Source organism: Flavonifractor sp. An82 (genome assembly GCF_002159265.1).
Taxonomy (GTDB): domain Bacteria; phylum Bacillota; class Clostridia; order Oscillospirales; family Oscillospiraceae; genus Flavonifractor.
In genome coordinates, this window is sequence record NZ_NFHG01000018.1 from 1 (window position 1) to 57,671 (window position 57,671).

General features: G+C 62.7%; 48 protein-coding genes, 3 pseudogenes and 1 riboswitch (1 of these 52 running past the window's edge). Of the genes and pseudogenes, 18 read left to right on the top strand and 33 right to left on the bottom strand.

Annotated elements, in window-relative coordinates; translation table 11 throughout:
* The 10 genes from B5G34_RS18530 to B5G34_RS14720 all read right to left on the bottom strand — a co-directional run.
* A partial coding sequence (locus tag B5G34_RS18530) for an S-layer homology domain-containing protein (RefSeq protein ID WP_162609493.1) occupies nt 1-764 on the bottom strand: 764 nt, incomplete at its 3' end.
* A gap of 198 nt (nt 765-962) precedes the next feature.
* Nucleotides 963-3,509: an ATP-dependent Clp protease ATP-binding subunit gene (locus tag B5G34_RS14680; RefSeq protein WP_087339156.1), complete on the bottom strand. Its 2,547-nt coding sequence runs from the start codon at nt 3,507-3,509 to the stop codon at nt 963-965.
* Nucleotides 3,510-3,600: 91 nt separating this feature from the next.
* Nucleotides 3,601-4,140, bottom strand: coding sequence for a CDP-alcohol phosphatidyltransferase family protein (locus B5G34_RS14685; protein WP_087339159.1), 540 nt, complete (start codon nt 4,138-4,140; stop codon nt 3,601-3,603).
* A gap of 38 nt (nt 4,141-4,178) precedes the next feature.
* Entirely contained in the window at nt 4,179-4,886 is a 708-nt protein-coding gene (locus B5G34_RS14690; protein WP_087339163.1) for a CvpA family protein, read from the bottom strand.
* A gap of 18 nt (nt 4,887-4,904) precedes the next feature.
* Nucleotides 4,905-6,137: a DUF5711 family protein gene (locus tag B5G34_RS18810; RefSeq protein WP_162609494.1), complete on the bottom strand. Its 1,233-nt coding sequence runs from the start codon at nt 6,135-6,137 to the stop codon at nt 4,905-4,907.
* Nucleotides 6,137-6,886, bottom strand: a complete 750-nt coding sequence (gene truA / locus B5G34_RS14700; protein ID WP_087339166.1) for a tRNA pseudouridine(38-40) synthase TruA — start codon at nt 6,884-6,886, stop codon at nt 6,137-6,139. The genes B5G34_RS18810 and truA overlap by 1 nt, the downstream gene beginning before the upstream one ends.
* Nucleotides 6,887-7,093: 207 nt before the next feature.
* Nucleotides 7,094-7,906, bottom strand: coding sequence for an energy-coupling factor transporter transmembrane component T (locus B5G34_RS14705; RefSeq protein WP_087339169.1), 813 nt, complete (start codon nt 7,904-7,906; stop codon nt 7,094-7,096).
* Nucleotides 7,907-8,776: an energy-coupling factor transporter ATPase gene (locus B5G34_RS14710; RefSeq protein ID WP_087339172.1), complete on the bottom strand. Its 870-nt coding sequence runs from the start codon at nt 8,774-8,776 to the stop codon at nt 7,907-7,909. It lies immediately after the preceding gene.
* A gap of 39 nt (nt 8,777-8,815) precedes the next feature.
* Nucleotides 8,816-9,670, bottom strand: coding sequence for an energy-coupling factor transporter ATPase (locus B5G34_RS14715; protein WP_087339175.1), 855 nt, complete (start codon nt 9,668-9,670; stop codon nt 8,816-8,818).
* 12 nt (nt 9,671-9,682) lie between these two features.
* Nucleotides 9,683-10,546, bottom strand: a complete 864-nt coding sequence (locus B5G34_RS14720; protein ID WP_087339178.1) for a class I SAM-dependent methyltransferase — start codon at nt 10,544-10,546, stop codon at nt 9,683-9,685.
* Nucleotides 10,547-10,685: 139 nt separating this feature from the next.
* Between B5G34_RS14720 and B5G34_RS14725 the strand changes: the two genes are divergently transcribed.
* The 5 genes from B5G34_RS14725 (at nt 10,686) to B5G34_RS14745 (ending at nt 17,432) form a co-directional block, all read left to right on the top strand.
* The gene (locus B5G34_RS14725; RefSeq protein WP_087339182.1) at nt 10,686-11,387 is read left to right on the top strand and encodes a hypothetical protein; all 702 of its coding nucleotides are present in this window, start codon (nt 10,686-10,688) and stop codon (nt 11,385-11,387) included.
* Between the two features lie 157 nt (nt 11,388-11,544).
* A complete protein-coding gene (locus B5G34_RS14730; protein ID WP_204245960.1) occupies nt 11,545-13,923 on the top strand; it encodes a phosphoketolase family protein in 2,379 nt (792 codons plus the stop codon).
* Nucleotides 13,924-13,991: 68 nt separating this feature from the next.
* On the top strand, nt 13,992-14,375 hold the full coding sequence (locus B5G34_RS14735) for a metal-dependent transcriptional regulator (protein ID WP_087339188.1): 384 nt from the start codon (nt 13,992-13,994) through the stop codon (nt 14,373-14,375).
* A 73-nt stretch (nt 14,376-14,448) separates the two neighbouring features.
* Nucleotides 14,449-16,569 (top strand): ATP-dependent helicase, encoded by a 2,121-nt coding sequence (locus B5G34_RS14740; protein WP_087339191.1) that lies wholly within the window; start codon nt 14,449-14,451, stop codon nt 16,567-16,569.
* 155 nt (nt 16,570-16,724) lie between these two features.
* Nucleotides 16,725-17,432, top strand: a complete 708-nt coding sequence (locus tag B5G34_RS14745) for a DUF554 domain-containing protein (RefSeq protein WP_087339193.1) — start codon at nt 16,725-16,727, stop codon at nt 17,430-17,432.
* 7 nt (nt 17,433-17,439) lie between these two features.
* On the opposite strand, the gene B5G34_RS14750 is transcribed toward B5G34_RS14745, so the two are convergent.
* The 4 genes and pseudogenes from B5G34_RS14750 to B5G34_RS14765 form a co-directional block, all read right to left on the bottom strand.
* The gene (locus B5G34_RS14750; protein ID WP_087339195.1) at nt 17,440-18,267 is read right to left on the bottom strand and encodes an RNA methyltransferase; all 828 of its coding nucleotides are present in this window, start codon (nt 18,265-18,267) and stop codon (nt 17,440-17,442) included.
* A gap of 179 nt (nt 18,268-18,446) precedes the next feature.
* Nucleotides 18,447-18,929: pseudogene (locus tag B5G34_RS14755) on the bottom strand (O-acetyl-ADP-ribose deacetylase); the annotation flags it as partial.
* Between the two features lie 25 nt (nt 18,930-18,954).
* On the bottom strand, nt 18,955-19,620 hold the full coding sequence (locus B5G34_RS14760) for a DUF6198 family protein (RefSeq protein WP_087339201.1): 666 nt from the start codon (nt 19,618-19,620) through the stop codon (nt 18,955-18,957).
* A gap of 14 nt (nt 19,621-19,634) precedes the next feature.
* Complete coding sequence (locus tag B5G34_RS14765) at nt 19,635-20,135, bottom strand: Crp/Fnr family transcriptional regulator (protein ID WP_087339204.1); 501 nt, start codon at nt 20,133-20,135, stop codon at nt 19,635-19,637.
* Nucleotides 20,136-20,306: 171 nt separating this feature from the next.
* On the opposite strand from B5G34_RS14765, the gene hpdB reads away from it, so the two are divergent.
* Genes hpdB through hpdA form a run of 3 tightly spaced genes read left to right on the top strand, consistent with a single transcriptional unit; the run spans nt 20,307 to nt 24,233 of the window.
* Nucleotides 20,307-23,009, top strand: a complete 2,703-nt coding sequence (gene hpdB, locus B5G34_RS14770) for a 4-hydroxyphenylacetate decarboxylase large subunit (protein WP_275532304.1) — start codon at nt 20,307-20,309, stop codon at nt 23,007-23,009.
* Nucleotides 23,010-23,024: 15 nt separating this feature from the next.
* Nucleotides 23,025-23,291 carry a 4-hydroxyphenylacetate decarboxylase small subunit gene (gene hpdC, locus B5G34_RS14775; protein WP_087339208.1) on the top strand — a complete coding sequence of 89 codons (267 nt, stop codon included), beginning with the start codon at nt 23,025-23,027 and terminating at the stop codon, nt 23,289-23,291.
* Nucleotides 23,292-23,294: 3 nt separating this feature from the next.
* A complete protein-coding gene (gene hpdA / locus B5G34_RS14780; protein WP_087339211.1) occupies nt 23,295-24,233 on the top strand; it encodes a 4-hydroxyphenylacetate decarboxylase activase in 939 nt (312 codons plus the stop codon).
* 75 nt (nt 24,234-24,308) lie between these two features.
* On the opposite strand, the gene tsaD is transcribed toward hpdA, so the two are convergent.
* The 5 genes from tsaD to B5G34_RS14805 form a co-directional block, all read right to left on the bottom strand.
* Nucleotides 24,309-25,319, bottom strand: a complete 1,011-nt coding sequence (tsaD, locus tag B5G34_RS14785; RefSeq protein WP_087339215.1) for a tRNA (adenosine(37)-N6)-threonylcarbamoyltransferase complex transferase subunit TsaD — start codon at nt 25,317-25,319, stop codon at nt 24,309-24,311.
* Complete coding sequence (rimI, locus tag B5G34_RS14790; protein WP_087339218.1) at nt 25,316-25,780, bottom strand: ribosomal protein S18-alanine N-acetyltransferase; 465 nt, start codon at nt 25,778-25,780, stop codon at nt 25,316-25,318. The genes tsaD and rimI overlap by 4 nt, the downstream gene beginning before the upstream one ends.
* Before the next feature lie 14 nt (nt 25,781-25,794).
* Complete coding sequence (locus B5G34_RS14795) at nt 25,795-26,382, bottom strand: GNAT family N-acetyltransferase (RefSeq protein ID WP_087339220.1); 588 nt, start codon at nt 26,380-26,382, stop codon at nt 25,795-25,797.
* A gap of 12 nt (nt 26,383-26,394) precedes the next feature.
* Nucleotides 26,395-29,055 (bottom strand): DNA polymerase I, encoded by a 2,661-nt coding sequence (polA, locus tag B5G34_RS14800; protein ID WP_087339223.1) that lies wholly within the window; start codon nt 29,053-29,055, stop codon nt 26,395-26,397.
* Nucleotides 29,056-29,370: 315 nt separating this feature from the next.
* The gene (locus B5G34_RS14805; protein ID WP_087339226.1) at nt 29,371-30,231 is read right to left on the bottom strand and encodes a carboxypeptidase-like regulatory domain-containing protein; all 861 of its coding nucleotides are present in this window, start codon (nt 30,229-30,231) and stop codon (nt 29,371-29,373) included.
* Nucleotides 30,232-30,453: 222 nt separating this feature from the next.
* Here B5G34_RS14805 and B5G34_RS14810 point away from each other — a divergent pair, with 222 nt between their 5' ends.
* Both B5G34_RS14810 and B5G34_RS14815 read left to right on the top strand, forming a co-directional pair.
* Nucleotides 30,454-31,245: a hypothetical protein gene (locus B5G34_RS14810; RefSeq protein ID WP_087339229.1), complete on the top strand. Its 792-nt coding sequence runs from the start codon at nt 30,454-30,456 to the stop codon at nt 31,243-31,245.
* Between the two features lie 134 nt (nt 31,246-31,379).
* Nucleotides 31,380-33,134: an aryl-sulfate sulfotransferase gene (locus B5G34_RS14815; RefSeq protein ID WP_242957072.1), complete on the top strand. Its 1,755-nt coding sequence runs from the start codon at nt 31,380-31,382 to the stop codon at nt 33,132-33,134.
* A gap of 47 nt (nt 33,135-33,181) precedes the next feature.
* Here B5G34_RS14815 and B5G34_RS14820 read toward each other — a convergent pair whose 3' ends face one another.
* The 3 genes from B5G34_RS14820 to B5G34_RS14830 all read right to left on the bottom strand — a co-directional run bounded on the left by B5G34_RS14820 (nt 33,182) and on the right by B5G34_RS14830 (nt 36,247).
* Complete coding sequence (locus B5G34_RS14820) at nt 33,182-33,829, bottom strand: hypothetical protein (protein ID WP_087339236.1); 648 nt, start codon at nt 33,827-33,829, stop codon at nt 33,182-33,184.
* Nucleotides 33,830-33,974: 145 nt separating this feature from the next.
* A riboswitch (cobalamin riboswitch) is annotated at nt 33,975-34,166 on the bottom strand.
* 46 nt (nt 34,167-34,212) lie between these two features.
* Nucleotides 34,213-35,343 carry an aldo/keto reductase gene (locus B5G34_RS14825; protein WP_087339239.1) on the bottom strand — a complete coding sequence of 377 codons (1,131 nt, stop codon included), beginning with the start codon at nt 35,341-35,343 and terminating at the stop codon, nt 34,213-34,215.
* A 151-nt stretch (nt 35,344-35,494) separates the two neighbouring features.
* Nucleotides 35,495-36,247 carry a copper homeostasis protein CutC gene (locus tag B5G34_RS14830; protein ID WP_087339242.1) on the bottom strand — a complete coding sequence of 251 codons (753 nt, stop codon included), beginning with the start codon at nt 36,245-36,247 and terminating at the stop codon, nt 35,495-35,497.
* A 178-nt stretch (nt 36,248-36,425) separates the two neighbouring features.
* Between B5G34_RS14830 and B5G34_RS14835 the strand changes: the two genes are divergently transcribed.
* From B5G34_RS14835 to B5G34_RS14855, 5 genes and pseudogenes are all read left to right on the top strand, one after another.
* Nucleotides 36,426-37,595, top strand: coding sequence for an ROK family protein (locus B5G34_RS14835; protein ID WP_140397266.1), 1,170 nt, complete (start codon nt 36,426-36,428; stop codon nt 37,593-37,595).
* A 210-nt stretch (nt 37,596-37,805) separates the two neighbouring features.
* Nucleotides 37,806-38,093, top strand: a pseudogene (locus B5G34_RS19500) (ABC transporter substrate-binding protein); the annotation flags it as partial.
* A gap of 16 nt (nt 38,094-38,109) precedes the next feature.
* Nucleotides 38,110-38,796 (top strand): annotated as a pseudogene (locus B5G34_RS14845) (ABC transporter ATP-binding protein); the annotation flags it as partial.
* A gap of 66 nt (nt 38,797-38,862) precedes the next feature.
* Nucleotides 38,863-40,224: a hypothetical protein gene (locus tag B5G34_RS14850; protein WP_087339250.1), complete on the top strand. Its 1,362-nt coding sequence runs from the start codon at nt 38,863-38,865 to the stop codon at nt 40,222-40,224.
* A gap of 1 nt (nt 40,225) precedes the next feature.
* A complete protein-coding gene (locus B5G34_RS14855; RefSeq protein ID WP_087339253.1) occupies nt 40,226-42,670 on the top strand; it encodes a transglutaminase domain-containing protein in 2,445 nt (814 codons plus the stop codon).
* Nucleotides 42,671-42,724: 54 nt separating this feature from the next.
* On the opposite strand, the gene pyk is transcribed toward B5G34_RS14855, so the two are convergent.
* The 4 genes from pyk to B5G34_RS14870 form a co-directional block, all read right to left on the bottom strand.
* The gene (gene pyk, locus B5G34_RS14860) at nt 42,725-44,158 is read right to left on the bottom strand and encodes a pyruvate kinase (protein WP_087339255.1); all 1,434 of its coding nucleotides are present in this window, start codon (nt 44,156-44,158) and stop codon (nt 42,725-42,727) included.
* Nucleotides 44,159-44,310: 152 nt separating this feature from the next.
* The gene (locus B5G34_RS18955; protein ID WP_204245959.1) at nt 44,311-44,487 is read right to left on the bottom strand and encodes a hypothetical protein; all 177 of its coding nucleotides are present in this window, start codon (nt 44,485-44,487) and stop codon (nt 44,311-44,313) included.
* Nucleotides 44,488-44,497: 10 nt separating this feature from the next.
* Nucleotides 44,498-44,983, bottom strand: a complete 486-nt coding sequence (locus B5G34_RS14865) for a hypothetical protein (protein WP_087339258.1) — start codon at nt 44,981-44,983, stop codon at nt 44,498-44,500.
* Nucleotides 44,984-45,159: 176 nt separating this feature from the next.
* Complete coding sequence (locus tag B5G34_RS14870) at nt 45,160-45,768, bottom strand: TetR/AcrR family transcriptional regulator (protein WP_087339261.1); 609 nt, start codon at nt 45,766-45,768, stop codon at nt 45,160-45,162.
* A 252-nt stretch (nt 45,769-46,020) separates the two neighbouring features.
* Between B5G34_RS14870 and B5G34_RS14875 the strand changes: the two genes are divergently transcribed.
* The 3 genes from B5G34_RS14875 to B5G34_RS14885 all read left to right on the top strand — a co-directional run bounded on the left by B5G34_RS14875 (nt 46,021) and on the right by B5G34_RS14885 (nt 49,377).
* Entirely contained in the window at nt 46,021-46,749 is a 729-nt protein-coding gene (locus B5G34_RS14875) for a LytTR family DNA-binding domain-containing protein (RefSeq protein ID WP_087339264.1), read from the top strand.
* Nucleotides 46,750-46,758: 9 nt separating this feature from the next.
* The gene (locus B5G34_RS14880) at nt 46,759-48,036 is read left to right on the top strand and encodes an ATP-binding protein (RefSeq protein ID WP_162609495.1); all 1,278 of its coding nucleotides are present in this window, start codon (nt 46,759-46,761) and stop codon (nt 48,034-48,036) included.
* Between the two features lie 78 nt (nt 48,037-48,114).
* Nucleotides 48,115-49,377: a GHKL domain-containing protein gene (locus B5G34_RS14885; RefSeq protein ID WP_087339271.1), complete on the top strand. Its 1,263-nt coding sequence runs from the start codon at nt 48,115-48,117 to the stop codon at nt 49,375-49,377.
* A 63-nt stretch (nt 49,378-49,440) separates the two neighbouring features.
* Here B5G34_RS14885 and B5G34_RS14890 read toward each other — a convergent pair whose 3' ends face one another.
* The 7 genes in view from B5G34_RS14890 to B5G34_RS14920 are tightly spaced (at most 28 nt apart) and all read right to left on the bottom strand, a layout consistent with a single transcriptional unit that may run on beyond the window.
* Nucleotides 49,441-50,751: an NCS2 family permease gene (locus tag B5G34_RS14890; protein ID WP_087339275.1), complete on the bottom strand. Its 1,311-nt coding sequence runs from the start codon at nt 50,749-50,751 to the stop codon at nt 49,441-49,443.
* Nucleotides 50,752-50,764: 13 nt separating this feature from the next.
* A complete protein-coding gene (locus tag B5G34_RS14895; protein ID WP_087339278.1) occupies nt 50,765-52,072 on the bottom strand; it encodes an NCS2 family permease in 1,308 nt (435 codons plus the stop codon).
* Nucleotides 52,069-52,947, bottom strand: a complete 879-nt coding sequence (locus B5G34_RS14900; RefSeq protein ID WP_087339283.1) for a hypothetical protein — start codon at nt 52,945-52,947, stop codon at nt 52,069-52,071. The genes B5G34_RS14895 and B5G34_RS14900 overlap by 4 nt, the downstream gene beginning before the upstream one ends.
* A 16-nt stretch (nt 52,948-52,963) precedes the next feature.
* Nucleotides 52,964-53,965: an ABC transporter permease gene (locus B5G34_RS14905; protein WP_242957073.1), complete on the bottom strand. Its 1,002-nt coding sequence runs from the start codon at nt 53,963-53,965 to the stop codon at nt 52,964-52,966.
* Nucleotides 53,962-55,515 carry a sugar ABC transporter ATP-binding protein gene (locus tag B5G34_RS14910; protein ID WP_087339291.1) on the bottom strand — a complete coding sequence of 518 codons (1,554 nt, stop codon included), beginning with the start codon at nt 55,513-55,515 and terminating at the stop codon, nt 53,962-53,964. The genes B5G34_RS14905 and B5G34_RS14910 overlap by 4 nt, the downstream gene beginning before the upstream one ends.
* A 14-nt stretch (nt 55,516-55,529) precedes the next feature.
* On the bottom strand, nt 55,530-56,930 hold the full coding sequence (locus tag B5G34_RS14915) for an NCS2 family permease (protein WP_087339295.1): 1,401 nt from the start codon (nt 56,928-56,930) through the stop codon (nt 55,530-55,532).
* Between the two features lie 28 nt (nt 56,931-56,958).
* Nucleotides 56,959-57,671: the 3' portion of a substrate-binding domain-containing protein gene (locus tag B5G34_RS14920; protein WP_087339298.1), read on the bottom strand. It continues 430 nt past the right edge of the window; only the last 713 of its 1,143 coding nucleotides appear in the window; the start codon falls outside the window, past its right edge — the gene reads right to left on this strand; the stop codon is at nt 56,959-56,961.

The following is a 57,671-nucleotide window of genomic DNA, read 5'->3' on the forward strand; positions in this document are numbered from 1 at the left end:
GGCTTGGGCGTAGGGGTAGGCGTAGGGTCGGGGGTAGGCTCCGGCGTGGGTTCCACCGTGGCCGTAGGCGTGGGCGTGGGCGTCGGGGTAGGAGTTGGAGTGGGAGTCGGGGTGGGGGTAGGCGTGGGCTCCGGCTCGGGCTGGCTGTTCTGGTCGTAGCGGGTGAGCATCACCGCCGCCTCCGCCCGGGTGGCCAGACCGGAGGGGTCAAAGCAGTTGCCCGGCTTGCCGCTGATGATCTCATCCTCCTTGGCCCAGTCGGCAGCCTGGGTGGCCCAATCTGAAATCTGGTCGGCATCGGCATAGCCCGCCGAAGTACCGGCGGCGGGGCTGCCCGCGTAGCGCCACAGAATGGTGGCTACCTGCTCCCGGGTCACCGGGTCGTTGGTGCCGAAGGTCTGGCTGTTGTAGCCCGTCACATAGCCCTTCTGCTGGGCCCACAGCACGGCGCTGGAGTACCAGGTGTTGTTTTCCGTATCGGTAAAGTTATCCTGGCCGCTGACCGCCGGGCTGCCCGCCATGCGGTAGAGGACGGTGGCCAGCATGGCCCGGCTCATGGACAGTTCAGGGGCGAAGCTGCTGCTGGAGACGCCGCTCATGAGGCCGTTGTCGGACACATAGCTGACAGCGCCGGCGTACCACGCTCCGGGGACCACGTCGCTGAAGCCCGACCCGGCGGCACGGGCGGCGCCGATGGGCAGTGGAAGAACGGCTGCCAGCAGGACGCCGGAGAGCAGCCTGGTTGCTGTTTTTCTGTGTTTCACCATGGGATTTCCTTTCTGTGCGCAGGTTTTCCGGCGCTCCTTTCGGCGCCATTATGTATAGCATAACAGAAAACGTCCCATTCGACAAGTTTCTATCTCATTTTTTCAAAAACTATATAGTTTCTTTCCTTTTCGTACAAAAAATCACAAAACCGCCCCAGGCGTCATGCCCGGGGCGGTTTTCGCTTATGTCAACTTTTACTCTGCCGTGACCACAGCCTTCTCCCCGTCGGAGGTGGCGTGGATGGCGGAAACGGGATGCTGGTAGCTGTCGATGAGCTTGGTGGCGATGTCGTCCTCCAGGTCCTTCTGGATCTGGCGGCGCAGGTTGCGGGCGCCGTAGGTCTGGGAGTAGGACTTGCGCACCAGGTGGTCCAGCAGGGCGTCGTCCCAGGTGAAGGTGATGCCCTTCTCCTTCAGGGTATCCCGCAGCTCACCCAGCATGATGGCGGCGATGGCCTTGAAGTTGTCCTCGGACAGCTTGTTGAAGTAGACGATCTCGTCCACCCGGTTGATGAACTCGGGCCGCAGGAAGGACTCCAGGGCCTTCATAGTCCGCTCTCTCCCCTGCTCGTCTGCGGTGCGGCCGAAGCCTACGCTGCCGGCGGAGGTGCGGGCGTCGCTGCCCGCGTTGGAGGTCATGACAATGACGGTGTTCTCAAAGTTCACGTTGCGGCCCTGGGCGTCGGTGATGTGGCCGTCGTCCAGGATCTGCAGCAGGATATTGAGCACGTCGGGGTGGGCCTTCTCGATCTCGTCGAAGAGGATGACGCAGTAGGGCTTGCGGCGCACCTTCTCGGTGAGCTGGCCGGCCTCGTCATAGCCCACATAGCCCGGGGGCGAACCGATGATGCGGCTGACGGCGAACTTCTCCATGAACTCGCTCATGTCCAGCCGAATGAGGGACTCGGGAGAGTGGAACATATCCATAGCCAGCCGCTTGACCAGCTCGGTCTTGCCCACGCCGGTGGAGCCCACGAAGATGAAGGACACGGGCTTGCGCTTGGAGGCGATGCCCACCCGGCCCCGGCGGACCGCGGCGGCCACGGCGTGGACCGCCTCGTCCTGACCGATGAGATGCTCCTTCAGGCGATCCTCCAGCTTGGCCAGGCGCTCATACTCGGCCTCCTGGATCTGGCTGGCGGGGATTTTGGTCCACAGCTCAATGACCTGGGCCAGGTGCTCCACCGTCAGGGGCGGGGCGCTCTGGGCGTCCAGCTTGTTCAGCTCGTCCTGGAGCTGCATCTCCCGGCTCTTGATGACGGCCAGCCGCTCATAGTCCTTGCTGCTGCCCTGGTCGGCCATCAGCTGTTCCCGCTCGGCAGCCAGGTTGTCCAGCTCCCGACGGAAATTGGCCTGCCGCCGCTCGTTGGCCCCCAGGGCCTCGGTGGTGGCGGGATTGCCCATGAGGGAGTCGTGCTCGGCGGTGAGCTTGTTCAGCTCCCGGCGGATCTCACTCTGGCGGCTCTCGTTGTTCTTCAGGGCGGTCTGGCGCTTGTAGTCCCGGTCATTGGCCTCCACCATCAGGTTCTCCCGCTCCTGGCCCAGCTGCTCCAGTTCCTTCTTCACCTCCACCTCACGGGCCAGGGCCTTGTTGTGGAGGTTTACATCGGAGCAGGCCTCGTCAATGAGGTCGATGGCCTTGTCGGGCAGGTAGCGGTCGGTGATGTACCGCTCGCTCATGGTGACGGCCAGACGGCACATCTCGGGGGAGATGGACACAAAGTGGTACTTCTCATAGTAGGGGGCGATGCCCTGGAGGATCTTCACGCTGTCCTCGATGGAGGGCTCCTCCACAATCACCGGCTGGAACCGCCGCTCCAGGGCGGAGTCCTTCTCGATGTACTTGCGGTACTCGGTGAGGGTGGTGGCGCCGATGACCTGGATCTCCCCCCGGCTGAGGGCGGGCTTGAGGATGTTGGCAGCGTTCATGGACCCCTCGGCGTCGCCGGCGCCCACGATGTTGTGGACCTCGTCGATGACCAGGATGATGTTGCCCAGCTTCTTGATCTCCTCAATGAGGCCCTTCATGCGGCTCTCAAACTGGCCCCGGAACTGGGTGCCCGCCACCAGGGCGGTCAGGTCCAGCAGGTAGACCTCCTTGTCCAGCAGCTTGTAGGGCACATCCCGCTGGTAGATCTTCTGGGCCAGGCCCTCGGCAATGGCGGTCTTGCCCACGCCGGGCTCGCCGATGAGGCAGGGGTTGTTCTTCTGCCGGCGGTTGAGGATCTGGATGGTACGCTGGATCTCCTCGTCCCGGCCGATGATCTTGTCCAGCTTGCCGTCGGCGGCCTTCTGGGTCAGGGAGATGCAGTAGTTCTCCAAAAACTTCCGCTTGGGGGGCTTATCCCCCTTCTTGTCCTTGTCGGAGCGCTCAGACCGGCCGCTCTCCCGCTCGGGAGGCTGGTTCTGGGGGTTCTGAGCGCCGCCGCCGAACAGCTTGTTCAGGAAGGGGAAGGTAGCAGTCTTGCCCTCGTCCTCCTCGTCCTGCTCGCCGTCCTCGCTGGGAACCAGCCCCTCCATGCCCTCGGCTCCGCCGAAGGCGGACATCATTTCGTTGGTCAGACCCTCCAGGTCCTCGTCGGTGATGCCCATCTTCTGCATCATATCTTCCACGGGCTTGATGCCCATTTCCTTGGCGCACTTGAGGCACAGCCCCTCGCTCTTGGTGGTGCCGCCCTCGATCTTCTGAATAAAAATGACGGCCACATTCTTGTGGCATCTGGAACACAGTGTAGGTTGCATATCTGTTTCAGCTCCTTTGGCGGGGACGGCCCCGGATGGGCCTCCTCCCCGGAGAGATGATTCTAATCCGAAATTATGAACTGGATATGAATCAGGCCGGCTTTCTTTCCCGCAATGTCCTGCAAAACTGGTAGATGTATCCGCACAGGGCGGCCAGAGTCAGGGCCAGGGCAAAGCCGATGAGGCCCAACCGGCAGGGTCTGGGCAGACCGGGGAAGAGCACCAGGCCGACGCACACCAGGAAAAACACCCCGGTGGACAGCTTGCCCAGCCAGTTGGAGGGGATCACGTCCCCCAGCTTGTGATACATGATGTAGCCGCCGATGGCCATGGTCAGCTCCTTGCAGAAAAACACGATGACCGCCCACAGGGGGATCACCTCATCCACCGTGATACAGATGATGACGGTAAAGGTCATCAGCTTGTCCGCCATGGGGTCCAGAATACGGCCCAGCCGGGTAATCTGATTGAAATGCCGGGCGATCCAGCCGTCGGCAATATCGGTGAGGAAGGCAACCAGATAGACCAGGGCTGCCCAGGGGTGGGCGTTGGGCCACGGCTGGAAAAAGGCCACCGCGAACACCGGCACCAGGATCAGCCGGAAGATGGATAGGATGTTGGGGACTGTCATATCGATTCACCTGATTTTCTCTCTTTGGTAGTGGTTGCTTACAGCCCGAAGATCAGGCTCATGGGGTTGGTAGTCATGAAGAATTTCAGCAGCACCGTCTGCTCCACCGTCTCCGCCGGAATGAGGCCCCCCATGAACTGGATGGCCCAGGCGGCAATGAAGAGGATGATGCAGCCCTGGAGCAGGCCGAACACGGCTCCCAGGCTCTTGTTCAAAAAGTGGAGCACCGGCAGTCGGGCCACCAGGTTGAGGGCCCGGCTCACCACCTTCCACAGGATCAGAATGACCACAAATCCCACCAGGAAAAGGATGAGGTAGGCCGCCGACTGGGCGATGGCGGCCGCCACCCTGGCCGCCGCGCTGGCGGCCACCTGGGTCATGCCGTTCTCCACCGCCTGGTTGACCTGCTCCACCAGGGACTCATAAAAGCCCATATCCCGCAGGGCGTTGAGCACGTCCTGAAGGGGCAGGCTGTCGGGGGTGAGCTGTTCCTCCGCCCCGGCGGTCCCCTCCGCCACGCTCTGGGCGATCTGCTCGTTGAGCTGCTCCTCAATGGCGGAGGCAAACCTGGGCTCCAGGGCGTCGGCCACCATGGGGGACAGCGTGCGTGCCAGCACGCTGGCACCGGTGAAGGCCACCAGCACGCCCAGCAGGCCGCACAGGGACAGGACCAGACCGCGCTTGGCGCCCAGTACCACAAAGGCGATGAGCACCGCCGCCACGATCACTTCAAAGATGATTGCCATAGATAGGGTTCCTCCAGATTATTGGGGCACATAGATCCGCGCCGTGCTGTTGTCGATGAGCATGGCGCTGCCGTCGGACCGCTGGAGCACCTTGCGGGCGCTCTGGGTACCGTCCAGGGTGTTGTAGAGGGTCAGATCCTGGTCATAGATGTCCAGCCGGTCGGCGGTGAGTACCCCCACATAGCGCCCGGCGGCGGAGATGGAGAGCACCTGCTCCTCCATGGCCAGCACCGCCTGCTCCTCCCCCTGGTCGTTTACCACCACCAGCTGGGCGGAGCTGCCCGCCCGGTACTTGCCCAGCAGCAGGGCCACGGTGCCGTCCCCGTCCATGGAATAGCCCTTCAGATAGCGGCCGGCGTAGGAATAGCTCCCCGTCAGCTCACCGCCGCCGTCCAGGTGATAGACGCTGTTCTCACCCAGGGCCCAGATGCCGTAGGTGTCCCAGGTCATCTCCAGGATGACCTCGCTCCCCACAATGGTACTGGTCTCGGGCGCGGCCTCCGCGGAGGTGCTCCCCCCCACGGGGTAGAACTCCGCCGTGCTGGAGAAGGTGCCGTCGGTGAGGCCCATGGTGAGCAGCGCCACCGTCCGGTTGTCGGGAGACAGGGCGGCATCCATGACGAAGCGGCTGGACAGGCTCACCTGCATCTTGGCCTGGAACTGGCTGTCGTATACGGTGACCACGCCCTTATAGCCGCTGATCTGGGTGACCACCACCATCCAGCCGCTCTCATTCACATCGGCGGACAGGATCTGCTCGTCACTTCCCAGCTCCAGGGAGAAGGCCTCCTCCCTGTCCCGGCAGACCAGCAGGGTCCTCCCTCCCGCGTCGTAGGCCAGGGCGGTGTTCCCGGCGGACACCGCCACCGGGTGCTCCATGACCACTGTGCGGTCCACATATACCTGACCGCTGGCGGAGTAGAGCCGCACCCCCGTGGAGGAGCACACCAGCAGGTCTCCGTCCAGGGTGGCGAAGGTGCTGGTACCGTCCCCGTCGAAGGGGAAGGACTCGGCCTGCCCGCTGTCGGTGCGGCTCAGGCTGCGGTAGGAAAACCACCGCTTGACGAAATCGAAATTCAGTTTGTCGTAGTTGACGATCAGGACCACCGCACCCAGCATCAGGGCCACAGTAAGCAGAAAGGCCAGCAGCCGAAGCAGGCGGTTGGGCCGCTTCTCCGTCCTGCCGGCCTGACGGCCCTCCTTGTCCTGCTCCAGTCTATGCTGCTGATCGGAAAATATGTGGCGGGGCATTACAACACATCCTCATTGTACCAAAGCTTGGTCATGTACAGGCCGCCGGCGGGCACTGTGGGCCCGGCGGCGGTTCGATTGCGGCCCTCCAGAATGGCGGGCACATCGTCGGGGGAAAATTTCCCCTCGGCAGCATAGACGCAGGTGCCCACCATGGCCCGTACCATGTTGTACAAAAAGCCGTCAGCGCACACCCTGCACTGGATCATCAGCCCGTCCCGGCTGATGTCGAAGTAGTGGACCGTCCGCACGGTGGTGCGGGTCTCGGTACCCACGCTGCGGACGGCGGCAAAATCATGAGTGCCCACAAAGTGGGAGGCCGCCCGCTGCATCACCGTTTCGTCCAGGTGCTTGGGGTAGAACCAGGCCCGGTCCACATGGAAGGCGTTGCGGATGTGGGAGTTATAGATGCGGTAGGTGTACTCCTTTTTCAGGCAGGAGCCGATGGCGTTGAACTGGTCGGGCACCTCAGTGGCCTTCACCACCACAATGTCGTCGGGCAGCCGGGTATTCACCGCCAGGGGCAGCCGGTCGCAGGGGATGCGGGAGGTGGTACGGAAGTTGGCCACATAGGTCTCGGCGTGGACCCCCGCGTCCGTGCGGCCCGCCCCGGTACATTTCACCGGATGGCCCACCACGGTGGCCAGGGCCTTCTCCAGGGTCTCAGCCACGGTGACGGCGTTCTTTTGGACCTGCCAGCCGTGGTAGGCCGTTCCCACATACATCAATCTTAACGCAATATTTCGCATAACGGCCTCCCACGCCTCAAGTCTTCGCTTCTATTTCGGTTCCCCTCCGCCGGCATAGCCGGCGGAGCCTACGCTACAAACGTGCCACCGGCACGTTTGCTATACGCTGCGGTGCCAGCCGTGGTAGGCCGTTCCCACATACATTAACCTTAAAGCAATATTTCTCATAAATCTTTAAGCACACCTTAAATTTTGGTAAAAGTTCGCTCACCAGCCGAAGTGACCCAGCACCCCGATGCCCACACACAGGGCCAGGGAGAGCAGCAGGGCGGCCACGTCCATGCCGCTCATCTTCAGCTGGCGCAGACGGGTGCGGCCGCTTCCGCCGTGGTAGCAGCGGCACTCCATGGCCACCGCCAGCTCGTCGGCCCGGCGGAAGGCGGAGATGAACAGGGGTACCAGCAAAGGCACCAGGGCACGGGCCTTCTGGATCAGGTTGCCGGTCTCAAAGTCGGCCCCTCTGGCCTTCTGGGCGGACATGATCTTGTCGGTCTCCTCAATGAGGGTGGGGATGAACCGCAGGGCGATGGACATCATCATGGCCAGCTCATGGATGGGCACCTTGATGGCCTTCAGGGGGCTGAGCAGCTTCTCCAGTCCGTCGGTGAGCATGATGGGGGACGTGGTGTAGGTCAGCAGGAAGGTGCAGGTGATGAGCATCATGATGCGCAGGATCATGAACACCGCCGCCCGGATACCCTCAGCATAAATGGTGAGGATACCGAAGGCCACCAGGGGCTCCCCCTGTCCGGGGGTGAAGAACAGGTTAAGCACCGCCGTGATGGCGATGATGATAAAGATGGGGCGCATACCCCGCAGAATGCTCTTGAGCCCCACCTTGGAAACGGCGATGAGGGCGGCCAGCACCACGATGAGGATGGCATAGCTCACCACATTGGCCGCCAGGAAGAGGGAGACGATATAGGCGATGGTGCCCAGCAGCTTGGTGCGGGGGTCCAGCCGGTGGATAATGGTCTTGCCGGGGAAATACTGCCCCAGGGTGATATCTTTCAGGGCCATTTACATCACCCCTTTCTTTCGGTTCAGAGCCGCCAGCACGGCGTCTCTGGCCTGCTCAATGGTATACACCGAGGGGTCGATGTCCACGCCCATGGCTTTCAGGCGATGGAAGACCCGGGTCATGGCGGGCACGCCCAGGCCCATTTTTTCCAGCTCGTCCCCGTGGGTGAAGACCTCCCGGGGGGTGCCGGAGAAGGGGATCCTGCCGTCGTTGACCACCACGATGCGGTCCACCGTCCGGGCCATCTCCTCCATGGAGTGGGAGACGATGATGATGGTGGCGTTTTTGGCCACATGGTAGTCGTGGATGTTGCCCAGGATGGACTCCACGCCCACCGGGTCCAGGCCGGCGGTGGGCTCGTCCAGGATGAGCACCGAGGGCTCCATGGCAATGACGCCGGCGATGGCCACCCGGCGCTTCTGGCCGCCGGACAGCTCAAAAGGGGATTTTTCCAAAGTCTCCTCCTTCAGGCCCACAAACTGGGCGGCCTGACGCACCCGGCGGTCGATCTCGTCCGGGTCCAGCCCCATGTTGCCGGGGCCGAAGGCGATGTCCTTGTACACCGTCTCCTCAAAGAGCTGGTACTCAGGATACTGGAACACCAGCCCCACCTGGAAGCGGGTCCGGCGGGTGCGCTCCTTGCTCTCCCAGATGTCCTTGCCCTCAAAGAGCACCCTGCCCGAGGTGGGCTTCAACAGGCCGTTGAGGTGCTGGATCAGGGTGGATTTCCCCGAGCCGGTGTGGCCGATGATGCCCAGGTACTCCCCGCGGTAGGCGGTAAAGTCCACGTCCACCAGAGCCCCGTGCTCAAAGGGGGTACCGGCGGAGTAAATATGGCTCAGGCGCTCGGTCTGAATGATCGGTTCCAATTTGCTCAGTCCTTTATCACAATGGTGCATGCCCGAAGGTCACGCCCGTGTCTGCAAAAGCTCGTACAGCTCCCGGGCACACTCCTCATCACTGAGGGCGTCCAGGGATACGTCCAGTCCCGCCCGGCGCAGCTCCCACAAAAGCTCGGTGGTCTCGGGGACGGTGAGGCCCACCGCCTTGAGCTCCTCCACCTGCTGAAACACCTGCCGGGGGGCGCCGTCGGCAATGACCTTGCCCTTGGCCATGACCACCAGCCGGTCAGCCTGGGCGGCCTCGTCCATGTGGTGGGTGATGAGCACCACCGTCACGCCGGAGGTGCGGTTGAGCTCCTTGATGGTCTTGAGGACCTCGGCACGGCCGATGGGGTCCAGCATGGCGGTGGGCTCGTCCAGCACGATACACCGGGGCTGCATGGCGATGACGCCGGCAATGGCTACCCGCTGCTTCTGGCCGCCGGAGAGCAGATGGGGGGCGTGCTCCCGGTACTGGTACATCCCCACCGCCTTCAAAGCGTCGTCCACCCGACGGCGGATCTCGGCGGGCTCCACCCCCAGGTTCTCGGGGGCGAAGGCCACGTCCTCCTCCACCACGTTGGCCACGATCTGGTTGTCCGGATTCTGGAACACCATGCCCACGGTGCGCCGGATGTCCAGCAGCTTGGCCTCGTCGGCGGTGTCCATGCCGTCTACGTACACCTTGCCGCCGGAGGGCAGCAGGATGGCGTTCATATGCTTGGCCAGGGTGGATTTCCCCGAGCCGTTGTGGCCCAGCACCGCCACGAAGGTGCCCTCCTCAATCTGGAGGTCCACCCCGTCCAGCACCACGGGAGAGGGTCCCTCCTCGTCGTCGTAGCGAAAGTGCAGGTCCTTTGTCTCAAGAATGGCTTGTCCCATAGTTACTCCTTCTCAGTCACAGACCCAGCGGCCGGTGGCCCCGCAGGGCAGCGCCAGGCCGGTGGAGCTCACCCGCAGGCCCAGCTCCTGGCTGTCGGTATGTCCGCCGTGGTGCCGGGACACCAGGGTCTCCAGCAGATAGGTGAGCACCGAGGCGGACAGGCCGGTGGTGTAGGAATTGATGAGGAAGAACAGGGGTTTCTCCGACAGCACCCCGGTCACCAGCTCCACAAAGGGGAACAGGTTTTCCTCCAGCTTCCAGATCTCGCCGGAGGGGCCCCGCCCGTAGGAGGGGGGGTCCATAATGACCGCGTCGTACTTCCGCCCGCGGCGGATCTCCCGCTCCACGAATTTGCCGCAGTCATCCACGATCCAGCGGATGGGGGCGTCGGTGAGGCCGGAGGAGGCGGCGTTCTCCCGGGCCCAGCTCACCATGCCCTTGGCGGCGTCCACGTGGCACACACTGGCCCCCGCCGCGGCGCAGGCCACGGTGGCCCCGCCGGTGTAGGCAAACAGGTTGAGCACCCGGATGGGCCGGCCGGCGGCGCGGATGCGCTCCATGGCAAAGTCCCAGTTGGCCGCCTGCTCAGGGAACAGGCCGGTGTGCTTGAAGTTCATGGGCTTGATGTTGAAGGTAAGCTCCTTGTAGCCCAGGGTCCAGCGGGGGGGCAGGTCCTTCTTCACCCACTGACCGCCGCCGGTGGAAGAGCGCTGATACCGGGCGTCATACTTCCGCCAGCCCGGGTGCTTCCCCTCCGGGCGCCAGATGGCCTGGGGATCGGGCCGCACCAGGGTGTGCTTGCCCCAGCGCTCCAGCCGCTCTCCCCCGCCGCAGTCCAGCAGTTCATAGTCTTTCCATCCGTCCGAGATCCACATAGTCATCCTCCCGGTTATTCTTGTCATAATCATCCTATTATATCATTCCACCCAGGTCGAGTCAACGAAAAGAGCGGATTGTCATATGGGGAAAACTGTGATAGAATATCCATGAATTTGTGGAAACGAGGTGTCCGTCATGAGCGCCACAGAGCTTCAGTTTCGTACCGCCACCTTCGGCGGCTTTCAGAAGCAGGATGTGCTGAGTTATATTGAGTCCTCCAACCAGGCCCACGTGGAGAAGCTGGAACAGCTTCAGCGGGAGCGGGATGAGCTGGCCCGGGAGAAGGAGGAGCTGGCGGCTCAGGCCGAGCAGGCCCGGCAGCAGGTCCAGGCCCTGACCCGGGAGAAGGAGGAGCTGACCGCCCGGCTGGCCCAGGTCCGCAAGGAGGCGGAGGCCCTGCGCACCGGCGCCGACGACCAAAAGTCCAAGCTGGAGCAGGCTGCCGCCCAGCTGGCCCAGGCCAACGCCCGGCTGGCCCAGGCTGAGCCCGCCGCCGCGGCCTATGCCCAGATCAAGGACCGCACCGCCGGCATCGAGCTGGAGGCCCACTGCCGGGCCCAGGAGGTGCAGCAGGCCGCCGAGGAGAAGGTCCAGCGGGCCCACACCGAGGTGTCCCAGTGGCTCCACAAGGTGCAGGCGGGCTACGACCTGCTGCGCTCTGACATGGAGGGGGCGGTCTCCCGCGCCACCCAGGAGCTGGACAAGCTGCATCAGATGGTGGAGCAGCTGTCCTCCCACTTCGACAGCCAGGACGAACATCTGCATAAGCTCACCCAGGACTGCATGTCTGAGTTCGCGCCCCCCGCGCCCGAGCCGCTGCCCCTGAACGAGAAATAAAAGCCTGCCGCGGCGGGTATGGGAAAGGGAACCGACGGGGTTCCCTTTCTCCTTCTTCTCCCCCGCCGGCGGCAGGAAGTTTTCTGAAAAGGAGTGCATCCCCTTGGCAAAATCCTCCGGAGCACGCACCAAGGTCACTGTGAAAACCTCGGCCCGCATGTCCAAGAAGGGGCCCCTCAGCCCCGACGCCCTGCGGAAGCTGGACGCCTGGTGGCGGGCCTCCAACTATCTGGCCGCCGGCCAGCTCTATCTGAAGGACAATCCCCTCCTCCGCACCCCTCTGAAGCCGGAGCACCTGAAGCATGCCCCGGTGGGTCACTGGGGCACGGTGCCCGGTCAGAACTTCATCTACACCCACCTCAACCGGGTGATCACCAAGTACGATCTGAACATGATCTACGTCTGCGGCCCAGGCCACGGGGGCTCCGCCGTACTGGCCCAGAACTATCTGGACGGTACCTACAGCGAGGTCTACCCCAACGTGAGCCAGGATGAAGAGGGCATGCGCAAGCTGTTCCGCCAGTTCTCCTTCCCCGGCGGCGTGGGCAGCCACTGCGCCCCCGACACCCCCGGCTCCATCAACGAGGGGGGCGAGCTGGGCTACTCCCTGGCCCACGCCTTCGGGGCCGTTATGGACAACCCCTCCCTCATCGCCGCCTGCGTGGTGGGAGACGGGGAGGCGGAGACCGCCCCCCTGGCCGCCGCCTGGCACGGCAACAAGTTCCTGGACCCGGTGGGAGACGGGGCGGTACTCCCCATCCTCCACCTGAACGGCTACAAGAACGCCACCCCCGCCCTCTTTGCCCGCATCTCCGCCGAGGAGGTGGAGGACTACTTCAAGGGCTGCGGCTGGACTCCCCGGTTTGTGGAGGGAGACGACCCGGCCCAGATGCACCAGAAGATGGCGGCCGCCCTGGACTGGGCGGTGCGGGAGATCCAGCGCATCCAGGAGAGCGCCCGTTCCTTCGGGGAGACCGAGCGGCCCCGGTGGCCCATGGTGGTCTTCCGCTCTCCCAAGGGGTGGACCTGCCCCAAGGAGGCGGACGGCACCGCCCTGGAGGGCACCAGTCGGGTCCACCAGCTGCCCCTGGCGGTGGACGAGGCCCATCCCGAGCAGCTTCCCCTGCTGGAGGAGTGGCTGCGCAGCTACCACCCCGAGGAGCTCTTTGATGAGACCGGGGCCCCGTCTGCGGTACTGCGGGCCATGGCCCCCCAGGGCCAGCGGCGGATGGGCCCCAACCCCCACGCCAACGGCGGTCTGCTGCTGCGGGATCTGCGCACCCCCGACTTTTCCAAGTATGCCGTGGACGTCCCCGCCCCCGGCGCGGTGGAGGCGGAGGATATGGCCGAGCTGGGCAAGTACGTCAGGGACGTGCTCAAGCTCAACCAGAAGGCCAAAAACTTCCGCATCTTCTCCCCTGACGAGACTATGAGCAACAAGCTGTGGGCCGCGCTGGAGGCCAGCGACCGCCGGTGGAACGCCGACCTGCTGCCCGGGGAGAAGGGCCTCTCCCCCAGCGGCCGCATCCTGGACGGCATGCTCAGCGAGCACATGTGCCAGGGCTGGCTGGAGGGCTACCTGCTCACCGGCCGCCACGGCTTCCTCAACAGCTACGAGGCCTTCATCCGCATCGTGGACTCCATGGTGAGCCAGTACGCCAAGTGGCTCAAGGTGGCGGGGTCCCTGCCCTGGCGGCAGGACATCGCCTCCCTCAACTACGTCCTCTCCTCCAACGTGTGGCAGCAGGACCAGAACGGCTTCACCCACCAGGACCCGGGCTTCCTGGACCACGTGGCCAACAAGAAGGCCGACGTGGTGCGGCTCTACCTGCCCCCCGACGCCAACTGCCTGCTGTCCTGCTTCGACCACTGCATCAAAAGCCGCAACTACATCAACGTGCTGGTGACCTCCAAGTATCCCCGGCCCCAGTGGCTCACTATGGACGAGGCCATCAAGCACTGCACCCACGGCATCGGCATCTGGCAGTGGGCCTCCAACGACCAGGGGGCCGAGCCTGACGCGGTGCTGGCCTGCTGCGGCGAGACGCCCACCCTGGAGACCCTGGCCGCCGTCACCATCCTGCGGCGCTACCTGCCCGAGCTGAAGGTGCGGGTGGTCAACGTGGTGGACCTGATGAAGCTGCAGCCCCACACCGAGCACCCCCACGGCCTCACCGACGAGGACTACGACGTGCTCTTCACCGTGGACAAGCCCATCATCTTCGCCTTCCACGGCTACGCCACCCTGGTCCACGAGCTGACCTACCGGCGGCACAACAAGAACCTCCACGTCCGGGGTTATAAAGAAGAGGGCGGTCTCACCACCCCCTTCGACATGCGGGTGCAGAACAACATCGACCGCTTCGACCTGGTCATCGACACCGTCAAGCGCCTGCCCCAGCTGGGCAACCGGGGGGCCTTCCTCATCCAGCTGATGAAGGACAAGCTGGTGGAGCACCGGCAGTACATCACCGCCCACGGCCAGGACCTGCCCGAGATCCGGGACTGGAAGTGGAACGGCGGCGCGGGCATCTGACCCGCCTTGCCAAAATCAGGCTTGTGTGCTAATCTTATAGAAAAGCCACAGACGGGAAGGATCAAAGGATGAACATTTACGAATCTGCGGAAAACTATCTGGAGGCCATCCTCAGCCTCCGGGAGCGCCACGGCATGGTCCGCTCCATCGACATCGCCAACGAGCTCCACTTCTCCAAGCCCAGCGTCAGCGTGGCCATGAAAAAGCTGCGTGAGAGCGGCTATGTGGAGATGGACAAGGACGGGCTCATTTCCCTGCTCCCCGCCGGGGAGGAGATCGCCCGCCGCATCTATGAGCGCCACCAGCTGCTCACCCGGTTCTTCACCTATCTGGGGGTGAGCCCCGAGGTGGCCGCCGCCGACGCCTGCAAGATCGAGCACGACCTCAGCGAGGAGACCTTTCAGAAGATCAAGGAGCACGCCATGGGCAAGGGGGAGCTTTCCCAGCCCTGAACCCCACTGTCATCACCCGAAAATGGCCGCCGATGGCGGCCATTTTTTATGGAACCCCTTAGGAGAACGTACTATGACCTTCCATCAATTCAAACAGACCTACGGTCTCTGTCTGGACCGACAGCAGGAGGCCGCCGTCCAGGCTGTGGAGGGGCCGGTGCTGCTGCTGGCGGTACCGGGCAGCGGCAAGACCACCGTGCTGGTCACCCGCATCGGCTACCTGGTGCTGGCCCTGGGGGTCCCCCCCGAGTCCATCCTCACCATGACCTACACCGTCTCCGCCGCCCGGGACATGAAGGCCCGCTTCGCCGCCCTCTTTGGCCCGGAACTGGCGGAAAAACTTGCCTTCCGCACCATCAACGGGGTGTGCTCCTCCATCATCCGCCGGTGTGAACAGCTGGTGGGCCAGAAGGCCTTCGACCTGCTGGAGGACACCGGGCGGCAGGCCGCTCTCATCGGGGAGATCTGCCGCAATCTCACCGGGGAGTTCGCCCCGGAGGCCACCATCAAGGCCATCCAGACCGCTATCACCTATGTGAAAAACCGTCTCCCCTGCCAGACCGACCTGAATGAGGTGGAGGTGGAGGGGGTGGACTTCCCCGCCGTCTACAAGGCCTACAACCAGGCCCTGCGGCAGCGGCGGCTCATGGACTACGACGACCAGCTGGGCTACGCATATCAGATCCTGCGGCGCTACCCCCAGATCCTCCGGGAGTGGCGGCGGCGGTGCGCCTACCTGTGCGTGGACGAGGCTCAGGATACCTCCCAGATCCAGCACGCAATCATCCGCCTGCTGGCGGGAGAGCAGGTCCAGCTCTTCATGGTGGGGGACGAGGACCAGAGCATCTACGGCTTCCGGGCCGCCTGTCCCCAGGCCCTTCACTCCTTTGAGAACACTTACCCCGGCGCCCGGGTGCTGCTGCTGGAGCAGAACTACCGCTCCACCCGCCAGATCGTGGCGGCGGCGGACAGGTTCATCCGACTCAACACCCAGCGCCGCCCCAAGACCATGCATGCCGCCGTGGGCGACGGCCCCGCCCTCCGACAGATCGAGGTGTACGACCGGCAGCGCCAGTATCAATATCTGGCCAAGGTGGCGGAACACTGCGACAAGGAGACGGCGGTGCTCTACCGGGACAACGACAGCGCCCTCCCCCTCATGGACCTGCTGGAGCGCTCCGGTACCCCCTACCGCTGCCGCCAGGTGGACAGCGGCTTTTTCACCCACCGGGTGGTGCGGGATGTGACCAACATCGTCCGCCTGGCTCAGGACCCCTGGAACGGGGAGCTGTTCCTGGACCTCTACTACAAGCTGGGAGCTGGCATCAGCCGGGCCGCCGCCCAGGAGGCGGTCAATCGCTGCTCCCCCGCTGGGGAAACCCTGCTGGAATATCTGGCGGGCTGCTCTTCCCTCTCCCCCTGGAGCCGCAAGCAGTGTAAAGCCCTCCAGACCCACCTGAACAACCTGCTGGAGGAGCAGGCGGACAAGGCGGTGTACCGCATCGTCCACTTCATGGGCTACGGGGCCTATCTGGAGGAGCGGGGGGCGGACAACCGCAAGCTGCCCATTTTGGAGGCCCTGGGGGCCAACGAGTCCACCCCCGCCGGGCTGCTCCGGCGGTTGGAGGAGCTGGAGGAGGTGGTGCGCCGGGGCTCGGCCCACCCGGACTGCCCCTTTGTCCTGTCCACCATCCACTCCAGCAAGGGTCTGGAGTACGACCGGGTGATTTTGATGGACGTGGCCGACGGCCTGCTGCCCAAGCTGTCCCCCACCCCCAAGGAGGACGAGAGCGAGGAGGAAATCAACCAGCGTGAGGAGGAGCGGCGGCTCTTCTACGTTGGCATGACCCGTGCCAGGCACGAGCTGTGGGTCATGACCTTCCGGCGGCCTGAACTGGCCTCCACCTTCTCCTCCTTCCTCTTCCCGCAGAAGGAAGCCACGGAGAAGAAAAAGGCTCCCGCCCGGAAAAGCCCTGACCCGGCGGCCCTGTCCGCCAAACTCACCGCTGCCGCCAAGGACTACATCCCCGGCACCCGGGTGCGCCACGCCCGCTACGGTCCCGGCCTGCTCCTCACCCGAGAGGGGGACCGGATCACCGTCCGCTTTGACGACGGCACAGTGAAGCCCTTCTCCCTCCCCACCGCCCTGGGCATGGGTCAATTTGTGCTGGAGGGCCACCGGCTCGACAAATGAACAAAACGGGACATCTGTTTCGGCAGATGTCCCGTTTTCATTCTTTCTCGCAGAATAGATTGACAGCCCTGGGGCGGTATGTTAAAATGCCGGGTCTTTTGCTCCAGGGCGGACCACCCGGAGGAGCGCACATCAAAATCAGGAGGAAGATAGCCATGCTGATCCCCAAAGGTATACTCATCGACTGCTGCTGTGTCCTGTTTGGCACCAATCTGGGCAGTCTGCTGAAAGACCGGGTCCCCCAGACCATCAAGGAGCCCATGAATGTGATCTTCGGTCTGGCGGCCATCGCCATCGGCATCACATCCATCATCAAGCTTCAGACGCTGCCCGCCGTCATTCTGGCCCTTATCCTGGGCGGACTCATCGGCGAACTGCTGGGCCTGGACGGTAAAGTCCGCCGCCTCTTTCAGTCCGCCATCGAGAGGCTGCACTTTCGCATACCCGGGGATCGGGACGCGTACATGCAGTTTTACCTGCTGGTGGCGGTGACTCTCTGTGCCAGCGGCACCAACATCTTTGGGGCCATTAACGAGGGCATCTCCGGCGACTTCACCATTCTGCTCTCCAAGGGTGTGATGGACATTTTCGCCGCTACCATCTTTGCCGCCACCCTGGGCCGGGCCATGAACCTCATTGTCCTGCCCCAGTTTCTCATCCTCTGCGCCTGCTTCTACGGCGCGCAGTTCATCCTGCCCCTTACCACTCCGGCCATGCTCAATGATTTTGTCGCCATGGGCGGACTGCTCACCTTCGTGCTTGGCCTGAGCATCGCCAGAATCAAGCACATCAGCGCAGTCAACCTGCTGCCCTGCTTGTTTTTAATCTGGCCCTGCTCCTGGCTGTTTGGTCTGATCGCCTGAGGCCTGCTCACCGGGCCCGCAGCTCCCAGAAGGCCACGGCGCTGGCCGCCGCCACGTTGAGGGAGTCCACCCCGTGGGACATGGGGATGCACACGGTGTAGTCACAGGCGGCGATGGTGTGGTCGGACAGGCCGTCCCCCTCGGTACCCAGCACGATGGCCAGCTTGTCCTCCTGCCGCAGCCGGGGGTCCTCGATGCTGATGGCGGTGTCGCTGAGGGCCATGGCCACCGTCTTAAAGCCCAGGGCGTTGAGGCGGCTCAGCCCCGGCTGGGGCCACTGGGAGGGGTCGTCGCCGATGCGGGTCCAGGGGATCTGGAATACGGTGCCCATGCTCACCCGGGCCGCCCGGCGGTACAGGGGGTCGCAGCAGGTGGGGGTGACCAACACCGCGTCCATATGAAGGGCGGCGGCGGAGCGGAAGATGGCCCCCACGTTGGTGGAGTCCACAATGCCCTCCAGCACCGCCACCCGGCGGGCGTTGGCGCACAGCTCCTCCACCGTGGGCAGCACCGGACGCCGCATGGCGCACAGCACCCCCCGGGTCACCTCATAGCCGGTGAGGCCGGCCAGCACCTCCCGGTCGGCGGTGTAGAGGGGAATCTGGCCGCAGCGGGCCACCACCTCCCCGGCGGGGCCGTCGATCTTTTTCCGCTCCATCAGCAGGGACAGGGGCTCATACCCGGCGTCCAGGGCCCGCAGGATCACCTTGGGGCTCTCGGCAATGAAGATGCCCTTCTCCGGCTCCAGCCGGTTGCGCAGCTGGGCCTCGGTGAGCCGGGCATAGCAGTCCAGCTGGGGATCGGAATAGTCGGTGATCTCAATGATGTTGGCCATGTCTTTTCTTCTCCTGCCTTCTCGTCGTCCTTCGTTCAGAAGGTCGTTCTCTCTTGTTGTTCCCTTAGGTTGTTAGGGGGCGCTTTTTGCACCGGGTCCAGGGTCCTTTTCAACTCTGGTGGTGGGTCCTTTTTGCACCGGGTCCCGGTCGCTTTTCAGCCCCGGTCCAGGCGCTCCAGCACCTGCTGCCCCAGGCGGAAGGTAGGCCCGTCGTAGGCCACCAGGCAGACCGTCATATCCGCCCCGGCAAACTTCCGGATGCTGGTGATGGCCACCTCCAGGGCCTCCTCCTTGGGATAGCCGTACACTCCGGCGGAGATGAGTGGAAAGGCCACCGTTTGGCAGCCATGCTCCCCGGCCAGAGCCAGGCTGTTGCGGTAGCAGCTGGTAAGCAGTTCCCGTTCACCGTGGCTGCCGCCGTGCCACACAGGGCCCACAGTGTGGATCACATACTTGCTGGGCAGATGGTAGCCGCCGGTGATTTTGGCCTCCCCGGTGGGACAGCCCCCCAGGGTGCGGCACTCGGCCAACAGCTCCGGGCCCGCCGCCCGGTGGATGCAGCCGTCCACCCCGCCGCCTCCCAGCAAGGTACTGTTGGCGGCGTTGACGATGGCGTCTACCTTTAAAGTCGTAATATCCCCCTGGATCAGTTCCAGCTTCATGGCGTTTCCTCCTTGGATATCAATATCAGCGGCGGCACAGAACCGCCTGTTCAAATTTGGCCAGGGGCTTGCTGAACCACTTGGCCAGCAAACCCACGCAGATGGCGGCGGCCACAGTGCCTTCCCGCACTCCCTCCAGCCGGCCCAGAAAGACCAGCCCGGTGACGATGGAGATACACACCAGGGTCACATCAAAAATCACCTTCATGTTGCCGAACTTCACCGGCGCCACCTGGCAGATAGCCAGCACCACGCCCTCGCCGGCGGTGGTGACCAGCCGGGCGGTAACCTCGATGCTCACCCCCAGGCCCACCAGCACGATACCGATGGCGCACAGCACCCACTGCTGGAGGTAGTTACTGTAATGTACTCCCTGGAGCACCACACCCGCCCCGTCGATAAACAAGCCGAATACGATGGCAGCCGGGAACTGGAGCAGCTGCACCCACTGGTACCGTCTGCGCAGAATGGCGATCTGGAGCAGCACAAAGATGCCGTTCATAATGATAGTGGTGGTGCCCACCGACAGGCCGGAGATATAGCCGGTCACATAGGGCACGCTGGAGATGGGCGAGGTACCCAGGGCCCCCTTGATGGAAAAGGCCACCCCGAAGGCCATGACCCCAAATCCCACCAGAAGCATCAGCAGACGGAGCGGAATGTGCTCCAGCCGCTGTTTTTCTTTCTCCATTTCATTCTGCCTCCTCACTGGATCGCCCCGGCGCCCATCAGAAAATAGAAGGCGGCGTTCTCCTCCAGGGAGAAGAGGTTGAGGCTTAGAGTCTTGCGGTACATGTGGTAGGTACGCTTGCTGGTGCTCCGGTAAAAGACCAGAGCAAAGGCCGGATCCCCCATCAATTCCTGGAAGAGATCGTCGGAAAACTCCAGGTACATACAGTCGGAGCGGGCCACAATGGTGGAGTCGAAGTTGAAGCCCCGCAGCTTGCTGATGTGCCCGGAGAACTCCCCCCGGCCCACCTGGTCCAGCAGCATCCGCCGTCCCTTATAGGAGAAGCTGAAGATCTTCACGTCTCCCCGCAGCAGGTAGATAATGTGGCAGCCGCTGTCCCCCGCGTCGGCAATGCAGTCCCCCGCCTGGGCCTTGCACAGGGGAATGCGCCCCGCCTCATAGTGGGCGGCAATGAGCGGATAGATCTCCAGCTCCCGGATGCCTGTCTCCACCTCGCCCCGCACTGTCTGTATCATGGTTCACGCCGCCCTCCCCGGGACCAAACCGTCCGTCGCAATATGTTTAGTTTAGCACAGCCGCGTTCCTTCCGCAACCGTGGGGAAAATCTGCGCTGCAGTGCAAAATGCACTTCTGTCCTCATGAGTTCAGGTATAATATTTCTTATATCATATAAGAAAGGACGGTTGGTGACTTTGGAAACCAATGAAGCCAAGCTCCAGGAGATCCTGAACGCCCGTGGGATCGGCGCCGAGCAAATGAAAGAGGTCTGCGAGAAGGAAATCCCCGCCGCGGCGGAGAGCTTTCAGCGGATTATGGATATCTACTACATCCTGAAGGTCACGGCGGACATGGAGAGCGCCTACTGGTACAACCGTGTCTGGTGGGAGAACGACGGCGACCTGATCGAGGTCCGCCGGGCCAAGGCCGTGGCTGCCTCCCTGGCCCACAGCACCCCCACCATCCTGCCCGATGAAAAGCTGGTCATGAACAAGACCAAGAACATCCGCGGCGCCTTCCCCTTCCCCTGGGTGTGCGCCAGCTTCTTCAACTCCATGGCTGAGTCCCTGATGAACGAGGTGGACGCCCCCGCCGAGAACGAGGCCGACTCCGTGTCCATCGTGGGCAACGGCGGCGGCAACGTCACCGAGAGCTACGGCGAGGTCATCTCCATCGCCAAGAAGTTCGGCATGCGCAAGGAGGACATCCCCGTTCTGGTAAAGGTGTCCAAGTACTGGGACGGCATCTCCGTGGAGGATATCTCCGACAAGTACGCCAAGAACCTGCCCGGCTATGAGCAGTTCAAGAGCATCATGGACAGCGTGCTGGTCATGTTCGACTCCTTCGCCATTCCCCAGGGCCGCGAGGTCATGAACTACTACCTGCCCCTGCAGTACGGCTTTGACCGCATCATCCAGCTGTGCGACGAGAAGATGGCCGAGACTCTGGGCGAGGCCGGCGGCGACGGCGTGCTGGGCATGAGCCGGGGCTACTACTACGCCGCCATGAAGGAGATTGTCAAGGGCCTGAGCCAGTGGTGCGAGAACTACGCCCGCAAGGCCGAGGACCTGGCCTCCCGTGAGCCCGACGAGAAGTACAAGAAGAACTACCTGGAGATCGCCCAGGTCATGCACAACATCGCCCACAAGCAGCCCTCCACCTTCCGTGAGGCCCTGCAGCTGACCCTGTGTCTCCACCTGGGCGTGGTCAACGAGGACCCCCAGTCCGGCCAGTCCATCGGTCGTCTGGGCCAGGTGCTCCAGCCCTTCTATGAGAAGGATATCCAGGACGGCGTCACCACCGACGAGGAGGTCATCGAGCTGCTGGAGCTCTACCGCATCAAGATCACCTGCATCGAGTGCTTCGCCTCCGCCGGTGTGTCGGGCGGCGTGCTGTCCGGCAACACCTTCAACAACCTGTCCCTGGGCGGCCAGAACTACGACGGTCTGTCCGCCGTCACCCCTCTGGAGTACCTGATCGTGGAGGCCGGCATGCGGGCCCAGACGCCCCAGCCCACCCTCTCCGTGCTGTACGACGAGAAGATGCCCGAGGACTTCCTGATGAAGGCCGCCGCCTGCACCAAGCTGGGCATGGGCTATCCCGCCTGGATGAACAACCAGGTGGGCATGAACTTCATGCTCCGCCAGTACGGCCCCGAGGGCATGGACCTGTACGACGCCCGTGCCTGGTGTCTGGGCGGCTGCCTGGAGTCTGCTCCCGGCTGCTTCCTGCCCCTGGAGTACAACGGCAAGGTGACCATGATCCCCGGCGGCGCCTCTCCCACCTGCGGCACCGGCATCCACTTTACCGCCCTGCCCAAGGTGCTGGAGCTGGTGCTCACCAACGGCATGGATGAGCGTACCGGCAAGCGGGTCTTCCCCGCCCACAACGAGACCATCGACAGCTTCGAGAAGCTGGTGGACCTGTGGAAGAAGTACCTGGACATCAGCAACCGGGTGGTCAACAAGGTCAACAACATCCAGATGGACGTGTGGCGCAAGTACAACATGCCTGCCGTCAACTCCCTGCTCAAGCCCGACTGCTTCAAGAAGGGCCAGCACATCGGCAACTGCGGCTCCCGCTACAACGCCTGCATCAACTTCGAGTCCTGCGGCACCATCACCTTCATCAACTCCCTGGCCTCCATCAAGAAGAATGTCTTTGACGACAAGAAATACACTCTGGAGGAAATGACCGACGCCATGCTCCACAACTTCGGCTTCCGTACCGCCTACGACACCGGCGTGTACTCCCCCGACTACCGTGAGAGCACCGACGAGGCCCAGAAGTACGCCGCCATCTTCGCCGACTGCATCAACGCCCCCAAGTACGGCAACGCCGACCCCTACGCCGACAGCCTGCTGCGGGACTACCACATGTACCTGCTCCACTACCTGCCCACCATCGAGTCCTTCTTCGGCAAGCCGGAGTACCTGTGCCAGATCTCCGTGTCCACCCACGGTCCTCAGGGCTTCATCACCCTGGCCACCGCCGACGGCCGTCTGGCGGGCACCACCTACTCCGACGGCTCCGTGTCCGCCGCCGCCGGCACCGACAAGAACGGCGTGTACGCCCTCTTTGAGTCGGCCACGGTGTATGACCACTCTCAGAACCAGAACGCCCAGATGAACCTGAAGCTGCATCCCTCCGCCGTCCAGGGCGTCCAGGGTACCCGCAAGCTGCTGGAGCTGGTGCGCACCTACATGCGCAAGGGCGGCTTCCACGTCCAGTTCAACGTGGTCAGCTCTGACACCCTGCGGGACGCTCAGAAGTCCCCCGACAAGTACCGCGACCTGATGGTGCGTGTGGCCGGCTTTACCCAGTACTGGTGCGAGATCGGCAAGCCCATCCAGGACGAGGTCATCTACCGGACCGAATACGATGAAGCGTAATTGGGAGGCACCAAAATGAAACATGTAGACTGTGTGAACTATATCAATCTGGACTGTGAGAAGGGCATGTGCGCTCTCTCCAAGCAGATCGTCCCCATCGACGGCGCGGGCAGCGAGGGCTGCCCCAACTGGAAGGCCGCCCCCAAGTGCGGCAACTGCGCCTGCTTCTCCGGCGCGGACGACCACGGCATCGGCACCTGCAAGGGCTTCGAGAAGGAAAACTGGGCTTACGCCAACTGCGGCGCCTTCTGCTGCGAGCACTATCAGGTGGCCCAGGGGTGATCCATGGGCGTCAAGGGAACCATTTTTGATATCCAGTCCTTCTCCGTCCACGACGGACCGGGCTGCCGCACCACCGTCTTTCTCACCGGCTGTCCCCTCCGCTGCGCCTGGTGCGCCAACCCGGAGAGCTGGACGTCGGGCAAGCACCTGATGTACGCCGCCAACGTGTGCAAGTGGGACAAGGGCTGCCGGGTGTGCGAAAACGTCTGCCCCTCCCACGCCATCCACTTCCCTGAGGGGCAGGCCCCCGTGGTGGATCTGACTGCCTGCGCCAGCTGCACCACCTTCGACTGCGTGGACATCTGCCCCAACCGGGCCCTGAAGCAGTGCGTGAAGGAGTACACCAGCGAGGAGCTGCTCAAAATCCTCCGCCGGGACTTCAGCAGCTGGGGCCAGAACGGCGGCGTCACCTTCAGCGGCGGCGACCCCATCCTCCAGCACGACTTTCTGGTGGAGGTGCTCAAGGGCTGCCGGGATCTCCAGATCCACACCGCCATTGAGACCAGCGCCTATTTCGACACCGCCCGCTTCCTGGACGTGATGCAGTACATCCAGTTCGCCTTCATCGACGTCAAGCATATGGACCCCGAGGCCCACAAGGCGGGCACCGGCGTGGGTAACCAGCCCATCCTGGACAACATCCGGGCCCTGGTCCGGTCCGGCTGGCCCGGACGGCTGGTGCTCCGCCAGCCCACCATCGGCGGGTACAACGACAGCGAGGAAAACGCCCGCAAGGTCATTGCCTTCATGCAGGAAAACGGTCTCTTCGAGATCAACCTGCTGAAGTTCCACCGGATGGGCCAGACCAAGTGGGAGCAGCTGGGCAAGGAATATGCCTACGCCAGCAAGGGGGACGTCACCGACGAGACCCTCCAGGCCCTCCAGACTCTCTATCTGGAAGCGGGTATCGCCTGCTATGTAGGCAACCATACCTCCTTTTGAGTTTTCCTGTCTTCCCAACCCGACAGACCTCCAAAGCAAAACGGCCGCCCAAACGGGCGGCCGTTTTGCGTTTCATTATCCTTTTTTGATATCCCGGGTGGCGTAGGCATTCAGGTCCATACTCCCCCGCTTGCCCGCCAGGTACTCGTAGTAGCCCTGGCACCCGATCATGGCCCCGTTGTCTCCGCACAGGGACAGAGGGGGCAGGTACAGCTTGTCCCCCGTCTTTTTGCAGGCGGCCTCCAGGTCGGCCCGGATGCGGGAGTTGGCCGCCACACCCCCGGCCACGGCAATCTTGCCGTAGCCGCAGCGCTTGGCCGCCTCCATGGTGCGGGGCACCAGCATCTCGCTGACGGCGGCGGCAAAGGAGGCCGCCAGCGCGGGCTGATCCAGCGCCTCCCCCTTCTGCTGGGCGTTGTGGATCAGATTGATGGCGGCCGTCTTCAGGCCGGAAAAGGACATGTCCATGGGGGCGTCATGGACGTGGACCGACGGGAAGGGATATTTCTTGTCGTCGCCCCCCTGGGCCAGCCTGTCCATGGGTGCCCCGCCAGGGTAGCCGATGCCCAGCACCCGGGCCACCTTGTCAAAGCACTCCCCCGCCGCGTCGTCCCGGGTGGCGCCCAGAATCTCCATATCGGTGTAACCCCGTACGTCCACGATCATGGTGTTGCCCCCCGACACGCACAGGCACACAAAGGGGGGCTCCAGGTCGGGATGGGCGATGTAGTTAGCGGCGATGTGGCCCCGGACGTGGTGGACGGGAATAATGGGCACGTCCAGTCCGTAGGCCACCGATTTGGCAAAGTTGACCCCCACCAGCAGTGCCCCGATGAGGCCGGGGGCGTAGGTCACCGCCACGGCGTCAATGTCGGCGCGGGTGACCCCCGCCTGTTGAAGGGCCTGATCGGCCAGGCCGGCGATGGCTTCGATGTGCTTGCGGGAGGCGATCTCAGGCACCACGCCGCCGTAGAGGGCGTGCATGTCGGCCTGGGAGGCGATGGCGTCGGACAGGACGGTGCGGCCGTCCCGTACCACCGCTACCGCCGTCTCGTCGCAGGAGGATTCAATGGCTAAAATATTCATTCCGTTCCCTTCGTTTCCTCAGTAAAAGTAATGGTCATGAGCAGGGCGTCCTCGTGCTCCTCCCGGTAGTAGTTCTTCCGGCGGCCCACGGTCTCAAAGCCCAGCTTCTCATACAGGCCGATGGCGGGGGTATTGCTCTCCCGCACCTCCAGGGTGAGGAAGGCCAGATTGGCCCGTCCGAACCGGATGTAGGCGCTCAGGATGGCCTCGGCCACCCCCTGACGGCGGTAGGCCGGGGCCACCGCGATCTTCTCCAGGGTGCCCTCGTCCAGCACGGCCCGCACCTCACCGTAGCCCAGCACGGTGCCGTCCTCTCCCTCGGCCACCACCAGGGAGATCATGTCGTTGTACAGCTCCTGCTCCAGCAGGGCCTCCGACCAGGGGTGGGAGAAGCACTCCCGCTCGATGGCCGCCACCTGACTCAGGTGGGATTTGTCCATGGGGACCAGTTTATAGTTCATGGTCGTTTCTCTCCTTATTTCATCCACTCCGGCGGACCGGGAGGCGGCTCATCCGGCCCCAGGGGCACCTTCACATCGGTGCGCGCCGGTCCGTAAATGGCCCTGTGGGCGGCCATCACCGGGGCCAGGTCCTCCGGCAGATCTGGCAGGAAGGTGGTGAACCGCATGCCGCAGGTGGCCATGTCGTAGGCGGGCACAAAGCCGCACCGCTTATAGAAGGCCTGCCGCCGCTGCCGGAGGGTATTCTCCGCCGGATCGTCCCCCTCCACGGGGCACTCAGCTTCGATAAGCAGCAGGGATCTGCCCGCCAGCCGCTCCGCCAGCATCCGTACGATCTTCTGCCCCAGGCCTCCGTTCCGTTGGGCGGCGGCCACTCCCAGGTAATCCAGCAGGATGTAGCTTTGATCCGTGGGTTCCATCCACAGCGTGGCGTAGCCCAGCAGCGTTTCTTCTTCAAAAAGCCCCCACACCTGGTATCGTCCCTGATGGATCAACGCCAGAATATCAGCCAGGGGCTTACGCTCGTTGGGGGGAAAGGCCTCGGTCAGTTCCCTTTCATACCAGGGAAGAAGCCCTTCCTCCGGCAGCTGCCGCAGTTCCATGTTCTGCACCTCTCAGCCCTTGGCCTCCGCCCAGCTCTTTCCGGCGTGGGCCTCGGCAATGAGGGGCAGGGCCAGCTCCACCACCTGCTCCATCTCTCTCTCCAGCAGGGTCTTGACCCGGTCGGTCTCCCCTTCCGGGCACTCCACAATCAGCTCGTCGTGGACCTGGAGGATGAGTTTTGCCTCCAGGCCCTCGGCACGCAGCCTGTCCGCCACCCGGATCATGGCCAGCTTGATGATGTCGGCGGCGGTGCCCTGGATGGGCATGTTCAGGGCCACCCGCTCCCCGAAGGAGCGCATGTTGAAGTTGGAGGATTTCAGCTCGGGCAGCCACCGGCGGCGGCCCATGAGGGTGGACACATAGCCGTCGGCCTTGGCCCGCTCCACCACCTGGGTCATATAGGCGTGGACGCCGGAATACTTCTCAAAGTATTTCTCCATATACTCCTTGGCCTCCGCCCGGGTGACCCCGATGTCCTGGGACAGGGAGAAGTCGGAGATGCCGTAGACGATACCGAAGTTCACCGCCTTGGCCCGGCGGCGCATCTCGTGGGTCACCTCTTCCGGGGCCACCCCAAACACCTGGGAGGCGGTGACGGTGTGGATGTCCTCCCCGCTCCGGAAGGCGGCGATCATGTGCTCATCTCCGGCGATGTGGGCCAGCAGCCGCAGCTCGATCTGGGAGTAGTCGGCGTCCACCAGCATGTGCCCCGCCGGGGCCACGAACATCTTCCGGAGCTCCGCCCCCAACTCGGTACGGACAGGGATATTCTGCAGGTTGGGCTCGGTGGAGCTGAGCCGCCCGGTGGCGGTGACGGTGTTCTGGAAGGAGGTGTGAATGCGGCCGTCGGCGGCGATCACCTTGGTGAGGCCGTCCACATAGGTTGACTTCAGCTTGGCCAGCTGCCGGTAGTCCAGCATCGCCTCCACAATGGGATGCTTGTCCCGCAGCTTCTCCAGCACCTCGGCGTTGGTGGAGTAGCCCGTCTTGGTCTTTTTCACCGGGGGCAGGCCCAGCTTTTCAAACAGAATCTTTCCGAACTGCTGGGTGGAGTTGATGTTGAAGGTCTCCCCCGCCAGCTCGTAAATGAGGGTCTCGTCGGCCTTGATGCGCTCATCCAGCATCTCGCCAAAGGCGGTGAGGGCCCCCCGGTCCACCAGCACACCGGCGTGCTCCATCTCCGCCAGCACCGGGCACAGGGGGAGCTCCACTTCATAATAGAGCTTGTCCATGCCCAGCTCGGTCAACCGGGCGGCCATGGGGTCCTTCAGCGCGTCAATGAGGGCACAGTGGGACAGCATGACGCCCAGAGCCTTGGCGGAATCACCCAGAGGACTGAAAGCATCCTTGGCCAGGTAGGTGTCCTTGGCCTTGAGAAATTCATGGTTGAGCCACCGCATGCCCAGGGTCTCCAGCTCATAGCTGCCGTCGGTAGGAGCCAGAAGATAGGCGGCGATGGCGATATCAAAGACGAAGCCGCCCCCCTGGATGCCCTCGTCCAGCAGACGGGACAGGAGGGTCTTCACATCGTGGGCATTCTTCTTGATGTCGGGGGCAAAGAGGGCCTTCAGAACGTCGTTGTACCCCTCCAGCCGGTCGGCCCGGAGAATGGCGGCGTGGCTGTCCCGCTCGGTCTCCCAGTGCTCCACCACCACTACATCCAGGGAGGGCAGGGCCAGCACATTCACGCTGTCCTTTGTCCGCCAGAGGGCCAGCAGCTCCTCCGCCCGGGCCCGGTCGGTGACCTCCTCGCTGGTGCAGGTGCCGGTAAATTCCTCCTCCTGCTGCACCTCCCCCTGGGGGGCGCTGAGGCCCAGCTTGTCGATGAGCTTGTTGAACTCCAGCTTGAGGAACAGCTCATAGAGGGCGGGGGCGTTGGGCTCCTTCCGCAGGTTGGCCTCGGGGGTGAAGTCGATGGGAGCGTCACAGTGGATGAGGGCCAGATCATAGGACATTTTGGCCTGGTCAGCCCCCCCCTTCAGCTTTTTCAGCACGGCGGGCTTGGCCTCCACCTGGTCCAGGTCCTGATAGATGGCCTCCACGCTGTGGTAGCGCTGGATCAGGTCCATGGCGGTCTTCTCCCCGATGCCCTTGACGCCGGGGATGTTGTCGCTGGTATCCCCCATGAGGGCCTTCAGGTCCACCATGTGGATGGGCTCAAAGCCGTAGGCCTCCCGGAAGGCCTCGGGGGTCATCTCCTTGGTGGTGGTCTGACCCATACGGGTGGACACCAGCTTCACCCGGGTGGTGTCGGTGACCAGCTGGAGGGAGTCCTTGTCGCCGGTGACGATGACGGTGTCCCACCCGGCGGCGGTGTCCTTCACCGAGATGGTGCCGATGAGGTCGTCAGCCTCCCAGCCGTCCATCTCATAGCGGGGGATGTTCATGGCGGCCAGCACATCCTTGAGCACCGGCAGCTGGACGGCCAGCTCCTCGGGCATGCCCTTGCGCTGGGCCTTATAGCCCTCGTAGGCCAAGTGGCGGAAGGTGGGGGCCTTCCGGTCGAAGGTGACGCACAGGGCGTCGGGCTTTTCTTCGTCCATCAGCTTGAGGAGGATGTTCACAAAGCCGTAGACCGCATTGGTGGGCTGCCCGTCCTTGGTGGTGAGCAGCCGGATGCCGTAAAAGGCCCGGTTGATGATGGAATTGCCGTCGATGACCATGAGCTTCATGAAAGGACCTCCTGCTGTCCGGTTTCGCCCGGACATAAAATCTCAGGGTATAGTATACCAGTTTTCCCCGCACCATACAAGAGAAAAGCCCGCCAGGTCCCACAGGACCTGACGGGCCAATCATACCTTACCTTTGATTATAAAAGCAGTGGAAGCATTCCCGCCGCCAGCTCCAGGTCCGCGCCTCCAGGTCCAGAACCACGTCCACATCGGCCCCCGGCGGCAGCCGCACCAGCAGGCGGCAGCACAGCCCTCCCCGCCTCAGGGTGAGCAGGTACTCCCCCTCCCCCCGCAGGCAGAAGGGACCTCCGTCGGTTACTGCTCCATCTTGGCCTTGACCAGATACTGCCCGCCGGTGACGCCGCCGAAAAGATACTTCCCCTCGGTGTTGGTCTTGGTGGTGGCGATCAGGGTCTCGGTGGCGGTGGCGCCGGTGCCGGTCACCTCATAGAGGCCCACGAAGCATCCGGCCACAGCGGTACCGTTCTTGTCCCGAATAATGCCGCTGACGGTGCCGTTGTAGGTGCGGGCGTCCACCGTCAGGGACATGGTCACGTTGGCGATGGAGCCGCCGGTGATGGTCACCACCATGGAGGCGGAGGTCAGATAGCCGTCGGCAGAGGCCAGCATGGTATACACGCCGTCGGCCACATCGTAGAACAGGAACTCGCCGTCGTCAGCGGAATAGGTGGAGGCCACCACCGCGTCGCTCTGGTCCTTGAGGGTGATCTTCGCACCCGCCAGAGGGGTCACGTCGGCGCCCACCAGGGCGGTGAGCACACCGGCAATGGCGCCCAGGGCCAGGGTGGCATCGGCCGTGCACACCAGGTTCATCAGGGTGGTGTCGCTGGACACCAGGGTCACGCCCACGGCGTCGCTGAGCCGGTAGCCGTCCTTGACGGCGCTGATGGTATAGGTGCCGGCGGGCACCCCGTTGAGGGAATACTGACCGGCAGCGTCGGTGGTGGTGTGCTGGAAGGGGGCACCGGTGCTGTCAAAGAGCTTGACGGTGGCGTCGGCCAGAGGGGCCGTGCCGTCGGTCACGGTACCGTATACAGTGGCAGTACCACCCGGAGCGGGAGGCAGTTCCAGGTTGATGTCCGCCTCCTGGATGCCCTGCAGTTCGAAGCTGGGGCTGTGCTCCAAGCCAAGAAGGTCCTGCTTGATATCCGCCATAATTGTTCCTCCTGAAGTGATGGTCTGATAGGCTCAGCCTGCGCCCGCTCCGGAGAGCAGGCGCACATCATCCTATTCCGCCCCGCTGCCGGGCGGTTCCGGCCGCCGGTGAAATTCTCAAATTGTTCACGGATTTTTAAGCACCCTTTCAAGTAAATCTGGTACTCTATGTCCAGCAGGCGGTCCTCCCGCCTGAGAATTTTCCCTTTGGAGGTTTATATGATGAAACAGAATCGATATCTTGCCCTGACCCTGGCGGGCCTGTTATCTGTGGGTCTGCTCAGCGGCTGCGGTTCCAAGAACAACGACAGTGATACCCTGACCGAGAGCCCCTCTCCCACCCCGGTTCAGGAGAGCCCCGCTGTGGAGACCGGCACGGAAAGCGAGGCCTACACCGCCGCCATGGTCCTGTCCGTGGACGGAAGTCAGCTGACCCTTCAGCTCTACACACCGGCGGAGGAGGGCGCCGCCCAGGGCATCGCGGACCCCGCTGATTTTGACCTGGCAAACTACGTCCTCTCCCAGGACACCATGCTGGTGGCCGTGGATGACGAGAGCGTGCTGCGCTCCCCGGACAGCGCCGACGGCAGCTCCCTGATGCTGGCCGATCTGAAGCCGGGCACCATCCTGCTGGTACAGCAGAACGCCGACGACGGCTCCCTCACCGACGTGGTGGTCCAGAATGCCGGCGAAGTGTCCGCCGACAAGCTGGCTCAGGTCACCGCCAACTCTGAAACCGGCCTGGAGGTGGCCTGGTACCAGTCCGACGACCCGGAGAGCGTGGTCACCAGCTACACTAACGTGAATCTGGACCTGTACGCCCTGAGCACCGAGTCCCAGGCCCTGGCCGCCGATGACTCCACCCCGGTCTACCGGCTGGAGGACGGCGTTCTGCTCCAGGCGACCCTGTCTGATCTCAGCGTGGGCGACACCCTGGTGGTCTCCCTGTCCGCTGACGACACGCCGGTACAGATCGTGGCCATCCAGGGCGGTGATACCACCGGCTCCGTATAAGTTTGTCCCAGGGCGGGACGATCTCTTTTCAGCCCAGACAGATTCTGCTATAATAGCGTGGGCTTGCGTTCCTGGAACGCCCATCCCCGGCGTTCCCCGCGTTTGATACTGTTGATAACAGGGAGTGGCCTATTGTGACACGCAGAAAGAAAGTATGTTTGATTTTGGTGCTGGCGGCCCTTTTGATCGTGGCCGCGCTGGTGATCGTCTTCGCCGTGGCCAGGGCCTTTGTGGCTCAGGAGCATGAGGTACGATCGGTCTGGCAGGTGGATGTAGGCGAGCTGCTGGGCAAAGACCAGACGCTTGAGCTGGAGATCTGTCAGGCTGCCCTGGAGTCCGACCTGTCGGTGATCCAGCTGGTCCCCTATGAGGTGGACCAGGAGGGCTTTACCTACTATGACACCGGCGTACAGGACCGGCTGGCCCAGGCGCTGGATACCGCCAAGCAGATGAGTGACGGCTGGACGGCAGAGGCCCCTCTGGCCGTTCTCAATCCCTTCGGCACCGGCAGCAACGGCCTTTACTTATACTTTGAGACCACCTTGCCCACTCAGGTATCCTACACCATCCATGTGGACGATGAGTCCATCCCCGACTACACCGCCGCTGCTGCCTCCAGCGGGCAGACCTATTCCAAGGAGCATGAGTTCCAGCTCATCGGTCTGGTGCCCGGCGAAACCAACCAGGTCACTCTGACCCTCACCGGCTCCTGGGGCAACGTGCGGCAAAAAGTCACCTTCTCCATCACCATGCCGGAAACCCACTCGGGCTATCCAACCCGGCTGGATTATACCGACGGGGAGAGTACCGCGGCACTGTCCGACGGGCTGTTTGCCATGATGCGCACCAACGGCTATCTGGGCTACGGCTTCTTCTTTGACAACAGCGGCGTCATGTGCTACGAGATGGTGCTGGAGGGCTTCGGCCTGGACCGGGTGCTCAGCTACGGGGATGAGATCGTTACCTGTGTCTCCTCCACCCGGCTGGCCCGGATGAACGGCCTGGGCCAAGTGCTGCAGGTCTGCAATCTGGACGGCTACGAGCTCCACCACGACATCACCTACGGCTCCGACAACACCGTGGTGGCCCTGGTGAACAAGCTGGACAGCGACACCACCGAGGACGTGGTCATCGAGGTGGATCTGGAGAGCGGTGAAGTCACCGAGCTGGTGGACTTCTCTGAGCTGATGGCCGCCTACTGTGAGGAGGAGACCTATCCCATTTCCATCACCTCCGATTTCTTCTGGGAGGCCGGAAACTGGGACTGGCTCCACCTGAACACGGTCCAGTATCTGGAGGAGGCGGACAGTCTGATCGTCTCCTCCCGTGAGACCTCCACCATCATCAAGGTGGAGGGGGTCCACAGCGATCCCCAGCTGACCTGGCTGCTGGGCAACCCCGACTTCTGGGCGGACACCGCCTACGCCGAGCTGTCCCTGACGCCGGTGGGAGATTTCGTCTTCCAATACGGCCAGCACAGCGTAGAGTACGCCGGGGCAGGTGACCAGGAAGGAGTCTACTACCTTTCCCTTTATAATAACAACTACTGGTCCCTCAACACCCGGGACTACGACCCGGAGCTGGAGGACAGCGTCTGCCGTGACCTCTACGGCGGCAGCGAGGACAGGAGCTGGGTCTATGTCTATGAGGTGGATGAGAACCAGGGCACCTTCACTCTGGCGGAATCCTTCTCCGTCCCCTATTCCAGCATCGTCTCCAACGCCGCCCCCGCCGGCACGGCGGGCAACTGGGTGGTCAACAGCGGTGTGGCCAATGTGTTTGGTGAGTACGACGACGACGGTGTGCTCATCCGCCAGTTTGACTACGACTGCACCATGCAGGGCTACCGTACCTTCAAGCTGGACATGAAGGGCTTCTGGTTCCAGTAAACAGCAAAACGCCCCCGGAGACCGAGGTCTCCGGGGGCGTTTTGCTGTTATTCATCTGTTCCTGCCCAGTAACACCGCATGTGGCGGCGCACCGCCTTGCTCAGGGCGGGGATGCCCAGCAACTCCAGCCCGGTGCGCCAGGTGCAGCCCGTCCGGGCAAACAGGGTCCGCAGCTGATCCGGCAGCTCGTTTTCACAGGGGGGCTGACCCTGCCGGCGCACCGCCCCGCAGTAGTCCCATACCGCCGCCCGGGCCTCCTCGTCCAAAATCAGGCCCTGGCTGTGGCACCGCCGGAAGAAGGGGCGTGGGTCCACCCGCTCCGGCCAGTCCGCCGGCCACCTTCGCTCCGCCTGCCGCTGGCGGCTGCGTCCCCGGGCACACCAGCAGGCCCGGTGGAGGGAGCCGAACCGCTTCTCCAGATACCAGCGATAGACGCACAGCAGCCGGTCCGGCCGGGGTGCCCCGTCCCCCTTCTCCATGGTGTCCACCAGGGGCTCCAGCAGCTCCTCATTGGAGAAGCTGGCATAGACCTGCCGCCCGATGGGGGATCGGGGGTCAAAATAGTCCTCCAGATCCCCGTCCAGCCCCGCGGACAGTCCGCCAAGCTCCTCCATCTCCTCCTCCAGCTCCGTCAGCCACTGGCGGTATCCCGCCAACTCCCGCTCCGACAACCGCATCTGCTTGCCTGTGTTCATATGCCTGCCAACCTCCTGCCCTATGCTGTGGGTTTTCTTTCCTGGCGGGGCATGACAAAGCAAAAAGCGCTTCCCCGACGGGAAGCGCTTTTTCTCTGGTGACGGACCGCAAACCGGTCCCGGCGCGCCATTTCCCCGCCGAAAATGCGCACCCACTGCGGCTGGCCGGTCTCCTGGCTTGGATTCCTCCTCACGCCCGTCTTCCCATCCGGCTTGCCGGACAGTGACCTTCTGAGCGTTCGTCCTCCTTACAGTAGAGAGGGCTGCTGCGGACTTGCACCGCATTCCCATTGAAAGCCTCCCCGTGGGGATGGCTACCAACCGCTGTATCATTTACTTGTAGATTTATTATATCAGCTTTTTTCCCACTTCTCAAGGGGATTTTATTTCAGCCGGGCGGTGAAGTCGGCCATGGCCTCCGAGATCTTCAGCTGCTGGGGACATACCGCCTCGCAGCTGCGGCAGCCGATGCAGGCGGAGGGCTGCTTGTCCTTGGGGATGGCGGACAGGGCCATGGGGGCGATGAAGCCGCCGCCGGTAAAGCGGTGCTCGTTGTACAGGGCCAGCAGATCCGGGATGTCCAGCCCCTTGGGGCAGTGGCTGACGCAGTAGCGGCAGGCGGTGCAGGCCAGGGCGGCGGGCCCGGTCATGGAGCGGCCCAGGGCCAGCAGGGCCTCCCACTCCCCGTCGCTGAGGGGAGCCTCGGTGGAGAAGGTCTCCAGATTTGCCCTGGTCTGCTCCAGATCGGACATGCCGGACAGGGTGACCACCACGCCGGGAATGGTCTGGAGGAAGCGGAAGGCCCAGGCGGGAATGGTCTCCCGGGGCCGCAGCTTCTTCAATGCATCCCCCTCCCCTTCGGTGAGCTTGGCCAGCCGGCCGCCCCGCAGGGGCTCCATCACCCACACCGGGATGTGATATTCCTCCAGCAGCTCCACCTTCTCCTTACAGCCCTGGAAGGTCCAGTCCACATAGTTGAGCTGGAGCTGGCAGAACTCCATGTGCTCCCCGTAGGCCTCCAGAAAGCGCTTGAGCACCGGCATGGCCCCGTGGCAGGAGAATCCCAGGTGCCTGATGCGCCCGTTTTTCTTCTGCTCCAGCAGGTAGTCCAGAATGCCGTACTTGGGGTCCAGGTAGGCGTCGATGTTCATCTCGCACACGTTATGGAAGAGGTAAAAGTCGAAGTACTCCACCTGACACTTCTTCAGCTGGGCCTCGAAAATGTCCGCCACCTTGTCCATATTGGACAGGTCATAGCCGGGGAATTTATCGGCCAGATAGAAGCTCTCCCGGGGATAGGCGGCCAGGGTCTTGCCGATGGCAAGCTCTGAGTTGCCGCTGTGGTAGCCCCAGGCGGTGTCGTAGTAGTTGACGCCGTTGGACATGGCATAGGCCACCATCTCCTCCACCGCCGCCTGGTCCACCTGGTCATCCTTCCCGTCCACCACCGGCAGGCGCATGCAGCCCATACCCAGAGCGGACAGCTTCAGATCCTGAAATGCTTTATAGATCATGGTTTGTTCCATCCTTTCCTATAAACGGATCGTATCTTCCATGTTACCCTACCACTTGGAGTGCACTCCATGTCAAGAGGTTTTTTCAGTTTACCGGGAAACAAAAAAGCGCCCCCGCCTGTTTTCAGGCGGAGGCGCTGCTGTTTCTTCTTTAGCCGGGCAGGCGGCTCACCATGCCGCCGATGTAGTCGCTGTCAATGACGTTGAAGCGGTCCTCGGGGGGATAGAGGGCGCCGCCGTAATAGATGGCCCGGTTGTTGTTGACGGAGGTGTCATACTGGGCCTTGTGGGCGGCCAGGTGGATCTGGTCGCAGCCGGTTTCGGCAATGACCCGGTCCATATTGCGGGCGGTGATGCCGGCGCCGGGCAGGATCTGGATGCGGCCGGCGGCATACTGAATCATCTCACGGACGGTCTGGGTACCCAGGGACACGTCGGGCTCCTGGCCGCTGGTAAGCACACGGGTGATACCCAGCTCGATGAGGGCGTCCAGGGTCTCCTTCCAGTCGGGCACCACATCGATGGCCCGGTGGAACACGGTCTCCTTCCCCGCCTCCTGGGCCAGCTGGGCCAGAATGCGGGTGCGCTCCAGGTCCAGGGTGCCGTCCTGATGGAGGAAGCCAAACACCAGGCCGTCGGTGCCGTTGGCCAGCAGCTGTTTGGCATCCTCGATGGCGGTGGCAAACTCCGCGTCGGTGTAGCAGAAGCCGCCCTCACGGGGACGCACCATGGTCATGATCTTCATACCGGTCTCCCGCTTGGCCACCAGCAGCTCGCCGATGGTGGGAGTCAGGCCGCCGTGGAAGAGATTGCTGTTGAGCTCCACCCGGTGGGCGCCCGCCTTGTGGGCCTGAATGACGTCGTCCGCGCTGCCGCAGCAGACCTCCAGAATCACACTGTTCATTTTTATCATCACCTTAATAATTACTTTGCCTTTATTTTCTTCATTATAATATTTTTTGTTGATATTGTCAATCACGTCTTGATTTTCGCCCATCTTTTGCGTATAATATGGAATAGCAACGGAAAGTGAACGAAATGGTATTTTTTACTTCATGTTAGTAAATCAGGAGGCGCTTATTTTGGTTGCAGGAAGAAAGGTAGATAAGGTCCTGATGCGCCAAAATAACACCCGTCTCGTGCTCAATACCATCCGTTCCGCCGGTGAAATGTCCCGTGCCCAGGCTGCCGAGGCCACCGGTATGAGCATCGTCACCGTGGGGCGGATCGCCGATGAGCTCATTGAGCGGGGGGTACTGCGGGAGCAGGAAAAGGACGGCTGCATCGGCCGCCCGCCCCGGGTCCTCTCTCTGAACGGCGACCGGCTTCTCTGCCCTGCCGCCTTTTTGTCCCGGGAGCAGCTCTATCTGGGGCTGGTCTCCCCCGCCGGGCAGCTCTGCCGGCAGGTCTCTCACCCGGTCCCCCAGGAGTCCTTTACCTCCCAGCAGGTGATCCCCTGGATGGCGGAGCGGTTGAAGGATTTCCTGCATTCTCTTTCCGGGACAGCCTTTCAGCAGACGGTGGGCGTGGTCATCCCCGGCATCGTGGACATCGACCGGGGAGAGCTGGAGTTCTCCGCCAACTTCCGCTGGCGGTCCGTGCCGGTGGTACGCCAATTAGAGCAGGCCCTGCCCGGCTACTCCTTTGTGCTGGAAAACGACTCCAAGGCCATCGCCCTGGCCGAGCACAGCTTCGGCGCCTGCTCCGGCTGCCGGAACATGGTGGTGCTCAACCTGAGCGACGGCATCGGCGCGGCGGTCATCCTCAACGGAGAGATCTACCGGGGCAAGGACAACATGGCCGGTGAGATCGGCCATATCACCTTAAATCCGGCAGGCAAGATCTGCGAGTGCGGCAAGGTAGGCTGTCTCCAGACCCAGCTGTCCCACCGGGCCATTCTGGCGGAGGCGGGCACGGTCTACCCAGGCGTCACCTTCCCCCAGCTGCTGGAGTACTACCAGCGGGGGGACCCCTTTGCCGTGGGCGTGATCCGGCAGCTCACCTCCTACACCTCCATTGCCATCAACCTGCTGGCCAATACCTACGCTCCCGACGTGATCCTGCTGTGCGGCAGTCTGCTGCGGGCCCATCCCCTGATCCCCAGCCTGCTCACCGACAGCTGCCGGGACAGTCTGAGCGAGTATATGCAAAATACCTTCCAGCTTAAGCTGGAGTCCTTCGGCGTCACCGGCAGCCTCATCGGCGGCGGCGCCGCGGCCCTCCAGCAGGTGCTGGACCGTCTGTGCCGGTGACCGGCCCGGGCATCCCTTCGGTTATGATGCGAGCATGCATTTTAACAAATCAAGAAAAGATAGGAGAATGAAACATAAAGAAGCTACTGTCCATGATTCTTGCTTCCGCCCTTCTTCTCGCTGTCCTGACTGGCTGCGGCTTTACCGGCTAGCACGCAATCCCCCAGCGGCGGCGGGAGCGAGTCCGGCGGCGCCACCCGGGATACCCTGGTGTACTACGATAGCAACGAGATCCGTACCCTGGTCCAGTGGGCTGCCTCCGACACCCAGTCCTTCACCATTCTGAACAACGCCTTTGAGGGCCTGTACCGTCTGGACGCCAATCACGAGCCCCAGCCCGCTCTGGCTGAGAGCTACACCGTGTCCGACGACGGTCTGGTGTACACCTTCACCCTCCGCGAGGGCCTGCAGTGGTCCAACGGCACTCCTCTGACCGCCAGCGACTTCGTGTTCTCCTGGCTGAAGCAGATGAGCGCCGATGCCACCAACGGCTATAACTTCATCATGACCGACTATATTCCAGGACCCCTACGCCTCCCTGAATCCCCGGATGAAGGTGATGGACATTGTGGCCGAGGGCATCGACAACCACGGCCTGGCCAAGAGCCGCAAGGAGCGGGATCAGATGGTGATCGACCTGCTGCAGACCGTGGGCCTGCAGCAGGAGCACGCCAACCGCTTCCCCCACGAGTTCTCCGGCGGTCAGCGCCAGCGTGTTGGTATCGCCCGGGCCCTGGCCCTCAACCCCGACTTCATCATCGCCGACGAGCCCATCTCCGCCCTGGACGTGTCCATCCAGGCCCAGGTCATCAACCTGTTCCAGGACCTGCAGAAGGAGCGGGGCCTGACCTATCTCTTCATCGCCCACGATCTGTCCATGATCAAGCACATCTCCGACCGGGTGGGCGTCATGTACCTGGGCAGTCTGGTGGAACTGACCACCAGCGATGAGATCTTTGCCCATCCCCTCCACCCCTACACCCAGGCCATGTTCTCCGCCATCCCCCTGGCCGACCCCGATCTGGAAAACAGCCATCAGCGCATTATGCTCCACGGCAGTATCCCCAGCCCGGTGAATCTGGGCCCCGGCTGCCGGTTCGCCGGCCGCTGCCCCTACGCCACCGACCGCTGCCGCCAGGAGAGCCCGGAGTTCAAGGAAGTGGCCCCCGGCCATTTCGTGGCCTGTCATCAGGTAGGCTGACGCCAAGCACACCATACAGCCCCGTCCGCTTAGGCGGGCGGGGCATCTTTTATAGGAGGTACTCCCATGATCCAGCGTTATCAGGGACAGCAGGCCCAGTGGCGGCTGTCCTTTGTATCCGACTCCGAAAAAGCCATGACCCTCACCCCCGGTGACGGGCCCTGCGCCTGGACCGTCCATGTAGGCGATTCTAAGGCTCTCACCCCGGAGGGGCTCCGCCGGGCCGCGGCCAAGGCGGTCAAGACCATGAAGGACCTGGGGGGCAAGACCGGCGTGCTGGACGCCGCCGCCCTGCTGCCCATCCTGGGCCCCGCCGCCGGGGCCGCTCTGGCCCAGGGGGCGGAGCTGGCCCTCCACGAGGCCCCCACCTTCGCCGCCGCCCCCAGGGAACCCATTACCCTCTGGCTGGACGGCGACTGCGCCGGGCTGGACCAGACCCTTCAGGAGACAGCGGCCGTCACCCGGTCCATCTGCCTGGCCCGGGATCTGGTGAACTGCCCCGCCAACAAGCTGACCCCCGCCGACATGGCGGCTGAGATGACCCGTGAGGCCGAAGCCCTGGGCATCGAATGCCAGGTGCTGGACGAGAACGAGGCCCGCGCTCTGGGCATGGAGGCCTTCCTCACCGTGGGGAGCAGCGCCCTCCATCCCCCCCGCCTCATCGTGCTGCGCTACCGGGGCGGCGGCGACGCCGATCCCATCTGTCTGGTAGGCAAGGGCGTCACCTGCGACACCGGCGGCTATTGCCTGAAGGCCGCCTCCTCCATGAAGGGCATCAAGGGCGACATGGCGGGGGCCGCCGCCGTCTTCGGCGCGGTGCTGGCCCTGGCGGCCAACCATGTGCCGGTGAACGTCACCGCCGTCATTCCCTCGGTGGAGAACCGCATCTCCCCCGACAGCTACATCCCCGGCGACGTCATCGGCTCCATGTCGGGCAAGACCATCGAGGTGGGCAACACCGACGCCGAGGGCCGCCTGATCCTGGCCGACGCGGTGACCTACGCCATCCGGCAGGAGCACGCCGCCAAGCTGGTGGACATCGCCACCCTCACCGGCGCTGTGGTGGGTATGTTCGGCTTCACCACCGCCGGATACCTGTCCAACGACGAGGCTTTCTCCGACGCGTTCCGGGCCGCCTACGGCCGCAGCGGGGAGCAATACTGGCCCCTGCCCACCTTCCCGGAGTACCGGAAGATGATCGAAAGCCCTCTGGCCGACCTGTCCAACACCTCCAGCGACGGCTGCGGCACCATCACCGCCGGGCTGTTCATCGGGGCCTTTGCCGAGGACAAGCCCTGGATCCACATCGACATCGCCGGCACCGCCTGGGTGGACTCCCCCCGGTTCGAGTACCAGACCAAGGGCGCCACCGGCGCCGGCGTCACCACCCTGTATGAACTGTGCAAGGGCTGCGCCCAGGAGGTTTAAGATGGAACACTGGAATACCCAACTGGAATCTCTCTCCCCGGAGCGCCGGCAGGCCATGGAGTTCCTGCTGACCCATCTGCCCGAGAGCGACCTGGACTGCTACCCCTTCTCCCTCTTCCTCCAGTTCGTTGACCACGCCCTGGCCCTGCGGCAGCAGGCCCCCTGGTGCCAGGCGCTGGACGAGGAGATCTTCCTCCACTACGTCCTCTTCCCCCGGGTCAACGACGAAGATCTGTCCTTCCACCGCCCTCTCTTCCACGACGCCCTGTGGGAGCGGATCGCCGCCCTCCCCTCCCAGGAGGAGATGGTGCTGGAGGTCAACCGCTGGTGCCATGAGGAGGCCTCCTATCAGTTCCAGGACGACCGCACCGCCTCCCCCCTCACCGTCTTCCGCAATGGCAGCGGCCGGTGCGGCGAGGAGTCGGCCTTCCTGGTGTCCGCCCTGCGCAGCGTGGGCATCGCCGCCCGGCAGGTCTACTCCCCCCGCTGGGCCCACTGCGACGACAACCACGCCTGGGTGGAGGCCCTGTGCAACGGCCAGTGGCGCTTCCTGGGGGCCTGCGAGCCCGAGCCCATCCTGGACCGGGGCTGGTTCAACACCGCCGCCTCCCGGGCCATTCTGGTCCACTCCCGGCTGTTCGGCGTGGGCACCTCCCCCCTCCACGGTACCCTGCTGGGCCGCACCGGGGCGGTGTGCTGGTACAATCAGACCAGCCGCTACGCCCACACCCAGGCCTATACCTTCCAGGTCCTGCGGGAGGGTCTCCCCGCCGCCGGGGCCACGGTCCACATCCAGGTCCTCAACGAGGCCAGCTTCCACACCATCGCCACGCTTACCGCTGATGAACAGGGCGTGGCCCGGGCGGAGCTGGGGTTAGGAGATTTTCATGTGCTGGCCCAGCTGGACGGCCTGACGGCGGAGGCAGACTGTTCCGGCCCCGCCCTCACCCTGACCCTGGAGCGGCACAGCCAGGCCGACACCGGCTGGCAGGACTTTACCATGACGGCTCCCAAGGACGCCCCTATCCACCCCGCCCTGCTCACCGCCGGGCAGAAGGCAGACCGGGCCGCCGTGCTGACCGCCGGTACCGCCCACCGGGAGGGCAAGCTGGACGCTCTGGACTGCTCCGCCCAGGTGCCCGCGTCCTGGCGGGACCTCATCAAGGCCGCCCGGGGCAACAGCGCCCTCATTGCCTCCTTCCTGGCTGAGGACGACGACCCCCGCCGGGAGGCCATCCTCCGCTCCCTCACCCAGAAGGACCTGCGTGACGTGACCGAGGACGTGCTGAACGACCATCTGTCCCATACCCCTCTCATGCCGGAGCTGCCCCAGGAGGTGTACACCGCCTGGGTGCTCTGCCCCCGCATCGAGCTGGAGCTCCTTACCCCCTGGCGGCAAACCCTGAGCCAGGCCCTTACCCCTGCAGAGCAGGAGGCCTATCGGACCAACCCCGCCGCCCTGTGGGACGCCCTGTGCCGCCGGATGGAAACCCGCCTGTCCCGGGTGTACGCCGGACAGATCACCGGCCTGGTGTGGCCCCCCGTGGAGGCATGGCAGGCCGGGCGGTGCGATGAGCGCAGCCTGCGCATCCTGTACGTAGCCCTGCTGCGTACCCTGGGTGTACCCGCCCGCCTTCGGAAGCTGGACGGCATGCCGGAGTTCTGGCAGGACGGTTCCTTCCGTCCCCTCTATCCCCAGGCGGAGGGCAAGCTGGAGCTCCAGTGTCAGGAGGGCCAGAACCCCCTGTACCGGCAGAACTGGTCTCTGTCCCTGTGGAATGGCGGCGGCTGGCAGCTGCTCCAGCTCTCCGACAAGGGCTGGCAGGAGGGCGTGCGCACCCTCTCCCTCCCCGCCGGGCAGTACCGGCTCACCACCTCGGTGCGCATGCCCAACGGCAACCAGTTTGCCTCCAGCCGGGTGGTACTGGTGAAGGCCGGGGAGACCATTGCCTCCGATTTGCGGCTGCGGTCCTACGCTCTGGAGGACCTGTTGGGCTGCCAGGATATGCCCCCCATGTCCGCCCGCACCCTGGACGGCAGAGAGGTCCCCGACTTCTGCCGTCTGGATGGCCGCCCCTCCCTGCTGTTCTGGATGGAGGAGGGCAACGAGCCCACCGAGCACGTGCTCAATGAACTGGCCGCCGGCAAGGATGCCCTCCGGGCCCTGCCGGTGAATCTGGTGTTCCTGGTGCGCAGCCGGGAGAGCCTGAACCAGCGCACCATGGCCGGGGTGCTTCAGGACTGGCCGGACATCCAGGTGCTGCTGGACGACTGGGCCTTTGATCTGGAGACCGCCGCCCGCCATCTGGCCTGCGACCCCGACCGTCCCCCGCTGGCGGTGGTGTGCAACGGACAGGGCCAGGCTGTCTACGGCGTCAGCGGCTACCATGTAGGCTCGGTGGAGCTGCTCACCCGCATTGCCGCCCATCTGACCGGGCAGTGCTGATAACAAAAGATCCCGCTGTGTTTGATACACAGCGGGATCTTTTTGGTCTCATTGTCAGAAGCCTTCCTCCACCACCTGGGCCTTGATGAGGTTGGTGGTGCCCGACTTGCCCAGGGGCACGCCTGCGGTGATGACCACCGTGTCTCCCGGTTTGACCAGGCCCTCCTTCCGGGCCACGTCCACCGCCAGGGAGAACATGCGGTCGGTGGAATCCACCTCGCCGGACAGAACGGGGTGCACGCCCCAGGAGATGGCCAGCTGCCGCCGGGTGGACTCGCTCTGGCTGAGGGAGATGATGTTGCAGCCGGGGCGGAAGCGGGAGATCACCTTGGCAGTGTAGCCCGACTTGGTGGGGGCCAGGATGGCGGCCGCCTTCAGGTCCATGGCGGTCAGACAGCAGGTGTGGGTAATGCCGTCGCTGATGCCGCCGATCTCAGGCAGCAGATTGCTTTCCCGGAAGCGTCTCCAGTAGTCGGTGGCCTCCTCGGCGGCAGTGACGGTTGCCACCATGGTCTCCAGGGCCTCCAGGGGATACTTGCCCGAGGCGGTCTCCCCGGAGAGCATGACGCAGGAGGTGCCGTCAAACACGGCGTTGGCCACGTCGGACACCTCCGCCCGGGTGGGACGGGGGTTGCGGATCATGGAGTCCAGCATCTGAGTGGCGGTAATAACGGGCAGACCCTTCCGGGTGGCCGCCTTGATCATCTGCTTCTGGAGGATGGGCACCTCATGGGCGGGGATCTCCACCCCCAGGTCGCCCCGGGCCACCATAATGCCGTCGGAGGCGTCGATGATGGCGTCGATGTTGTCCACGCCCTCCCGGTTCTCGATCTTGGCGATGATGTTGACCTTCTCCCCGCCCTCGTACTTGCGCAGCTCAGCCCGGATGTCCTCCACGTCGCTGGCCTTGCGGACAAAGGAGGCGGCAATGAAGTCAAAGTCGTTCTCCACCGCGAACCTGATGTCCTCCCGGTCTTTATCGGTAAGGGAGGGCAGATGGATATGTACGTCGGGGATGTTGATGGACTTGTTGCTGGACAGGGGGCCGCCGTTCTCCACCTGGCACACCACGCGCTTGCCCTCAATGCGCTCCACCTTCAGCTCGATGAGGCCATCGTCCACCAGGATACGGCAGCCGGGGCCCACCTCGTTATGCAGGTTCTGATAGGTCACCGAGACCTGGTTCTGGTCGCCGGGCACGTCGTCGGTACACAGCACGAAGGTCTGCCCCCACTCCAGGGTCACCGGGCTGTTCTCAAAGGTTTTGACCCGGATCTCAGGGCCCTTGGTGTCCAGGATGGTGGCAACCGGGGCGCCCAGATTGTCCCGCACACGCTTGAGCTTGGTGAGCTGGGCCAGGTGGCTCTCATGGGTACCATGGGAGAAGTTGAAGCGGGCCGCGTTCATACCGCCCAGGATCAGCTTGCGCAGGGTCTCCTCGTCGTCCACCGCCGGGCCAAGGGTACAGATGATTTTTGTCTTTCTCATATGCTACCTCCATCACAACACGGTTCCTTGTTATCTCCGGGACCACATAGATTTATTATACCCGATTTCACCTGTTTGGGAAAGATGGATTTTTTATCCTACCGCGAAAACCCCGGCGCCGTGGACTGTACCAGCGGCGCCGGGGTTCTTCCTTATTTGTCGTCCTCCTGCTCCGGAGGCAGGGGATGCCATGCCGGGGGTTCTCTGCGTCCCCGGAACACGCCCTTGATCCGCTCCAGCACCCCCTCCACAAAATGAAACCACAGGTTGCCCACCACAAATACCACAAGCAGGACCACCAGAAAGGCCCCTATGGCGCCTAAGGACATGTCATACCCCTCACTTCTTGGCAAACTGATTCATAAAGAACTGGGTAAAGGCCGCCAGCTCACCCTCCTGGGACACATAGACGTACAGACTCTCGTCCTCCAGCCAGTCGTAGGCGTTGATGCCGATGTAGCTCTTTTTGTCCGGATAGATGATAAATGCGTCGGTGGGGTATTTATTGCGGTAAGCCTTCAAAATCTCGGACCGGCGATAGTAGGTGGGGTCACCGCAGCCGGAGAGATCGGGCACCGTGGGCACCACCACGATGGTCTGGTCAGCTTCATTCCATCCCACGATCAGATTCCCGATTTTGGTTTTGCTGCCGTGGACAAAACCGTAGTTGAACCGGGCCACGTCCTCGGTATAGCCGAAGATGATCCGGTAATCCCCGCCGTTCTCCACCACCTGGTCAAAGAGCAGCCGCATTTTTCTGGCGTTGGCGTTGCTCTTCTCCATGTCCACTTCCGGACCCTTGAACAGCTTGCTGAAAATACCCATACCTGCTTCCTCCTGTATGATGATTGTATGTGGCTCGCTCCGTCCTGTTGGCGGACCGCAATGCCCTGCACAAAGAAATAAAGATAAATTTGCCATTTCATCTTTATTTATTCGAAAAAGAAATCCGTCTGAATCCAGGGAAAACCGTTGTATTCGGACGGATTTTCGGAACACTTTTACCGGCGCATACCCGCCAGGCAATCCACAATGGCATTGATGTGGACCTCAACCGTGCGGTCCACCGCCTCGGGCACCAGCATGGGCAGGTTCTCCGGAATGGCATGGCGGATGATGATCATGGCCAGGCTGAGATTGGTAAACAGCTGAATGTTGGCCCTATCTGCCGGAACATCGAAGCACTCCAGCAGCCGGCCGAAGAGCTGGGCCTGCTTCTCCCGGAAGGTCTGATAGCTCTCGGGAGACATCCGCCGGAAGAGCTGCTTCTGCTCCTCAATAGTCATAACTACGATGCCGTTGCGCTCACCGTAGCAGCAGGCGTGGAGAAACTGCCACACCCCCTCCCGCCAACTGAGGGCCGGGTCCTCCATCAGGCGGCGGGCATAGGCCACGACTTTGGATTGCTGAAGGTAAAGGGACTCCACGATCAGGTCCTCCTTGGTGGCAAAGAAGGTGTAAAAAAAGGTGCGCGAAATCCCCACCGCGGTGTAGACCTGCTCCACCGTGGTGTGCTGGATCCCCTGGCTGGCCATCAGCTCCAGCGCTGTGGTCATCAGCTTGACCCGGATCTGCTCCCGCTCCTCCTCTGAATAGGCGACCTTCGGCATCCTGTCCTCCCAAAATAAAAATAATCTTAATAATTTGTATTTATTTTACCATAATCAGCGGTTCGATACAAGCCTCACTTACCGCAGCTGAACTCCCAGATGGCAAGCAATTCTCTAAAAATTCTCTTCTTGACGTTTTTTTGCTTCCGTGCTATTTTCATTGTACAAATGTTGGCAACTTTGATAAGTGATGCACAAAATTCGTTGATATTTGCGTAAAATTTGCATTTCCCTGCGGGATGGAGGACGGCCATGCTGAGGATCGCCGTATGTGATGACGAAGAAAAACAACTCAATGAGATTGCAGAATTATTGGAAACCTACTTCCAGTCCCGCCACAGTCTGAAGGGCCAGGTGGAGACCTTCCGAAGCGGCGGTCTGTTACTGGATCAAGCGGCAGTTGCAGGGGGCTTTGACTTCTATATTCTGGATATCCTTATGCCGGAGCTTAACGGCATTGAGACCGGCCGCCGTCTGCGGGCGCTGGGGGAAGGCGGCGAGATCATCTATCTCACCAGCTCCAACGACTTCGCCGCCGACAGCTACGACGTCCGCGCTTTTTTCTATCTGCTCAAGCCGGTGGATGAGAATAAGCTGTTTCAGGTGTTGGACAGGGCGGTGAAGAAGCTGAACCAGCGGCGGAACAGCGCCATTGTGGTCGCCACGGCAGACGGCCCCCGGCGCATCCTGCTGGAGCACATCCGCTATGTGGAGCGGGTAGGCCGCTGCATGCGCTATTACTGTACCGATGATGTGGTGGATTCTCAAAGCATTCGGGCCTCCTTTCGGGAGATGGCCGCGCCTCTGTTGGCCGACCGGCGCTTCTGCCTGTGCGGAGCCAGCTTTGTGCTGAATTTCCAGCATGTGACCGGGGTAAGCGGCCAAACGGCTCTGCTGGACAACGGTCAGGCTGTTTCACTGCCCCGGACGGCGGCCACGGAGTTCAAGAAGGCCTGGGGCAACTACTGGCTGACGGAATGAGGGATGATGTTGAACCTGGATTTTTATCACACCATTTATATTGGGATCTCACAGGCCTTTTTGGGCTGCTTTGTGATCCTTTTGATCAACTTCCGGGAACCGGTGGCCAAGTGGCGGACCCGCTGGATCGTCACAGCGGTGCTGATTGTGGGTTCCAATCTGTTTGCGCTGCTTTTCCTGAATTTTTGGGACGTATATTATCGCTTTGGCTTTTTTACCGTAACACTTCCTTACATTCTGGTCACACTTTGGTGCTCCCAGTATCGAGGCTTTCGCGCTGTTTTCAGTATTATTACCGGCCTGTTCGTCGGCTGCATCGGAACGGCGAACGAAATGCTGACCACACTGCTTCTTCAGCACAGCAAATACTGTGAATACTATGCCTTTGCCGTACGCACCCTTTCCTTCTTTCTGATGTTCTTTATCCTGCGGCGGTTCAGCGTTACATACAAGCAAATGCTGCACCAGCTCAATCGCAGCTGGGGAATTCTCTGTCTCATCCCATTCTCCGCATTTATTGCCATGCTGTACGCCGCCAGCGAATCGGCTAATTCTCCTGTGATTATCGTGCTGATCTACGGCCTGATGATCGTAACCAGTGTCGCCTACTACCTGATGTATCTGTTTTTTGAGCGGGTACAACAAGAAAACAACGCCCGTTATGAGGCTCAGCTGTCTGCCCTGCAGGTGTCCGCCCTGCAAAGCCGCATGGAGGCGGTAAAAGCGGCTGAGGACACCATCCGCACCGAGCGCCACGACCTGCGCCACCGGCTCCTGACCGCCGCGGAACTGGTATCACGGGGAGACAGGGACGCAGCCCTGGACTTTCTGGACACCGCTCAAAAGCGGCTGGATGAGCGGAAAGTCATCCAATGGTGCCGCCCGCCGGTGCTGGACGCGGTGTTTTCCTCCTATTTTGACCAGGCCAAAAATCAGGACATCCTTGTGGAAGCACAGATCTCCCTGCCTGACACACTCCCGGTGGATGAGGGCGAATTGGCCATTGTCCTTGCAAATGCACTGGAAAACGCCATTCACGCCAATCTGAAGCTGCCCTGGGAGCAGCGGAAGATCCGCTGCAAGACGGTGGGAACCCCCAGCGTTATGCTGGAAATTTCCAATCCATGTGCCGACAATATCTGCTTTGACAGCAACGGTCTGCCGATGGCTCAAAAGGAGAACCACGGCTTGGGAATACAGTCCATCTCCGCTTTTTGCCGGAAAACTGGAGCCGTCTGCCAGTTTGACCTGACCGACGGCTGGTTCCGGTTTCGATTGGTGCTGTAAAAATCACAGCACTGCCACAGGCAGCGGAAACGGAGTGCAAAAAGCCTGGGGCAACTACTGGCTGGAGGAGCGGAACACATGGCAGAACTGTTCATCATGGAATATTTGACGGTGTTATATATGGTTATGGCCTTTCTGTTTATGGACAGCCGGTATTCCCGGCGGCGCACCATTTTCATCGTTTCCATCGTTACGCTCCTGCTCATGGCGGCGGTGGCTGCCCTATACCGGGCGGTGGATGATGTGGATACCGCCTTTTGGACCTATGCCGTGACCATCCACATCCCGCTGATCCTGCTCCTTTTCACCCTCAGCCGGTTCCGGGGGTGGCGGCTGCTTTTCCAGCAGCTCTCCGTCGTTCTGTTCTGTACGCTGATTCACCACATATCAGGGCTGATCTATTATCTGTCTGGCAGCCGCTTCTGGGTGCTGGTGCTGTCCTGTACGGCACTCAGCACCGGAGTTATTTGGTTTCTGATCCGCTTCCTGCGCCCCCTGTTTTTCCAGATACTGCTGGAGCTGAACCGTGGCTGGTGGCTGATATGCCTGGTAATGGCAACCTACTATATTATTGCCGTCTACCTGATCCCCGGATATGTAGGCTTCAATCGGAGCAGCAGCATCCTCAAACCGGCGATTGCGCTTCTGATGTTGGGGTTTTATTCCATTTTAATGTTTCTATTTTCAAACGTCCGGAAGGAGGCGGAGGCCCGGCACAGCGCACAGCTGTCCACATTACAGCTGTCTGCGCTTCAGAGCCGCATGGAGGCGGTGAAAGCGGCTGAGGACGCCATCCGCACGGAACGCCACGACCTGCGCCACCGGCTCCATGCAGTTGCAGAACTGGTATCACGGGGAGACAGGGCGGCGGCGCTGGAGTTTCTGGACGCCGCCCAAAAGCGGCTGGATGAGCAGAAGGAGGTCCGCTGGTGCCGCCCACCGGTGCTGGACGCGGTGTTTTCCTCCTATTTTGACCAAGCCAAAAATCAGGACATCCTTGTGGAGGCACAGATTTCCCTGCCTGACACACTCCCGGCGGACGAGGGTGAATTGGCCATTGTCCTGGCCAATTCACTGGAAAATGCCATCCACGCCAATCTTGCTCTGCCCCAGGGTGGGCGGAAGATCCGCTGCAAGATGGTGGGTATCCCCAGCATTATGCTGGAGATTTCCAACCCATGTGCCGGCCAGGTATCCTTTGACAGCAGCGGCCTGCCGGTAGCTCAACGAGAGGGGCATGGCCTTGGCGTGCAGTCCATCTGTGCCTTCTGCCGGAAAAATGGAGCCGTCTGCCAGTTTGACCTGACCGACGGCTGGTTCCGGTTCCAGTTAGTGCTGTAAACAGGGCAAAAGGGCCCCCGCAGCAGTAAGCTGCGGGGGCCCTTTTCTGCTTTTACCGACTATCTATGGGATGGCGCCCAGTACGGCGTTCAGGACAAATACGGCGGCCAGAAAATAGAGGGCCGGATCAATGAGGTGGGCCCGCTTCCGGCATACCATCACCACCACATAGGAGACCACGCCCAGCATGACGCCGGTGGTGATGGAAAAGGTAAAGGGCATCCCCACGATCATCAGAAAGCTGGGCAGCGAGATTTCTACATGCTTCCAGGTGATTTGGGTGATACCGCTCATCATGGACATGCCCACCATGACCAGGGGTGCGGCCAGGGCCGCGCCGGTCACCACTCCAGCTAGGGAGGTAAAGGGCAGCATACACAGGAAAAGCAGGCCGGTCACCACCGGGGCCAGGCCGGTACGGGCGCCCTCCCGGATGCCGGTAGCCGACTCCGCCATGGCGGTCACATTGCTGACCCCCAGCAGGGCCCCGGCGCAAGTGGCAGCGCCACAGCAGAGCATGACCTCCCGCTGCCCGGCCAGATCGCCGGTGGTGTCCGTCAGCTTGGCGTCCCCCGCCACGCCCAAAAGAGTACCCAGGGCATCAAAGTACTGGGAGATCAACAGGGAAAGCAGGGCAGAAAACAGAGGAGCGGGCCCCAGGGTGAAAAGTACGGTAAAGTCCAGCTCCAGCGCGGTGGGAGACAGCTCCGGTACGGTCATCACCGTTTCCGGCAGGACGGTCACCCCCAGGGGGATCCCCAATATCACCGTCAGTGCCATACCAAGCATCAGGGCCCCCGGGACCCTCTTCATCACCAGCACCGCCGTTACAAAGATACCCAGCAGCGCCAGCAAGGGCTCCGGTGCGGCCAGGGTCCCCATATCCACCAGATTGTTGTCGGCGGTGATCAGGCCCGCGTTGATGAGCCCTGAGAGGGTGAGAAAGAGCCCCACCCCGGCGGACAGGGCAAACTTGAAGGGCATGGGCAGTGCATCGTTGAGCCGCTCCCGCAGGGGGGTAAGGCCGAGGATCAGGAACAGGATGCCCGAGAGGAGCACCAGCACCAGAGCCTGCTGCCAGGTGCAGCCGTACTTCTGACAGAAGGTGTAGGTAAACAGGGTCGTAAAGCCCAGGCCGGGAGCCAGGGCAAAGGGCAGATTGGACGCCAGGCCGGACACGATGCTGCCCACGGCAGCAATGAGGCAGGCGGCCGTCATCACCTGCTCAAAGTCCATGCCTGCCCCGGAGAGCAGGCCGGGGATGACCAGGATCAGGTAAGCCATAGAGCAGAATGTGGTGCATCCGCCCCGGATCTCTCTGCCCAGGGTGGTCCCCCGCTGAGAGAGGTGGAAAAAGCCGTCCAGTTTGTTCATCTCGCCTCACCTCCTACAGCGCCGAAAGAACGTACATGGCCACAAACAGGATGGTCAGAATGTAGGTAACAACAGGGATCTTTTTCCCCTTCCCGCTGACCAGGCTGATGGCAGTATAGGAGATAAAGCCCACGCCGATGCCGTCTGCCACTGAATAGGTAAAGGGAATCATAATCATGGTGAGGAAGCAGGGCAGGGCGATCTCCACCTGATGCCAGTAGATGTTGGTGGCGTTGTGGATCATCAGCATGCCGATAAGCACCAGGGCGGGCGAGGTGGCCGCCCCCGGGATCACACCCGCGATGGGAGCCAGCAGAATGGAGGCCAGGAACAGCACCCCGGTGGCGGCGGTATACAGCCCGGTCCTGGCTCCGTCCGCCACGCCGGTGGAGCCCTCCACCGGGATACCGATGGGAGGGGCGCCCAGCAGAGGGGCGGCGGCGGTGGACAGAGCCACCGCCGTCATGCCCCGGCTGTACCGGCCCAGTCCCCCCTTTTTATCCAGCAGGTCCCCCGCCCCGGCAATGCAGATGAGGGCCCCCAGGGTGTCAAAGCACAGGCACATGGTAAAGGTGACCACCGCGGTGACCAGGGGCAGCACCCCCAGGGACAGCACCCCGCCGAAGTCCGGGGACAGCAGCAGCGGGCGCAGAGAGGCCAGGGAAAGGTTCATGGATTCCGGCGCCTGGGTCACCCCCAGAGGGAAGCCCAGCAGCGTGGTAACCACAATGCCGATGAGTATGGCCCCCTTCACCTTCCAGGCCATCAGCACGCCGGTGATCAGCAGGCCCAGGATGGCCAGAAAGGTGGCCGGAGCGCCGATCTCCCCCAGCAGAAGGGCCCCGTCCTCCGCCCGGACGATGCCCGAGTTCAGCAGTCCGATGAGGGCAATGAACAGGCCCAGTCCGGCACTGATGGCATTCTTCATGCTGGGGGGAATACATGAGATCATCTGGTCCCGCAGGGGCGTCAGGCTGATGATCAGAAAGGCCACGCCCGACAGGCTCACCACCGCCAGCGCCTGAGCCCAGGTGTAGCCCATGGTGAGGCAGAGGGTGTAGGTAAAGAAGGCGTTGAGGCCCACCCCAGGCGCCAGCATAAAGGGCAGGTCAAAGGCGGCGGAGAGAAAACAGGCCAGCGCGGAGGACAGGCAGGTGGCCAGCAGCACCCCGGTATAGTCCATGCCGGTCTGGGACAGATAGCTGGGGGTGACAAACAGAATATAGGCCACCGAGAAAAAGGAGGTCAGCGCGCCCAGCAGCTCCCGGCGGACGGTGGTTCCCCGCTCGGTCAGGTGAAACATCCGCTCCAGTAGCTTCATACGCCGCCCTCCTTCGGTTTTTCCATGCGCAGCACCACATCGGCCTGGAGAATGACAAAGGAAGAGCGCTCCGCCGCCACCCGGCGGCACATCAGCAGCTTGTCCCGCAGCTTGTCGGTCACTTCCTCCACTCCCGCCCGGATGTCCGGGTCCTCCGCCCAGGCGTGGACCACCACCCGGTCCTCCTGCAGCTCCACCCGGTGGATGGCCATATGCTTGCGGAATTCCCGGCGGTCCCTGGGGCTGGGCATATGCTCCACGTCATACAGGAAGCTGACATTGCGCTCAGCGGCGATATCCAGCTCGTCCGCCAGGCAGAGCAGGGCCGCCAGATAGGGCAGGCTCACCGTCTTGCCCGGCTCCACCTCGAACTGGGGCGGATACTCCCTCTGATCCATAAGATCGGTCTTCCGATGGCCCCGGCAGACCTGGATGACTGCCCTGGCATAGGCCTCGTTGGGGAAATCCAGCATCTGCCAATATTTTTCCAGATACAGGCCGGACAGCTCCTGATGGTGATCCCGCACCGCCCAGGCCCGGGCGGTGTCATCCGCCGGCTCCGGAAAACCCAGCACCGCCCGGAACTGCTCAAAGTCCGCCGTGGACACCCCCATACCCACATCATGAAAGAGGGCCCCCATCAGCAGCACATAGAGATCCTCCGGGGTGAGACGCTCCATCTGGCTGCCGATGAGCTGATTACACAGATTCAGGATATCCAGGGTGTGGAGCACCGTGTGGTCGGTAAAGTCGGGAAAGTAGTTCTCATACCGGCAGAGCATCCGTTGGGAGATCACCACACAGTCCCGGTACCGGCTGTGAAGCTCCGGCGCACACTGGGCCAGTCTGCGTTCGATTCCATAATCCGTCTCCATCGCAATTCCTCCCTACTCAGGATATGACATGGGCGCTCCGCCGCCGGGGGCCGTAGGCGGCCACCAGGGCCAGCACCAGTACGCCGCCCTTGACCGCCGGGAGCACATAGTAGACCACCCCCATCTGGGTCAGTCCGTTTTCCAGCACCGCCACCAGGGCCGCCCCCACCAGGGTGCCCAGGGCGTTGGGCTTTTCGGCGCCTCCCACGGAGCGCCCCACAAACACCGCCGCCAGGGAGGGCATCAGATAGCTGTCACAGCCGGAGATCTGGGCCGCTGAGTTGCGGGAACAGACCACGATGGCTCCCACCGCAAGAATGGCGGCGGTGAGCATTCCCGCCAGAAAGCGGTATTTTTTTACGGGAATACCGGAATAGGCCGCGGCGGTACGGTTGCTGCCCATAGCGTACAGGCAGCGGCCGTGGCGGGTATACTGCAAAAAAATAAAGGCAAAAGCCACGCAGGCCAGCATGATGAGAATGCACCAGGGCGCCGCGCCGATGGCCAGCGCCCCCTCGGTCCAGCCCGTGCGGAGAGGGGCGGTCCCCCAGGCGGTGGGCATACCGGCGGATACCGCGCCGCCCCCCGTCCACCACAGGCCCAGCCCCTGATGCACGAACATCAGGGCGCAGGTGGCCAGCATATCGGGCACCCGGCAGACCAGGATGAGAAACATGGTCAGCAGATAGAGCACTATGGTCAGCACCACCGTGAGGACCACGCTCATCCACAGGGGCAGGCCAAACCACAGAAACAGGCTGGCAAACAGGAAGGAGGAGACGGTGGCAAGGGTGCAGGCCGACATATCAAAGCCGTCAGGGGCCATGGTGATGGTGGCGGCAATGGCAAAAATGGTGGTGATGGACATGGACCGCAGGATGTTGACGGCATTGGCGGCGGAGAGGAAGCTCCCGCCCCGCAGCAGTGCGAACACCACAACAGCGACCCCCAGCGCGATCACCGCCGCCCAGTCCATAAAGAATCCTGCGGCCTCTTTTGGTTTCCCTGTCTGTATCACGTCCTGACCTCCCCTTCTCTCTGCTCCGTCGGAAGGAAGGGGGACTTCCCGCCCACGGCATAGTACATGATCTCCTCCTCCGAGGTGTGGGCGGCATCCAGCTCCGCCGCAACGCACCCCCCGTACAGGACATAGATCCGGTTGGCCACCTTCAGCAGCTCGCCGGCATCGGCGGAGGCGTACAGCACGCCGCACCCCGCCTGTGCCAGTCCGGCTATGACCTGAAACAGCTCCGCCTTTGCGCCCACATCCACCCCCTTGGTGGGCTCGTCAAACAGATAGAGCCTGCAGTCGGCGGCAAGCCATTTGCCTACCACGGCTTTTTGCTGATTGCCGCCGGACAGGAGCCCTACCCGCTGCTGTGGGGAGGGCGTTTTGATCTCCAGCGCTTCCATCTGGGTGCGGGCATTTTGGTCCAGCCCCTTTTGGGAGAGGAAGGACAGATTGCTCCACCGCTTCAGACCGGCGATCCCCAAATTGAAGGACAGGCTTTCCTTCAAAAAGAGGCCTTCCTTCCACCGCTCCTCCGGCACCAGTCCCATGCCCAGGGCCACTGCCTCGGCGGGGCTCCGGAGGGGAGCCGGACTGCCCTCCAGCAGGATCTCCCCGGCGGACCTGGGCAGGATACCGAAGAGGGTCTTGCACAGCTCGCTCTTCCCTGCTCCCACCAGACCGGCCAGACCCACGATCTCCCCGCGATGCACCGTCAGGGAGACGTTCCGGACGCTGTTGTCCCGGCTGGAGAGGCCGTGTACCGACAACATCTCGCCGCCTACAGGAGGTGCGCCGGGGGTGCGGCAGACAGCGCTCATCTCACCGCCCAGCATATGGGCCACCAGCTCATCGGCGGTGGTCTGGGGCGTAATGGGGCCGCTGGCGGCAAGCCTGCCGTTGCGCAGCACCGTATAGCGCTCACAGATCTCCAGCACCTCCGGCAGCCGGTGGGAAATAAAGACGATGGTCATGCCCCGGTCCCTGACCAGGCTCCGGCAAAGGCCAAACAGCATTTCCGTTTCCACCGTGCTCAAGGGGGCGGTGGGCTCATCCAGCAGCAGGATACGGCAGTTGCTGTGCAGCGCCCGTGCGATCAATACCATCTGCTTTTGGGCCAGGGTCAGCCGGCTGACCGGCGTGCGTACATCAAAGTCCATGTGAAGCTGACCCTTCAGCTCCTCCGCCCGCCAGTACACCTTCCGCCAGTTGATCCACAGGCGGCCCTTCCTCCCCAGCTCATCCAGCAGCATGTTTTCCGCCGCCGACAGGGCGGGGGCCAGGGCCTGATCCACCTCCTGGCAGACGATATGGATCCCCATCTGCTGGGCCGCCCCGGGGCTGCGCAGCTCCACCGGCCTGCCGTCCAGAAGGACCTGGCCGCTGTAGTCTGGATTGGTTCCGGCCAGTACCTTCATCAGCGTGGACTTTCCCGCTCCGTTGGCCCCCACCAGGGCGTGGATCTCCCCCGGCAGCAGCTGAAAGTCCACGCCGTCCAGGGCCTTGACGCCGGGGAATTCCACAGAAATATCCTTTGCCTGAAGTGTCAATGCGTCCATATGTCCTCCGCCTGTCAATGGGTGACCAGGAACATCAATGTAAACAGCCCCGCAATGACCCAGGTCCCCCCATTGACCTGTTTCCCCTTCCCTGCAAACACCTGGATCAGGACGTGGGAGATCACGCCGAAGGCGATGCCGTAGGAGATATTGTAGGTCATAGGCATGATGGCCAGGGTGAGGAAGGCGGGAACGGCTTCTTCTGTGTTCTGCCAGTTGATCCTCTTTGTGCAGTCCATCATGAGAATACCCACATAGATGAGGGCCGCCGACGTGGCACAGCTGGGCACCAGGGAGGCCACAGGGCTGAAAAACATAGCCACCAGGAACAGCCCACCGGTGGCCATGGCAGCCAGCCCGGTCTTGCCCCCCTCAGCGATGCCGGCGGAGGCCTCCACATAGGAGCTGACAGTGGAGGTGCCGCACACCGCGCCGCACACCGTGGCCACCGCGTCGGCCAGCATGGCCCGCTCCATATTGGGCACCTCGCCCTCTTTGGTAAGCAGATTGCCCCGGGCGCAGGCCCCATACAGGGTGCCGATGGTATCAAACATGTCCACCAGGCAGAAGGCCAGGGCGGTGGTGGCGATCAGCAGGGCCAGCTGGGCGGGATTGTGGTCGGCCAGATAGTGGGAAAAGTCAAAGCCCTCCGTAAAGACACGGCCAAATGCCGAGGCACCGAACTCTTGGAACGCTGCAAAGGGATTCAGATTCAAAGAGGCGCCAAAGTTCCCGTAGAATTCGGGAACGGTGAAGCCCAGCAGGTAATAGAGGACCGTGCCCCCCAAAATACCCCACAGAACGGCCCCCTTTGTGCCCCGGCAGGTCATCACGGCGATGGCGGTCAGGGCAGCCAGGGTCACCAGGATGGGCATCACATCTGCCCAGGCGGCGGACCCGAAGAGCAGATTGAAGGAGGCCAGGGTGACAAAGGTCTCGGAATCCGCCACCACGATACCCGCGCTCTGCAGACCGATGAAGGCGATGAACAGACCCACTCCGGCGGGGATGGTCAACCGGACCGGGGCAGGAATGGCCTCAAAGATCTTTTTCCGCAGGCCGGTCACGGTCAGAAGGACAAAGGCGATACCGTCCAGAAGGATCAGGACCAGGGCATTGGCGTAGCTCAGCCCGAAGCCCATGCACACGGTGTAGACAAAAAAGGCGTTGGAGCCCATGGCGGAGGCCTGGGCCAGAGGCAGGTTGGCCAGAAGCCCGATGAGGATGGTGCCGATGGCCGCGGAGAGGGCCGTGGCGACGTAAATGGCATAGTAGGACACGCCGGGCAGCTCGGTAAACATCCCGGCGTTTACCATGAGGATATACGCCATGGTCATAAAGGTGGTCAGTCCCGCCAGCAGTTCAGTGCGGACGTTGGCCCCCTTTTCCGTGAGATGAAACAGTTTTTCCGTCATGGCTTTCCCACTCCCTTTTCTTCGTTGCTCAGTCTCCCAGCAGCTCCGCCATCCAGGCCACGGTGGGCATCCAGCTTCGGTCGGTATAGGACTCCCCCGCCACCGTATCCAGGTTGGTGACGTTGATGCCGCCGCCGGAGACCATGTCCTGGGTCACCACGGTGGTGGGCAGCTCCAGCCAGCTGGCACACTCCCCCGTCATGGGGTCGATGATGGCGTCGTAGTCCCCCGACAGCTCCAGGGCCAGCACCCGCATGCCGAATTCCCCGTTGTAGTTCCAGTTGGTGGTGGCGCAGGCCTTCCAGGGGGAGCCCTCACGGGCCATTTTCTCGATATCTGCGTTGCAGATATCCACGCTCACCATGGGGATGTCATAGCCTCCCTGGGTCAGAGCGGTATAGACGCCGCTGGCGTACAGATCATAGCAGCACCAGATGGCGTCGATCTCCCCCGGCTGGTACTTGGCCAGGGTAGCAGCGGTGATATCGGCCATGGAGGCCTCCGCATTGCTGAAATCGGAGGGGCCGATGGTCTCCACGGTATGGATCAGCCCCGCCTCCTCATAGGCGGCGTACCCCTCCTGCCGGCGGTCAAAGGGAGAAAGGAAGTTGGGTCCCACCCAGACCTTCAGAATGTTGACCGGCTCTCCCGCCGCGGTCTTGTCCGGATAGAGCTCCTGACACACATACTCCAGCAGCAGCTGGGCAAACTGGGCGTCCTGCTGGAAGAACTGGGTCACAC

Excerpts from the sequence above, each read along its gene's own strand:
- B5G34_RS14680 (WP_087339156.1), bottom strand. The coding sequence starts at position 3,509 with ATGCAACCTACACTGTGTTCCAGATGCCACAAGAATGTGGCCGTCATT.
- B5G34_RS14685 (WP_087339159.1), bottom strand. The coding sequence starts at position 4,140 with ATGACAGTCCCCAACATCCTATCCATCTTCCGGCTGATCCTGGTGCCG.
- B5G34_RS14690 (WP_087339163.1), bottom strand. The coding sequence starts at position 4,886 with ATGGCAATCATCTTTGAAGTGATCGTGGCGGCGGTGCTCATCGCCTTT.
- B5G34_RS18810 (WP_162609494.1), bottom strand. The coding sequence starts at position 6,137 with ATGCCCCGCCACATATTTTCCGATCAGCAGCATAGACTGGAGCAGGAC.
- truA (WP_087339166.1), bottom strand. The coding sequence starts at position 6,886 with ATGCGAAATATTGCGTTAAGATTGATGTATGTGGGAACGGCCTACCAC.
- B5G34_RS14705 (WP_087339169.1), bottom strand. The coding sequence starts at position 7,906 with ATGGCCCTGAAAGATATCACCCTGGGGCAGTATTTCCCCGGCAAGACC.
- B5G34_RS14715 (WP_087339175.1), bottom strand. The coding sequence starts at position 9,670 with ATGGGACAAGCCATTCTTGAGACAAAGGACCTGCACTTTCGCTACGAC.
- B5G34_RS14720 (WP_087339178.1), bottom strand. The coding sequence starts at position 10,546 with ATGTGGATCTCGGACGGATGGAAAGACTATGAACTGCTGGACTGCGGC.
- B5G34_RS14725 (WP_087339182.1), top strand. The coding sequence starts at position 10,686 with ATGAGCGCCACAGAGCTTCAGTTTCGTACCGCCACCTTCGGCGGCTTT.
- B5G34_RS14730 (WP_204245960.1), top strand. The coding sequence starts at position 11,545 with ATGTCCAAGAAGGGGCCCCTCAGCCCCGACGCCCTGCGGAAGCTGGAC.
- B5G34_RS14735 (WP_087339188.1), top strand. The coding sequence starts at position 13,992 with ATGAACATTTACGAATCTGCGGAAAACTATCTGGAGGCCATCCTCAGC.
- B5G34_RS14740 (WP_087339191.1), top strand. The coding sequence starts at position 14,449 with ATGACCTTCCATCAATTCAAACAGACCTACGGTCTCTGTCTGGACCGA.
- B5G34_RS14745 (WP_087339193.1), top strand. The coding sequence starts at position 16,725 with ATGCTGATCCCCAAAGGTATACTCATCGACTGCTGCTGTGTCCTGTTT.
- B5G34_RS14750 (WP_087339195.1), bottom strand. The coding sequence starts at position 18,267 with ATGGCCAACATCATTGAGATCACCGACTATTCCGATCCCCAGCTGGAC.
- B5G34_RS14760 (WP_087339201.1), bottom strand. The coding sequence starts at position 19,620 with ATGGAGAAAGAAAAACAGCGGCTGGAGCACATTCCGCTCCGTCTGCTG.
- B5G34_RS14765 (WP_087339204.1), bottom strand. The coding sequence starts at position 20,135 with ATGATACAGACAGTGCGGGGCGAGGTGGAGACAGGCATCCGGGAGCTG.
- hpdC (WP_087339208.1), top strand. The coding sequence starts at position 23,025 with ATGAAACATGTAGACTGTGTGAACTATATCAATCTGGACTGTGAGAAG.
- hpdA (WP_087339211.1), top strand. The coding sequence starts at position 23,295 with ATGGGCGTCAAGGGAACCATTTTTGATATCCAGTCCTTCTCCGTCCAC.
- tsaD (WP_087339215.1), bottom strand. The coding sequence starts at position 25,319 with ATGAATATTTTAGCCATTGAATCCTCCTGCGACGAGACGGCGGTAGCG.
- rimI (WP_087339218.1), bottom strand. The coding sequence starts at position 25,780 with ATGAACTATAAACTGGTCCCCATGGACAAATCCCACCTGAGTCAGGTG.
- B5G34_RS14795 (WP_087339220.1), bottom strand. The coding sequence starts at position 26,382 with ATGGAACTGCGGCAGCTGCCGGAGGAAGGGCTTCTTCCCTGGTATGAA.
- polA (WP_087339223.1), bottom strand. The coding sequence starts at position 29,055 with ATGAAGCTCATGGTCATCGACGGCAATTCCATCATCAACCGGGCCTTT.
- B5G34_RS14805 (WP_087339226.1), bottom strand. The coding sequence starts at position 30,231 with ATGGCGGATATCAAGCAGGACCTTCTTGGCTTGGAGCACAGCCCCAGC.
- B5G34_RS14810 (WP_087339229.1), top strand. The coding sequence starts at position 30,454 with ATGAAACAGAATCGATATCTTGCCCTGACCCTGGCGGGCCTGTTATCT.
- B5G34_RS14820 (WP_087339236.1), bottom strand. The coding sequence starts at position 33,829 with ATGAACACAGGCAAGCAGATGCGGTTGTCGGAGCGGGAGTTGGCGGGA.
- B5G34_RS14825 (WP_087339239.1), bottom strand. The coding sequence starts at position 35,343 with ATGATCTATAAAGCATTTCAGGATCTGAAGCTGTCCGCTCTGGGTATG.
- B5G34_RS14830 (WP_087339242.1), bottom strand. The coding sequence starts at position 36,247 with ATGAACAGTGTGATTCTGGAGGTCTGCTGCGGCAGCGCGGACGACGTC.
- B5G34_RS14850 (WP_087339250.1), top strand. The coding sequence starts at position 38,863 with ATGATCCAGCGTTATCAGGGACAGCAGGCCCAGTGGCGGCTGTCCTTT.
- B5G34_RS14855 (WP_087339253.1), top strand. The coding sequence starts at position 40,226 with ATGGAACACTGGAATACCCAACTGGAATCTCTCTCCCCGGAGCGCCGG.
- pyk (WP_087339255.1), bottom strand. The coding sequence starts at position 44,158 with ATGAGAAAGACAAAAATCATCTGTACCCTTGGCCCGGCGGTGGACGAC.
- B5G34_RS18955 (WP_204245959.1), bottom strand. The coding sequence starts at position 44,487 with ATGTCCTTAGGCGCCATAGGGGCCTTTCTGGTGGTCCTGCTTGTGGTA.
- B5G34_RS14865 (WP_087339258.1), bottom strand. The coding sequence starts at position 44,983 with ATGGGTATTTTCAGCAAGCTGTTCAAGGGTCCGGAAGTGGACATGGAG.
- B5G34_RS14870 (WP_087339261.1), bottom strand. The coding sequence starts at position 45,768 with ATGCCGAAGGTCGCCTATTCAGAGGAGGAGCGGGAGCAGATCCGGGTC.
- B5G34_RS14875 (WP_087339264.1), top strand. The coding sequence starts at position 46,021 with ATGCTGAGGATCGCCGTATGTGATGACGAAGAAAAACAACTCAATGAG.
- B5G34_RS14885 (WP_087339271.1), top strand. The coding sequence starts at position 48,115 with ATGGCAGAACTGTTCATCATGGAATATTTGACGGTGTTATATATGGTT.
- B5G34_RS14890 (WP_087339275.1), bottom strand. The coding sequence starts at position 50,751 with ATGAACAAACTGGACGGCTTTTTCCACCTCTCTCAGCGGGGGACCACC.
- B5G34_RS14895 (WP_087339278.1), bottom strand. The coding sequence starts at position 52,072 with ATGAAGCTACTGGAGCGGATGTTTCACCTGACCGAGCGGGGAACCACC.
- B5G34_RS14900 (WP_087339283.1), bottom strand. The coding sequence starts at position 52,947 with ATGGAGACGGATTATGGAATCGAACGCAGACTGGCCCAGTGTGCGCCG.
- B5G34_RS14910 (WP_087339291.1), bottom strand. The coding sequence starts at position 55,515 with ATGGACGCATTGACACTTCAGGCAAAGGATATTTCTGTGGAATTCCCC.
- B5G34_RS14915 (WP_087339295.1), bottom strand. The coding sequence starts at position 56,930 with ATGACGGAAAAACTGTTTCATCTCACGGAAAAGGGGGCCAACGTCCGC.